The following is a 55986-nucleotide window of genomic DNA, read 5'->3' as shown; positions in this document are numbered from 1 at the left end:
GCACGCGGCGAACGGCGCGATCTACGAGCCGCTCTTCTACTACAACAAGGCCCAGGCCAGCGCCCCCGAGCCCCGCCTCGGTGAGTCCTTCGAGTGGTCCGAGGACGGCACCGAGCTCACGGTAAAGCTCCGCGAGGGCGTCAAGTGGACCGACGGCGAGGACTTCGACGCTGACGACGTCGTCTTCTCGCACACCAACGAGGCCGCCCAGCGCGACTTCGTCGTCTCGGTCGAGGCCGTCGACCCGTACACCGTGAAGTGGACGTTCGACTCGCCGCAGTTCACGTCCGAGGTCCAGCTCCTCGGCACGTCGCTCGTCGTGCCGGAGCACATCTGGTCCGAGGTCGACGACCTCGTGACGTTCGCGAACGAGAACCCGGTCGGCACCGGTCCGTACAAGGCCGACGCCGTCACCGAGGCGGCCTACACGGTCGTCGCGAACGAGGACTACTGGGACGGCGCCCCCCAGGTCAAGAAGGTCCGCTACCTCGGCATCGACGCGAACCAGAGCGCCGAGGACCTCATGACCACGGGCAAGGTCGACTGGACCGCGATGTTCGTCGCCGACCCCGACCGCATCACCGCGGACGGGCGTCTGAGCATGATCAACACGCCGCAGGACCCGACGACGATCTACACGTGCGTGTCGGTCGACCTCGGCTGCACCGGCCCGCAGACCGACGTCGCGGTGCGCCAGGCGATCAACCTCGCCATGGACCGCACCGAGATCAACGAGAAGGCGTTCGCCGGCCTCGCCGCGACCGCGTCCCCGACGTTCGCGCTCCTCGGTCGCGACGACCGCTGGATCTCGCCCGACGTCGAGGCGGAGAGCCCGCAGACCGCAGACGCCGCGGCCGCGTCGAAGGTCCTCGAGGACGCCGGCTACACCCAGGGTGCGGACGGCATCTACGAGAAGGACGGCCAGAAGGTCGAGCTGACCCTCATCACGGTCGACGGCTGGAACGACTACAACGCGGTCGGCGACCTGCTCGTCGAGCAGGCGAAGGCCGCCGGCATCTCGATCGTCCACAACAAGGTCACGCAGCAGGAGATGTCGGACGCGCGGGTCGCGGGCACCTACCAGCTCATGGTCGGCGGCATCACCGGCCCGTCGCTCGACGACCCGTTCAGCATCTACCGCCAGTGGATGACGACGGACTACACGCGGCCCGTCGGTGAGGTCATGGAGTCCGGCCTCTTCAACTACGTGCGCTACACCAACCCGAAGGTCGACGCCGCGGTCGAGGCGGCTGCCTCGACGAACGACGAGGCCGCGAAGCAGGAGCAGTACGCGGTCATCCAGGAGGAGATCGTCCGCGACCTGCCCTACATCCCGGTGGTCGTGAACGCCTCGCAGACGTTCATGGACACGAAGGACTTCACGGGCTGGCCGACCGAGGACGACCTCTACGCCTTCCCGCCGTCCTGGAGCACGGTCTCGCTGGGCGTCGTGCTCTCGAAGCTCGAGCCGGCGAGCTGATGCGACCGCGCCGACGAGGAGGATCGAGGAACGAGGGACTCGCGACATGAGGTACTACGCACGACGGATCACGTTCTACGTGATCACCCTCTGGGCAGCTGTCTCGCTGAACTTCCTCATCCCGAAGCTCATGCCGGGTGACCCCAAGCAGATCTTCATCGACAAGTTCCTGCGCAAGGGCGGCGAGCTGACGCCCCAGATGCAGAACAGCATCGACCTCCTCTTCGGCGCGGACGGCGACGCCTCCCTGTGGGACCAGTACGTGGACTACTGGGGGCGCCTGTTCCAGGGAGATCTCGGGATCTCCATCACCTACTACCCCCAGCCCGTCACCGAGCTGATCGGCCAGGCCCTCCCCTGGACGGTCGGGCTCGTGGGACTCGCGACGATCATCTCGTTCGTCCTGGGTGTCGGGCTGGGGGCGTGGGCCGGCTGGAAGCGCGGCACGTGGGTGGACAGCATCATCCCCGCGTCGACGCTCCTCCAGGCGGTGCCCTACTTCTGGCTCGCCCTCATCCTCGTCTCCGTCTTCTCGGTCACGACCGGGTGGTTCCCGCGGATCGGCAGCTACGACATCTTCGGCTTCGACAACGGCCCCGAGTGGTCGTGGGCGTTCGTCGGCAGCGTGATCTACCACGGGTTCCTGCCCGCGCTGACGATCGTGCTCTCGTCGGTGGGCGGCTGGCTGCTCGGGATGCGCAACATGATGGTGTCCACGCTGTCCGAGGACTACGTCACGACGGCGGAGGCCAAGGGCCTGCGCCGGATGCGCGTCGCGATCACCTACGCGACCCGCAACGCCGCGCTCCCCTCGTTCGCCGGGTTCGGCGTCGCGCTGGGGTTCGTCGTGGCCGGGTCGGTCGTCATGGAGCAGGTGTTCAGCTACCCGGGTCTGGGCAAGCTCCTGTTCAACGCGGTCCAGGCGAGCGACTTCGCGCTCATGCAGGGCACGTTCCTCGTGATCACGCTCGCCGTGCTCGCGGCGAACTTCCTCATGGACATCATCTACGGATTCATCGACCCGAGGGCGCGCGCCAATGTCTGACAACACCCGCGACACGGAGATCGTGACCCCCGCCGCCGACGCGGCCCCCGCCGCCACGGTCGTGGTCGACGGCCTCGCGCCGGCGACGACCACGGAGGGGATCGTCCCCGACGTCCGGGACGTCCCCGCGGCGCAGGACGCCCCCGCCGCGCCCGCCCGCCGTGGCCTGCGCGCGATGCTCCCGCGCCGGTCCGGCAAGCTCACCGCCGGGATCGTCCTCGTGGTCGGCATCCTGCTGTTCACGTTCGTCGCGCCGTTCTTCACCCAGGACCCGCGCTCCACGGCGAACGCGCGGTTCCTGCCGCCGAGCACCGAGCACCTGCTCGGCACCAACCACATCGGGAACGACATCTTCGCCCAGGTCGCTTACGGCGGGCAGGGCTCCCTGATGGTGGGCCTCATCGCCGGCGCGATCGCGCTCGTGCTGTCGATCGTGTTCGGCATCGTCGCGGGTTACCGGGGGCGGTTCACCGACGAGGCCCTCTCGCTCGTCACGAACATCATGCTCGTCATCCCGGGCCTGCCGCTGATCATCGTCATCTCGGCCTACCTCCAGACGCGGTCCCTCCTCGTCGTCGCGGTGATCCTGGGCCTCACGGCCTGGCCCGGTGCGGCGATCGTGCTCCGCATGCAGGCCAAGTCGCTGCGTGCGCGCGACTACGTGTCCGCGGCGCGCGTGGCGGGCGAGAAGACGCCGCGGATCATCCTCGTGGAGATCTTCCCCAACCTCCTGCCGCTCCTCACGGCGCAGTTCCTCGGCGCGGTGCTCCTGGCGATCCTCGCCGAGGCGGGGCTGTCGTTCCTCGGGCTCGGCCCGTCGGGGTCGATCACGTGGGGCACGATCCTCAACCAGGCGAGCGCCAACAACGCGCTGAGCCTCGGCATGTGGTGGTGGTTCGTCCCGCCGGGCCTGCTCATCGCGCTCTTCGGCTGCGGGCTCGCCCTCATCAACTTCAGCCTGGACGAGATCATCAACCCCCGGCTGCGCCTGGGGCCGGCCGCGGTCAAGAGCGTGCGCAAGGCCCGCAAGGCCGGCCTCGCCGTGGACGCGGACCCCGACGGCGCGGGTTCGGACGCCCCCGGCACCGACGGCAGCGACCCTGACGGCACGGACACCGACGCCGACGACGCGAAGGAGACGGGAGGCGCATGACCGCCACGACCACGGCCACCGGGCCGCTGACCAGCGAGGGCCACGCCGCCTACCTCGTCGGCAAGGAACCGGTGCTCACCGCGCGGCACGTCTCGATCGACTACGAGGTCGAGCCGGTCGTCCACGCCGTCAAGGACGTGTCGCTCACGCTGCACCGCGGCGAGATCCTCGGCCTCGCGGGCGAGTCGGGCTGCGGCAAGACGACGCTCGCGTACGGGATCAACCGCCTCCTCAAGCCCCCGGCGCTCCTGACGTCCGGGACGGTGACGTTCCACGACCAGGACGGCGGCGACGTCGACGTCGTCGCGCTCTCCGGTGACGCCCTGCGCGCGTTCCGGTGGGACAAGGTCTCCATGGTGTTCCAGGGCGCGATGAACTCGCTCAACCCGGTCATCAGCGTGCGCGACCAGCTCGGGGACGTCCTCAAGACCCACCGGCCCGGGATGTCGCGCAAGGACCGGGCGACCCGGTCCGCGGAGCTCCTCGAGCTCGTGGGCGTCGACCCCTTGCGCCTCGACAGCTACGCGCACGAGCTGTCGGGCGGCATGCGGCAGCGCGTCATGATCGCGATGGCGCTCGCGCTCAACCCGCAGGTCATGATCATGGACGAGCCGACGACGGCCCTCGACGTCGTCGTCCAGCGGGGGATCCTGCGCGAGATCATGCGGCTGCGCGAGCAGCTCGGGTTCGCCGTCGTGTTCATCACGCACGACCTCCCGCTCCTGCTGGAGATCAGCGACCGCATCGCCGTGATGCTCCGCGGCGAGATCGTCGAGATCGACACGGCGGAGTCGATCTTCGAGGGCGCCCAGCACCCGTACACGCGCCGACTGCTCGGCTCGTTCCCGAGCCTCACCGGCGACCGCGGCTCGTTCGTCCGCACGGGCGAGGGCACCGGCGAGAGCCAGGAAGGACCGCACGCATGAGCACCCTCGAGGTCCGCAACCTGGTCAAGGACTTCTCCATCCGCAAGGGCCTGCGGCGCACGCGCCTGCGCGCGGTGAACGACGTGTCGTTCACGCTGGAGCCCGGCAAGACGATCGCGGTCGTCGGCGAGTCCGGCTCGGGCAAGTCCACGGTGGCGCGCATGATCGCCCAGCTCGAGACGCCGACGTCGGGCGAGATCCTGCTGGACGGCAAGCCGTCCGCCACCCGTGGCCGCGGCCTGGACGCCTACCGGCACGACGTGCAGATGGTGTTCCAGGACCCGTTCGCGTCGCTCAACCCGTTCCACACGGTGGCCCACCACCTCGAGCGGCCGCTGCGCCTGCACAAGGTCGCCCGCGGACGCGAGGCGCTCGACGCGCGGGTCCACGAGCTCCTCGAGCGGGTGAACCTCACGCCGGCGCCCGTGTTCGCGGCCAAGCAGCCGCACGAGATGTCGGGCGGACAGCGCCAGCGCGTCGCGATCGCCCGGGCGCTCGCGCCGGGCGCGCGCTTCCTCGTCGCCGACGAGCCGGTGTCGATGCTCGACGTGTCGATCCGGCTCGGGGTGCTCAACCTGCTGGCCCGCCTCCAGCGCGAGGAGAACCTCGGGGTCCTCTACATCACGCACGACCTCGCGACCGCCCGGCACTTCAGCGACGAGATCCTCGTGATGTTCCGCGGGAACGTCGTCGAGCGCGGCCCGTCGGACCAGGTGATCCTCGACCCGCAGCACGACTACACCAAGCTGCTCCTCGGTGCGGCGCCCGAGCCGCAGAACCACGGGAAGCTGCGCGAGGAGGTGCGCCGCGGGCTCGCGGCGGCCGCGGCGGGGTCGGGCGACGGCGCCGACCGCGACCGGTTCGGCACGCGCGGCATGTGAGACCGGCGCACCCGTCGCCCGCTCGATCCGGGCGGCGGGTGTGCTGCCGTCGTACGCGTCGGTGGTGGCGCGTACCCGTCGCGCGGGCCAGGTCTGTCGGACGCCCTGGCCCGCGCGCCCTTCCACGCGTGCCGCCGTCCTCGACCCGGTGGTCGCGACGACCCGGGAGGCGATCGGGCGGGAGACGGCCGGGCGGCGGGTGGGTAGGGTCGGGCTCGTGCCCGCCCGTCATCTACGCCTCGTGCGCCCCGCCGAGTCCTCCGCGCCGACGCCCTCCGTGGCCCAGGCCGCCACCGTGACCGACGCGCTCGCGGCCCTGCGCCGCGAGATGGAGGTCCCGGAGTCGTTCCCCGCCGCGGTGCTCGCCGAGGCGGAGGCCGTCGTCCGGGACGGCGGCGCCGTCGTCGGCGACGGCCGTGTCGACCTGCGGGACGTGCCCTTCGTGACGATCGACCCGCCGGGGTCCATGGACCTCGACCAGGCGCTCCACCTCGAGCGCGCCGGGGACGACCCGGCAGGTCCCGCGGGCGCGGCCTACGTGGTGCACTACGCCATCGCCGACGTCGGCGCGTTCGTCGCGCCGGGCGGGGCGATCGACCTCGAGGTGCACGAGCGCGGGACGACCCTCTACGCGCCCGACGGCCGCACCCCGCTCCACCCCGCGGTGCTCTCCGAGGGGGCGGCGAGCCTCCTGCCGGACCAGGAACGCCCCGCGGCGGCGTGGCGCGTCGTGCTCGACGCGCGGGGCGAGATCCTCGACGCGACGGTGCGCCGCGCCGTCGTGCGGTCGACGCGGCGGCTCACCTACGACGAGGCCCAGGTCGCGATCGACGCGGGCGGGTCCGAGGACGCGGGCGGCGCCGCGCTCCTCCTGCTCCGGGAGGTCGGCGAGCTGCGGCTCGCGCGCGAGCGCGAGCGTGGGGGAGTGTCGCTCGAGGTCCCCGAGCAGGAGATCGTCCCGCTCGACGACGGCACGTTCGGCCTCGAGTTCCGCTCGACCCTCCCGGCGGAGGGGTGGAACGCCCAGATCTCGCTGCTCACGGGGATCGCGGCGGCGCGCCTCATGCGGGCGGGCGGGGTCGGCGTCTTCCGCGCGCTGCCCGAGGCCGACCCGCGCGACCTCGCGCGCCTGCGGCGTACCGCGCGCGCCCTCGGCATCGACTGGTCGCGCGAGACGGCGTACGCCGACCTCGTGCCGACCCTCGACTCGCGCGTCCCGCGCCACGCGGCCTTCCTCAACGAGGCGACGTCGCTCTTCCGCGGCGCGTCGTACGAGGCGTTCGGGGGGACGGGGCAGGAGTCGGGCGTGCCCGACGACGCCGCCCACGCCGCGATCGGCGCCGAGTACGCGCACGTCACGGCGCCGTTGCGCCGGCTCGTGGACCGGTACGGCACCGAGGTCTGCCTCGCGCTGTGCGCGGGCGACGACGTCCCGCGCTGGGTGCTCGACGCGCTGCCCGGCCTGCCGCGCACGATGGCGCGCACGGGCCAGCGCGCGGGGTCGTACGAGCGCGCGATCGTCGACGTCGTCGAGGCGGCGCTGCTGAGCGGGCGCGAGGGCGAGGAGTTCGACGGCGTCGTCGTCGACGTCGAGGACGACAGCGAGCGTGGTCGGCGCCTCGAGCGGGAGGGCGGCGACGCGTCGAGCGTGCGGCGCGGCCAGGTCGTGCTCACCGACCCCGCGGTCCGCGCGCCGGTCGAGAGCACCGAGGGCACCGACCTCCCGCTCGGCGACCCGGTCAGGGCGACGCTGCGCGAGGCGTCGGTGGCGCAGCGCCGCGTCCGCTTCACCGTCGGTTGAGCGAGCTCGACGGGAAGTGCCGATCTCGTCGCCCGCTCACCTAACCTGGCTCTCGTGCCTGCCCGACGACGTACCGACCCGGCCGCCGGCCGCCTCGCCCTGGCGGCGTGGCGCGCCGACCCCACCGACCGCAAGGCCGTGACGACCGCGGTGCGGTTCACGCTCGAGGAGCTCGCGGACGTGGCGCCCGGGCACACGGTCGAGGTGCGCGTGCCGCCCGCGGGGGCGGTGCAGGCGGTCGAGGGCCCCCGGCACACGCGCGGGACGCCGCCCAACGTCGTGGAGACGGACCCGCAGACGTGGCTCGGCCTCGTGACCGGCACGCTCGCGTGGGCCGACGCCGTCGCCGACGGCCGCGTCCGCGCGTCGGGCGAGCGCTCCGACATCTCGTGGCTCCTGCCGCTCCAGGCGGCTCGCCCCCGCTGAGGTGCTGCTCCGGGCGCGACGGCACGGGCGGACGTGTTACCGGTGCGTAACGTTCTCGGCCCCAGGTCTGGCGGCGCGGGACGCGGAGGGCTAGCGTCCGATGATGACCGGCCGCCGTCCGCGCGGGCGCTCGCCGCACGACGACGTGCGACGACGTTCTCGCGACGGTGACGTGGCAGCAACCGCCCGTTCATCCAGGTGGGGTGCGATGTCCTGCGGAGGCAGGGCGTCGACCCGTCCGAGGAGTGGACGTGAGCGGCTGCTGCCCGGCCGTCCGCACGAGATGAAGGAGTCAGCGTGACCGACCACCAGCACCTGCGGCGACGGAGGGTGGTGGCGGGCACGTTGACCGTGGCCCTCGCCGCGCCGCTCTCCGTCGCGGCCGCCACCGCCGCGAGCGCGGCGCCCGACGGGTCGGGCCTCGTCATCAACGAGGCCTACCTGAGCGGCGGCAGCGCGAACGCCCCGTACACCCACAAGTTCGTCGAGCTGTACAACCCCACGCAGGCGGCGATCGACCTCTCCGGCATGTCGCTGCAGTACCGCTCCGCGACGGGCACGGGCGCCTTCACCGGCGTCACGGCGCTCACCGGCACGGTCGCACCCGGGGGCTACTTCCTCGTGCAGGGCGGCTCCAACGGGTCGAACGGCGCGGCGCTGCCGACGCCGGACGCGACCGGTGGCCTCAACCCGTCGGGCACGACGGGCACCCTCGCGCTCGTGCGCTCCACGTCGGCGGTCACGCTGCCCGCGGGGAACGCCGCGGGCGCCGCGAACGTCGTGGACCTCGTCGGGTACGGGTCGTCGAACACGTTCGAGACCGCCGTGAGCCCCGCGCCGTCGGCCAACAACGTGCCCGCGTCGATCAACCGGACCGGCTTCGCCGACACGGACGACAACAGCAAGGACTTCACGCTCTCCAGCACCGTCACCCCGCAGAACAGCGGCGACGACGGCGGCGGCCCGGGCCCCGAGCCGGGCGAGGTCGTCCCGATCGCGGACATCCAGGGCACGGGCGCGGCGAGCCCCCTCGTCGGGCAGACGGTCACGACGCGCGGCGTCGTCACGGCGACCTACCCGACCGGCGGCTACGACGGCTTCTACCTGCAGACCGAGGGTACGGGCGGCGACCTCGACGCCTCGCACACGGCGTCGGACGCGATCTTCGTCTACTCCAAGGCGGGCGCCGCGGCTGTGCAGGTCGGCGACCACGTCGAGGTCACGGGCGCGGTGTCCGAGTACTTCACGCTGACCCAGATCACGCCCGCCGCGGGCGGCTGGACCGTCCTCGACGAGGCGGCCGAGGAGGTCAAGCCGGCGAACGTCGCGTTCCCCGCGACCGACGCCGCGCGCGAGGCGCTCGAGGGCATGCTCGTGCAGCCCGCCGGCGACTACGTCGTCGCCGACAACTACGACACGAACTACTACGGCTCGTTCCTGCTCGCCGCGGGCACCGACCCGTTCGTCCAGCCGACGTCGGCCGGGCGCCCGGGCAGCGCGGAGGCCGCGGCGGCCGTCGCGGACCGCGCGGCGCGCGCCGTCGTGCTCGACGACGGGGCGACCACCAACTTCAACAACACGGCCAACAAGGGCATCCCGCTCCCGTACCTCACGGGCGGGGCACCGGCGCGCGTCGGCGCGGGCGTGAGCTTCACGACGCCCGTCATCCTCGACTACCGGTTCGACGCCTGGACGTTCCAGCCGCTCACGCAGCTCACCGCGGGCGACGGCGGCAACGCCGCCACGGTCCAGCCGGCCACGTTCGCGAACACGCGCGAGGACGCCCCGGCCGAGGTCGGCGGCGACCTGTCGGTCGCGACCTTCAACGTCCTGAACTACTTCACGACCACGGGCGACGAGCTCACCGGCTGCCAGTACTACACGGACCGCGCGGGCAACCCGATCACGGTCCGCACGGGCTGCGACGCCCGCGGCGCCGCGAACGACGAGAACCTCGAGCGGCAGCAGGCCAAGATCGTCGCGGCGATCGACGCGCTCGACGCCGACGTCGTCGCGCTCATGGAGATCGAGAACTCCGAGCCGTTCGGCAAGGACCGCGACCAAGCCCTCTCGGACCTCGTCGACGCGCTCAACGCGGACGCCGGTGCCGACGAGTGGGCGTTCGTCCCCTCGCCGGCCGCGCTGCCCGGGGACGAGGACGTCATCCGTCTCGCGTACATCTTCCAGGTGGACTCGGCCGAGCCGGTCGGCGAGTCGCGGATCCTGCTCGACGACCCCGCGTTCTCCAACGCGCGCGAGCCCCTCGCGCAGGTGTTCCAGCCCGTGGGCGGGGCCGAGACGGCGGAGGACGACGTGCTCGTCGTCGCGAACCACTTCAAGTCGAAGGGTTCGGGCACGGGCGAGGACGCTGACCAGGGCGACGGCCAGGGGGCGTCCAACGCGTCGCGGGTCAAGCAGGCCACGGCGCTCGTCGGGTTCGCCGAGGACGTCGCGGCGGATGCCGGGACCGACAAGGTCCTGCTCGCGGGCGACTTCAACTCCTACTCGATGGAGGACCCGCTCGAGGTCCTCAAGGAGGCCGGCTACGTCGACCTGGGCGAGAGCACGGGCGAGCAGACCTACCTCTTCGACGGCTACGTCGGGTCGCTCGACCATGTGTTCGCATCCCCGGCCGCGGCCGCCGCGGTCACGGGCACGGACGTGTGGAACATCAACTCGGTCGAGCCGATCGCCAACGAGTACAGCCGGTACAACTACAACGCGTCGATCCTCTACGACACGACGCCGTTCCGGTCGTCCGACCACGACCCGGTGCTCGTCGGCCTCCAGCTCGGCGACGCCGGGCCGGGGACGACGCAGCTCGACCTGCTGGCGATCAACGACTTCCACGGTCGCATCGACGCCAACACCGTGAAGTTCGCGGGCACGATCGAGCAGCTGCGCGCGGCGAACCCCGACGGGACGGCGTTCGTCTCCGCGGGCGACAACATCGGCGCCTCCCTGTTCGCGTCTGCGCTCCAGGAGGACCAGCCGACGATCGACGTGCTCAACGCGCTCGACCTCGCGACGTCCGCCGTCGGGAACCACGAGTTCGACCAGGGCTTCGCGGACCTCACGGGTCGCGTCGCGGACGAGGCCGACTGGAACTACCTCGGCGCGAACGTCTACGACAAGGGCACGACGAACCCGGCGCTGCCGGAGTACCAGGTGGTCGAGATCGACGGCCTGGACGTCGGCTTCGTGGGCGTCGTCACCGAGGAGACCCCGACGCTCGTCACGCCGTCCGGCATCGCGGACCTCGACTTCGGGGACCCGGTCGAGGCGCTCAACCGCGTCACCGCCCAGCTCCAGGACGGCGACCCGGCGAACGGAGAGGCGGACGTCGTCGTCGCCCTCGTCCACGAGGGCGCCGGTGCGGGCACGCCCGACGGCGCGACGCTCGAGGAGGAGGTCGCCGCCGGCGGCGCCTTCGCGGACATCGTCACCGAGACCGACGCGCGCGTCGCGGCGATCTTCACGGGCCACACGCACAAGCAGTACGCGTGGGACGCCCCGGTCCCCGGCGTCGAGGGCAAGACCCGCCCGATCGTCCAGACCGGCAGCTACGGCGAGTTCATCGGGCACGTGTCGCTCACCGTGGACACCGAGACCCACGAGGTCACGGCGTACACGGCCGAGAACGTCGCGCGCACGACGACGGACGACGCGACCCTCGTCGCGACGTACCCGCGCGTCGCGGAGGTCAAGACGATCGTCGACGCGGCGCTCAAGCAGGCCGACGTCATCGGCGCGCAGCCGGTGGGCGAGGTCACGGCGGACATCACGACCGCGTTCGCCGGCGGCTCCTACACGGGCCCCGGCGGCACGTACGTCGGGTCCGGACCGAACCCGACCTCCGGTCGTGACGACCGCGGGTCCGAGTCGACGCTCGGCAACCTCGTCGCCGACTCGCTGCTCGCCACGCTCGCCGACCCGGCGCGCGGCGGTGCGGACTTCGGCGTCGTCAACCCGGGCGGTCTGCGCAACGAGCTCTTCCACAACGGCGACGGCGTCATCACCTACGCCGAGGCCAACGCGGTGCTGCCGTTCGTCAACAACCTGTGGACCGTGACCCTCACGGGCGAGCAGGTCGTCGAGATGCTCGAGCAGCAGTGGCAGACGAACCCGGACGGCACGCGCCCGTCGCGTCCGTACCTCGCCCTGGGGCTCTCGGACAACGTGTCGTGGACGGCGAGCACCGCCGACCCGAACGCGGCGCCGGGGAGCAACGTCTCGTCCGTGACGATCAACGGCGAGCCGATCGACCCCGACGGCGAGTACCGGGTCGCGACGTTCTCGTTCCTCGCGACGGGTGGCGACAACTTCCGCGTGTTCACCCAGGGCACGGACGCGCGCGACTCCGGTCTGGTCGACCGCGACGCGTGGATCGCGTACCTGCGGGACAGCTCGCCCGTGTCGCCGTCGTTCGACCGCTCGCGGGTCGTCGTCGACGAGCTGCCCGGGACCGTGACCGCGGGTTCCGACGTGAGCGTGGGGCTCTCGGGCCTGAACCTCACGTCGCTCGGGTCGCCCGCGAACACCTCGGTGGACGGCTACCTCGTCGCGGCGGACGCCGCGTTCGACCCCGCGAACCCGGGCACCCCGGCGGGTACCGCCACGGTGACCGGCGGGGCGGCGACGCTGACGGCGACGGTCCCGGCCGACGCCGCGGCGGGCGACTACGACCTCTGGGTCGTGGCGTCGCCGAGCGGCACGACCGCGCGGATCCGGGTCACGGTCGAGGCCGCGGCCCCGACCGTGGTGCTCGAGAACCTCGAGGCCTCCGCCCGCTGCATGGGCAAGTTCGTCCACGTCGCGGTCCGCGCGACCAACGGCGAGGACGTCCCGGTCGAGGTCGTCCTCGAGACGCCCTACGGCTCCAAGCGGTTCCCGAACCTGCAGCCGGGCAAGAACGCGTACCAGTCGTTCAACACCCGGGCCACGTCGGTCGAGGGTGGGACGGTGACCGTCACCGCCACGCTCGACGGGGTGACGCAGCAGTACGAGGTCCCGTTCGAGGGACAGACCTGCGGCTGACGCCTCGCTGACGCCGCCTCCCGCGACCCGGGTCCCGTCCGACGGGCCCGGGTCGCGGTGCGTCCCGGCGCGGACGCCGGGCCCGCGCGTCGCGGTCGCGCACGGCGTCGGGGCCTCCCAGGAACCGCGGGTAGGGTCGTGGCCGTGAGCTCCGAGCAGTCCCCCGTGCCCGACGGCGCAGCCCCCGACCCGTCCGACGCGCCCGCCTCGCGGGCTGCCGGTCCGGCGACCGGCGCCGAGACCGCCGCCCCCGAGACCACCGGCACCGGGAGCGGGGAGGCCGCCACGTCCGGGCCGGCCGCCGACGAGGTGGAGGTCGAGGACGTCGTCGACCCGACGACGGTGCGCCGCGCTCCGCGCTACGGCAGGTTCTTCGCGGTGGGGATCGTGCTCGGCGCGGTCCTCGGCCTCGGGATCGGTGGCGCCTGGCTGCAGTCGCCCGCCGCCGAGCCGGTCTTCAAGCCGGGCGTGTACTTCACGGTCATCCTCGTCACGTGCGCCGCCCTCGGTGCGGGCGTCGCGGGGCTGTGGGCGGTCGTCGCGGACCGCCGGAGCCTGCGCGGGCGGCGCTGACTCGCACGTCCTCGCAGCTCCCGCGCCGGGAGGTCAGGCGGGAGCGTCGTCGCCCAGGTGCCAGCGCTCGCGCGCCAGGGCGCGGTACCGCGCCGCCCGGGTCACGCCGACCACGACGACGCACAGCGCCGCGAGGGTCGCGGCGCCCAGGACCGCCGCCGTGGCAGCGAACGGCACGGCGTCGGCCAGGAGCGCGACGCCGCCGCCCGCCAGGCCGGCCAGGACCGAGGGCGTGAGCATCCCGGAGCCCGCCAGGACCACGAGGGCGACCGTCGTGGACGCCGACCACGGGGACAGGAGCTCCCGGACGACGTCGGCGGCCGGCGGCGCGGACGGCTCCGGGGCGCGCAGGAGCGCGAGCCCCGCCCGGCGCTGCCGCCCCTGTCGTGACACCGGGAGCAGGAGCCACACCGCGCCGAGGAGCAGCGCGGCCCCGACCAGCGCACCGCCCACGCCGACCAGGACGTCGATCGACGCCTCGCCCACCGGCCCGAAGTAGCGGTCCGGACCGAACTTGCGCGGGTGTCGCATCCACAGGCCGATCAGGAACAGGACGACGCCGACCATGCCCGCGCCGCCCAGCACGGCGGCCACCCGGTCGTTCCGGAGCGCGACCCGCGCGTCGGGTCGCGAGGGAGCGGACGGGCCGAGCGCCGCACGCCGACGTCGCTCGGCCTCCTCGGCGTAGCGCACCTCGTTCGGTCCCCACGTCGTGCGCACGATGTCCTGCCAGGGGGAACAGCGCGCGCGCAGCCCGGGCAGGAGCAGCAGACCGACCGCGGTCACCACCACGACGACCGCGGAGACCGCGACGGTCGGGGTGCGTTCGGCGTCGTCCCGGTCCATCGCGAAGAGCCCGACCGCCCCGGCGAGGAGCGCGAGCACGAGGTACGTCCACGTGAGCCCGGTGAGCGCCCCCGCCGGGCTCGACTCCGCCACGCGCTTCCGCACCGAGTGCGGCGGGACGTCGGTGCGGGGGCGGCCCTCGCCCACCAGGGCGCGGGTCACCGCGAGCGTCGCCGCGGCGTGCACCGGCACGAAGGCCGGCACGGCGACCGCGAGGGTCAGGATCCACCAGCCCATCGTCGAGCGCAGGACCTCGTCGGCCTCGTACCGCCCGCCGGAGACGAGCTCACCGCCGACGAGCGAGAGCCCGAGGAGGACGAGGAAGCCCAGGACCGTGCCGACGAGGAACGCCCCGCCCGCCGCCGTGAGACCGTCGAGCCGGGCCGGACCCGCGCCGGCGCGGACCTCCACGAACCGGTAGGCCGCCCGCTCACGGCGGTGCCGCGGCCGGTCGTCGCGGGCACGGTCGTCGCGGTCCCCGGGGGAGCGGTCGACGCGGGAGGGAGCCACGCGGGCAGGATAGCGAGCGGTTCTCCCCGGGCCGGGGCAGCGTCGTCGGAGAGGGCCGTCGGGGCGGCGCCGGGGTCAGCCGGGGACCGGGGCGCCGACCGGTCGGGGAGCGGCGGACGTCGCAGCACCCTCCGCCGGGGCGAGCCGTACGGCGACCCCCGGCGCGAGCCCCAGCGTCCGGGCCTCCGCGCGGGTCACGACGACGGACACCACCTCGTCCTCGGTGGCCACCTCGGCACGCACCTCGAAGCCCACGCGCGTCGTGCGCGTCACGACGCCCGGCACGGGACCGCCCGGGCGGGACGGCTCCGTGGCGACCACCGTGCCGTCGGAGGTGCCGTCGGCCAGCACCTCGACGTGCACGTCGTGCGGTCGCACGAGCGCGCCGCCGAGGCGTGTCACCGGCCCGAGGAAGCTCATGACGAAGTCGTTCGCGGGGCGGTCGTAGAGGTCGTCGGGCGTGCCGACCTGCTCGATGCGGCCCTCGTTGACGACGACGATCTCGTCCGCGACCTCCAGCGCCTCCTCCTGGTCGTGCGTGACGAACACCGTGGTCACGGGGATCTCGTCGTGCAGGCGGCGCAGCCAGTCACGCAGCTCCTTGCGGACCTTCGCGTCGAGCGCGCCGAACGGCTCGTCGAGCAGGAGGACGCTCGGGCGGATCGCGAGCGCGCGAGCGAGCGCCATGCGCTGGCGCTGCCCGCCGGAGAGCTGCGACGGCAGGCGGTGCGAGAAGCTCTCGAGGTGCACGAGGCGCAGCAGCTCGTCGACGCGCTCGGCGATCTCGGCCTTCGGCGTGCGACGGATCTCGAGCCCGAACGCGACGTTCCGCGCGACGCTCAGGTGCTTGAAGGCCGCGTAGTGCTGGAAGACGAAGCCCACGTTGCGACGACGCGCGGGCAGGTTCGTGGCGTCGCGGCCCTCGATCTCGATCTCGCCGGAGTCGGGCACCTCGAGCCCGGCGACGACGCGCAGGAGCGTGGACTTGCCCCCGCCGCTCGGGCCGAGCAGCGCGGTGAGGCGCCCCGTGGGGACGGACACGGAGACGTCGTCGAGCGCGACGAAGTCGCCGAAGATCTTGCGGACGTTGCGGATCTCGATGCTCATGCGTCGGCCTCCGTGCGGGCGGCGGTGCGGGGGGACGGGCGGGCGGTGCGGCGGGTGCGAGGGCCGGTGGCGGCGTCGTCGGAGCGGAGGAAGGTGACCGCGACGATGCACGCGACGGACACGGACGCGAGGAGGAACGCGACCGCGTAGGCCGTGCCCTGCTCGAAGTCCTGGTAGCGCTGCTCGACGAGGAGCGTGGACGTCTGGGTGCGGCCCTCGAAGTTGCCGGACACCACCTTGACGGCGCCGAACTCGCCGAGCGCCCGGGCGAGCGTGAGCACGACGCCGTAGACGACCGCCCACTTGATGGCGGGCAGGGTGATGCGCCGGAAGGTCTGGAACCAGGTCGCCCCGAGGCTCGTCGCGGCGAGCTCCTCGTCGGTGCCGAGCTCCGTGAGCACGGGCGCGACCTCGCGGATCACGAGCGGGAGGCACACGAACGCCGTCGCGAGCACGATGCCGGGCGGCGCGAAGATCACCTGGAGCCCGGCGTCCTCGAGGGCCCCGCCGAACCAGCCGTTCCTGCCGTACACGAGGACGAGCGAGAGCCCGACGACGATGGGCGAGACCGAGAGCGGGAGGTCGAGCAGGGCGTTGAGCAGCGCCTTGCCCGGGAAGTCGTACCGCACGATGAGCATCGAGATCCCGACGCCGAAGACCGTGCTGAGCAGCACGACCTGCACCGCGACCGCCGCGGTGAGCTGGAGCGCGAAGACGACGGACGGGTCTGCCAGGGCCCGCTGGAACGTCTCGAGCCCGTCCGCGAACGCGCCGCGGACGACGAGCGAGACCGGCCAGCCCACGAGCAGCACGAGGTAGACGACCACGACGGCGCGCAGCGTGCGGCGCACCCAGGGAGAGCTATCCACGGCGGGCCACCCTGCGCTGGAGGAGCTGGATCGTCGCGATGACGAGGAGGGACACGAGCAGGAGCACCGAGGCGACGGCCGCCGCCTGCTCCGGCTGCCCGTTCTCCAGATAGCTGAGGATGCGGACCGAGCCGACCTCCGTGCGCATCGGCAGGTTCCCGGAGAGCAGGACGAGCGCGCCGTACTCGCTGATCGCGCGGGCGAACGACAGCGCCGCGCCCGCGGTGATCGCCGGGGCGAGCGCGGGGAGGATCACGCGACCGAAGGTCGTGAGCCGGTTCGCGCCGAGCGACGCGGCCGCCTCCTCGACGTCCCGGTCGAGCTCGGCGAGCACGGGCTGCACGCTGCGCACCACGAAGGGCAGCGTGACGAACAGGAACGCGAGGAAGACGGCGGCGCGGGTGTTCGCGACGTCGATCCCCAGCGGCCCCGACGGCCCGTACAGCGCGAGCAGCACGAGGCCGGCGACGATCGTGGGGAGCGCGAACGGGATGTCGATGAGCACCTCGAGGAGCCGCTTGCCGGGGAACCGGTCGCGCACGAGGACCCATGCGATGAGCGTGCCCATGACGACGTTCACCGCGGTCACAGCGAGCGCCTGCGTGACCGTGAGGGTCAGCGCCGCCGCCGTCTGCGGCTGCGTGACCGCCGCGACGAAGGCCGGCCACCCGTCGACGGACGTCTCGACGAGCACCGCGACGAGGGGGATGAGCGCGAGCGCCGAGAACCACACGAGCGCCACCCCGAGCCCGAGGCCCGAGGCCGGGGTCAGCCGGTAGGGACCGTTGGGCGTCCGGCGTGCCCGGCGGACCCGGCGCGGACTGTGCGCGGCCGGGGCCGGGCCGCGCTCGCGCGCCGCCCGGCCCGGTCGTTCAGCGAGGGTCGAGGACACGGGTCACTGCTTCCCGGTCTCGGCCTGGATCTTCGTCACGAGTCCCTCGTCGCCGAAGAACTTGTCGTTCGTGGCCGACCATCCGCCGAAGTCGTCGGCGATGGTGAGGAGCGTCGGGACGGTGGGGAACGGGTCGCTCGGGTCGTTGGCACCCTCGACCTCGAAGTCGACGTCCCCGGTCAGGGGACGGAAGCCCACGTGGGCGAACGCCTCCTGGCCCTCGGGCGTGCGGACGAAGTCGAGGTAGCTCTGGGCCTTGGGGTCGGCGTCGACCGTCACCGCGGCCGGGTTCTCGATGAGGAGCGTCTGGTCGGGGACCACGTAGTCGAACGTCTCGCCGTTCTGCCGCGCGAGGATCGCCTCGTTCTCGTAGGACAGCAGGACGTCGCCCGTGCCGGACGTGAAGGCGGTCGTCGCGTCGCGGCCGCTGCCCGGGAGCGCGACCGCGTTGGTGAAGAACTTCCGCAGGTACTCGGTCGCGTCCTCCTCCGAGCCGCCGTTCGCGATGACGCTGCCCCACCCGGCGAGGATGTTCCAGCGCGCCGAGCCCGATGAGCCGGGGTTCGGGGTGACGATCTCGACGCCGGGCTGGACGATGTCCTCCCAGCCCTGGATGTTCTTCGGGTTGCCCTCGCGGACCACGAGCACGACGACGGACTGGCTGACGATGCCGTTGTTCTCGCCCGCGTTCCAGTCCTCGGCGACGAGGCCCGCGTCGACGAGACGCGTGACGTCGCCCTCGAGGGAGAAGTGCACGTAGTCGGCCTCCAGGCCGTCGGCGACGGCCCGGCTCTGGTCACCGGAGGCGCCGTACGACGTCTCCCACGTGACGCCCTGGCCGTCCTCGGTCTCGCCCCACAGCTCCTGCGCGGCGTCGTTGCCCGCCTTGGGCACGGCGAAGCCGACGAGGGAGAGGGTCGTGGGTTCGACGTCGGAGCCCGCGTCGCCGCTCGCGTCGCCACCGCCGGACCCGTCGACGGCGGTCGGCGCGCAGGCGGTGAGGACCAGAGCGGTGGCTGCCGCGGCAGCCGCGAGGGTGATCGTCGTCCGGAGGCGTCGCATGGTGTCGTCCTTCGTCGGGGCCCCGGGATGCCGGGAGCGGGTGGTCGAGCAGGGGGTGGAACAGGGGTGGAGCGGGTGGTCGATCGAGCGATCGAGCGGGACGGGCGAGGCAGGCGGTGATATTGGACTGTCGCGGTCGGGTAAGTCGAGATTCAAGCGTGGCGTTCCCACGCAGCGAAACCCCTGACCGACAAGTGGGACGACGTAACGCCACCGTGAACGAGCGGCTCGTGCGGCGCCGAGCGTGCGCGTCGCCCCGGTCGTCCGCATGACCTCGCGCTTCGGTTCCGGCGCGCCTGCTGTGGGACACTGAGGTACGTGGCCCCCCGCGGAGATGGACTTCTCAACCACGACCTCATGCCCGGCGAGAAAGGCCCCCAGGACGCCTGTGGCGTCTTCGGTGTCTGGGCGCCCGGCGAAGAGGTCGCCAAGCTCGCCTACTTCGGGCTGTACGCGTTGCAGCACCGAGGCCAGGAGTCGGCCGGCATCGCCACCAGCAACGGTGAGCAGATCCTGGTCTACAAGGACATGGGACTCGTCTCCCAGGTGTTCGACGAGACGGCCCTCAACGCCCTGACGGGGCACATCGCCGTCGGGCACTGCCGGTACTCGACCACGGGCGGCGTGACGTGGGAGAACGCGCAGCCGACGCTCGGTGCCACCGCGTCCGGGACCGTCGCGCTCGGGCACAACGGCAACCTGACCAACTCCGCGGAGCTCGTCAACCTCGTCGCGGAGCGCTACGGCAGCCAGCGCCGCGGCGAGCTCGCGCGCGGCAACACCACGGACACGGCGCTCGTCACCGCGCTCCTCGCGGGCGACGCCGACCACACGCTCGAGGCCACGGCGCTCGAGGTCCTCCCGCGCCTGCGCGGCGCCTTCTCGCTCGTCTTCATGGACGAGCGCACCCTCTACGCCGCGCGCGACCCGCAGGGCGTGCGCCCCCTCGTCCTCGGTCGGCTCGAGCGCGGCTGGGTCGTGGCGAGCGAGACGCCGGCGCTCGACATCGTCGGCGCGTCGTACGTGCGCGAGGTCGAGCCGGGCGAGCTCATCGCGATCGACGCGGACGGCCTGCGCTCCCAGCGCTTCGCGCCCGCCGAGCGCGCGGGCTGCGTCTTCGAGTACGTCTACCTCGCGCGCCCCGACACGTCGATCAACGGCCGCTCGGTGCACGCCGCCCGTGTCGAGATGGGCCGCCAGCTCGCGCGCGAGCATTCCGTGGAGGCCGACCTCGTCATCCCCGTCCCCGAGTCCGGCACGCCCGCCGCCGTCGGCTACGCCGCCGAGTCGGGCATCCCGTTCGGCCAGGGGCTGACCAAGAACGCCTACGTCGGGCGCACGTTCATCCAGCCGTCGGACACGCTGCGCCAGCTCGGCATCCGGCTCAAGCTCAACCCGCTGCGCGACGTCATCCGCGGCAAGCGCCTCGTCGTCGTCGACGACTCGATCGTGCGCGGCAACACGCAGCGCGCGCTCATCCGCATGCTGCGCGAGGCCGGGGCGGCCGAGGTGCACGTGCGCATCAGCTCGCCGCCGGTGAAGTGGCCGTGCTTCTACGGCATCGACTTCGCCTCCCGCGCCGAGCTCATCGCCAACGGCCTCTCGCCCGACGAGATCGGGCAGTCGCTCGGCGCCGACAGCCTGGGCTACATCTCGACCGAGGGCATGATCTCGGCGACCGAGCAGCCGTCGTCCCAGCTCTGCACGGCGTGCTTCACGGGGAAGTACCCCATCGAGCTGCCGCCCGACGACCAGCTCGGGAAGCACCTCCTCGAGCAGGCCGAGCTCCCGCTCGGCGCGCCGGAGGACGGGCTGCGCAGCCTGTCCGTGACCGCCGGCGGGGCCGGCGCGCTCCAGCACCCGTGAGCTCAGCCCTGAGCGCGACCCGAGACCACCAGCACCACCGGCGCGAGCGCCGCGAGACCTCCTTGGAGCCGACACCGTGACTGCCGACTCGCCCCAGACGGGCCTCACCTACGCCGCCGCGGGCGTCGACACCGAGGCCGGTGACAAGGCCGTCGAGCTCATGAAGGACGCCGTGCGCCGTACCCACGGGCCGCAGGTCCTCGGCGGCGTGGGCGGCTTCGCGGGGCTCTACGACTTCTCCGAGGTCGCGACCTACCGCCGCCCCCTGCTCGCGACGTCGACCGACGGCGTGGGCACCAAGGTCGCGATCGCCCAGGCCCTCGACGTGCACGACACGATCGGCTTCGACCTCGTCGGCATGGTCGTCGACGACATCGTCGTGGTCGGCGCCAAGCCGCTGTTCATGACGGACTACATCGCGTGCGGCAAGGTCGTGCCGGAGCGCATCGCGGGCATCGTCCGCGGCATCGCGGCGGCCTGCGAGGTCGCGGGCACCGCGCTCGTGGGTGGCGAGACGGCCGAGCACCCGGGTCTGCTCGGCGCGGACGAGTACGACGTCGCCGGTGCCGCCACGGGGGTCGTCGAGGCCGACCGGCTGCTCGGCCCCGACCGCGTGCGCGAGGGCGACGTGCTCGTCGCCATGGCCTCGTCGGGTCTGCACTCGAACGGGTACTCGCTCGTGCGCGCCGTGCTCAAGCACGCCGGCTGGGGCCTCGAGCGGCACGTCGACGAGCTGGGCCGCACGGTCGGCGAGGAGCTCCTCGAGCCGACGCGCGTCTACGCGAGCGACTGCCTCGCGCTGGCTGCCGACGACGCCGCGCAGGTCCACGCGTTCACGCACGTGACCGGCGGCGGACTCGCCGCGAACCTTGCGCGCGTCCTGCCCGCCGGGCTCGTCGGCGTCGTGGACCGCGCGAGCTGGGACGTCCCGCCGGTCTTCCGCCTCGTGCGCGAGCTGGGTGGCGTGCCGCGCGGCGACCTCGAGAACACGCTCAACCTCGGCGTCGGCATGGTCGCGGTGGTCGGTGCCGACGGCGTCGACGCCGCACTGGCGCGCTGCGCCACGCTCGGTGTGCCCGCGTGGGTGCTGGGCACGGTCGAGGCCTTCGACCCGGCGGCGGCCACCGACGTCGCGGACGGTGACCTGGTCGCGGGCACCAAGGGCGTCCAGGCGGGTGCCGTGCGCCTCGTCGGCGACTACCGCGCCTGATCTCCGGTGCCCTCGGGCGGGGCGGCACCTGCAGACCCGCCCGAGGGAGGCCGCTCCCGCGGCCGAGCGCGACGACGTCAGGGCGCGACGACGATGTGGAGGGCTCAGGGCGAGCGGGCCCGGTGCGTGAGTGCCCACAGGTCACGAACGACGACCGCGCCGTCGCCTACCGGGGCAGGCGACGGCGCAGTCGAGGTCGAGACGCTTCCGCGGCAGACCGCGGCGATGAAAGGTGGTCGACGACCGTCAGCGGTCGTCGGACCAGTCGTTGTAGCGCTGGTCGTAGCGCTCGAGGTCGTCCGCCGACTCGGCGCCGAAGCGCGAGTCCGTCACGACATCCGTGTGGCTGTGACCGGTGAGCTCTTGCTCGAGCGCACTGTAGTTCGTCTCGGGGCTGTAGTACTTCAGCGCGCGAGCGACCTTGGTCTGCTTTGCCTTCTGACGGCCGCGGCCCATGGCTCCGACCCCCTCAACGTAGAAGCGGGGCGGCTACGTACTCAGACGTGCGGCCCCGGGGTGTAGTTTCGTCTGTTCAGGGTCCAACGGTACATGCTCGGGGCCTATTCCATCCACTCAGAAGACGGTGACGGGCCGCGGACGTGCCTACCGTCACACAGTCTCCACGAGCGGGGGAGCGGGCCCGCGTCGTGCGAGGCGCGGCGCGTCGCCGAGGAGCCCGGCTCGCACGCCTCGTAAGCCGCAGGAGCGCCTATCCGGCCGATCCGACCATAGGCGGCCTAATTCACCCGTCCGTCAAGTCGCCCGAAATCCGCATGCTGCGACAATGGAGGGTACTGGCGTCGTGCTGTCGTCGTGATCCGGGGTATCTGCCGGACCAGCGCGTACCAGGAGGAGGTGTCGTGATGTCCATGCACGGAGAGTCCGAGGTTCTGCTCACGCCCGCCGAGGTCGCCAGCCTGTTCCGCGTCGATCCCAAGACGGTCACCCGCTGGGCGAAGGCGGGCAAGCTCTCGTCGATCCGTACGCTCGGCGGCCACCGCCGTTACCGGGAGTCCGAGGTGCGCGCGCTGCTCGGCGCCGCCAGCGAGCCCGCGGAAGGCACGGACAAGTCCTGAGTCGACCGCGCACCGCGCCGCCGGCACGGCCGGTGCGCCGGATCGACAGGGCAGGAGAAACGCCCCGGCACGTACGCACCGGGGCGAGCGCTCGTCCGAGACTACGAGCGCCGACGCAGGATCGCCGCCGTGACGAGTGCGACGCCGGCCACGACGGCACCCAGCAGCAGCTTGACGTTGCGCGACCGGTCGGGGTCCTCCTCCGGCAACCCGCCCCCGGTGAGGAACGCACCCGTGTCCGAGGCCGCCTGCTTCGCCTGCTGAGCCGCAGCCTTCGCCTGGACTCGCGGGTCCAGGCGGGTCGTGAGCTCGTCGATCGTCCCCGCGAGCTCGGCGCGCGTGCGCGCGATCTCGTCCTCGAGCTGGGACTGGGAGAGCTGGGGCTCCGGGGCTCCGTCGGTTCCGCTCACGGGCGCAGTCCTTCCTTGATGGTGGCCACGTCTTCCTTGATGCTGTCGACCGCTCCGGTCGGGGTCGGCGGGACGCCGCGCTGGAGCTGCTTGACGCCGACGAACGCGAGCGTACCGGCGACGAGCATGAGGACGAGGCCGACGATCAGCGCGGCGAGCCACAGCGGCATGACGGTCGCGAGACCTTCCATCGCCGAGTGGAGGAGGAAGCCGAGGCCGTAGAGGACGAGCACCCCGCCCACGACGAGCATGCCGATGCCGATCCCGGCGTGCTTGGCCTTCGTGGTGAGCTCGGCCTTCGCGAGCGCGATCTCGGAGCGGACGAGGCGCGTCGCCTGCTCGGACAGGCGCTCCACGAGCTGTCCGACCGTCGGCTTCTGCTCCTCGGGCGGGATGCGCCCGTCGATCCAGTCGCTCATCTCTCCGCCTTTCCGCAGGTGACCCCACCACTCAACCGGCACCCGGGGCGGCGCGCAACTTCCCGCGAGCCGGTGCCGGACACGAAGGGGGAGCCGCGCGTCGTCGACACCGAGATGCAGAAGACCCCCGCCCGGATCCCGGGCGGGGGTCTCTTCGGTGGCTCCGACCGGCGTCGATCCGGTGACCTTTCGATTTTCAGTCGAACGCTCTACCAACTGAGCTACAGAGCCATGGGGGAAGAGCCCGGCCGGCCGATGCCGACCGGGCTCTTCGCCTCACGCGACCCTGACGGGACTTGAACCCGCGACCTCCGCCGTGACAGGGCGGCGCGCTAACCAACTGCGCTACAGGGCCTTGCTGTTCTTTCGCGAGACACACCTTAGCACCAGAGAACCCGGTGGTTTTCACCAGTGAACCTGGTGGTGTGGTGGCCCGCTTTCGAACCGAGAGGATCGTACCGTACCGGTGAGCCGATCCGTAAATCCGCTGGTGACCACCGGTCCCGGCGCGATCTCGCGTACCCCCAACGGGATTCGAACCCGTGCTACCGCCGTGAAAGGGCGGGGTCCTAGGCCGCTAGACGATGGGGGCTCAGGAACGTGCGCCAGTGTACAGCGGCGGGACCGTGGCTTCCCGGTCGGCGTCGCGGCCGGGGCGGTGCTCCTGCCGGTGCGGTGGACGGGGGAGGATGGTCGCGTGGTGGAGATGACGCGGGCCGAGTTCGAGGACGCCGTGCGGGACGGGCTCGACCTCGTCCCCGAGGACCTCGCGGCGCAGATGGACAACGTCGTGGTGCTCGTCGAGGACGACGCGCCCGCCGACGACCCCGACCTCCTGGGGCTCTACGAGGGCGTGCCCCTCACCGAGCGGGACCACATGTGGGCGGCAGGGGCGCTGCCCGACCGCATCACCATCTTCCGCAACCCGACGCTCGCGATCTGCGACACGCGCGAGGACGTGGTCGAGGAGGTGGCGGTGACGGTCGTCCATGAGATCGCGCACCACTTCGGCATCGACGACGACCGGTTGCACGAGCTCGGCTGGGACTGAACCCGGGCGGCGCGCGGGTGCCGCTCGCTACGATCGGGTGGTGACGACGAGCGCCGCGAGCGATCCCCGGCACGACGGCGCGCACGACCACGAGGCCGTCGCGCGCCTGCTCCACGCGCTCGCAGACCCGAGCCGGCTCGCGATCGTGCACCTGCTCACGGGCGCCGAGCGGCGCGTCGTCGACCTCACGCGTGAGCTCGGGCTCGCCCAGTCGACGGTCTCCGCGCACCTGACGACCCTGCGCGAGGTGGGCGTCGTCGCCGTCCGGCGCGAGGGGCGCTCGTCCTGGTACCGGCTCGTGCGGCCCGAGGTGGCGCACCTGCTCGCCGACGCGGAGCACGTCGCGCTCGCTCCCTGACCCGCGCTGTGGCGCGCCCCGCGGCACAGCCGGCCTGGCATTCATCGTCGATCGCCGATATCATCGTCACTGAACGATGAATGGGGAGGGTCATGGGAGCCGGGCACGACCACGGCGCGGGGGGTGCCGCGCCCGACCATCGCGCGCGGCTCGCGGTCGCCTTCGGGATCACCGCGACGATCCTCGTCGCGCAGGCCGTCGGAGCGGTCCTCACGGGGAGCCTCGCGCTGCTCACTGACACGGCGCACATGCTCACCGACGCGACGGGACTGGCCGTGGCGCTCGTCGCCGCGTCGCTCGTGCTCCGGCCGGCGACCAAGCGCCGCACCTGGGGCTTCCGCCGCGTCGAGGTGCTCGCGGCCCTCGCGCAGGCGGCGCTCCTCCTCGCGGTCGGCACGTATGTCGTCGTCGAGGGTGTCCGGCGGCTGTTCTCGCCGCCGGACGTGCCCTCGTCGGAGCTCCTCGTCTTCGGGGTCGTCGGCCTCGTCGGCAACGTCGTCGCGATCGCCGTCCTCGCGTCCGGGCGCCGGGCGAACCTCAACCTGCGCGCGGCGTTCCTGGAGGTCGTCAACGACGCCCTGGGGTCGGTCGGGGTGATCGTGGCGGCCGTCGTCATCGCGACGACCGGTTACCAGCAGGCGGACGCGATCGCCGGCCTGTTCATCGCGCTCCTCATCGTCCCTCGTGCTGTCCGCCTCCTGCGCGAGGCGACTGCCGTGCTCATGGAGTTCACGCCGGAAGGGCTGGACCTCGACGACGTCCGGGCGCACATCCTCTCGCTCGACCACGTCGAGGACGTGCACGACCTCCACGCGTCCACCGTCGCGACGGGGCTGCCGACCATCTCGGCGCACGTCGTCGTCGACGACGCGTGCTTCCGGGACGGGCACGCGCTCGAGATCACCGAGCGGGTCCGCTCGTGCGTCGCGCACCACTTCCCGGTCTCGGTCGAGCACTCGACGTTCCAGCTCGAGACGGCCGCCCTGCGCGACCGCGAGGCGCACGGCCACGCGTGAGCGCTCGGCGGGACGCGGCGAGCCCGGCGACAAGGACGGGCTGGGCGTCCGAACCCGGCGGCAACCCCGGGTTCGACGCCGCGGGGGTGGTGCGCGCCCCCACTAGGGTGGGTGCCATGACGATCCTCGTGACCGGCGGAGCCGGGTACATCGGCGCGCACGTGGTGCGCCTTCTCCAGGAGCGCGGCGAGAAGGTGGTCGTCGTCGACGACCTGAGCACCGGTCGCGCGGACCGTGTCGGGGACGCGACGCTCGTCGAGGTCGACGTCGCGGCGCCCGAGGCCGTGGACGTGCTGACGCGCGCCCTCACCGAGCACGACGTGCGCGCGGTGATCCACTTCGCGGCGCGCAAGCAGGTGGGGGAGTCGGTCGAGAAGCCGGCCTGGTACTACCAGCAGAACGTCGGCGGTTTCACGAACCTCGTCACCGCGATGCAGGCGGCCGGCGTGGACCGCCTGGTGTTCTCGTCGTCCGCGGCGACGTACGGCATGCCGTCGGTCTCCCTCGTCGAGGAGAAGCTGCACGCCGAGCCGATCAACCCCTACGGCGAGACCAAGCTCGTCGGCGAGTGGCTCGGTCGCGCGGCCGGTCGCGCGTGGGGCCTGCGGTTCGTCGCGCTGCGCTACTTCAACGTGGCCGGCGCAGGGTGGCCGGAGCTCGGCGACCCCGCCGTGCTCAACCTCGTCCCCATGGTGCTCGACCGCCTGGAGCGCGGCGAGCAGCCCAAGATCTTCGGCGCCGACTACCCGACGCCGGACGGCACGTGCATCCGCGACTACATCCACGTCCTGGACCTCGCGCACGCGCACCTCGCGGCGCTCGGGTACCTCGACGCCGACGAGCGCCCGTTCGACGTGTTCAACGTCGGGACCGGGCAGGGGTCGTCGGTGCGTGAGGTGATCGACGAGATCGGTCGCGTCAGCGGGCTCGACGTCACGCCGGAGGTCCTCCCGCGCCGTGCGGGCGACCCGCCGCAGCTCGTCGGTGACCCGCGACGGATCAACGAGCTCTTCGGCTGGACGGCGACGAAGGGGCTGCCCGAGATCATCTCCTCGGCCTGGGACGCCTGGCAGGCCGGCCCTCGCCGCATCGAGGTCGCCGCGGCCGGCGGTGCCGAGGGCGCTGCCGAGGTGTGAACGACGGCGTCTCGTGCGATCCTCTATTCCTCAGCATGCTGAGGAATGACCGGGGAGGTGCCCCGGCGACGGACGACGGGACCAGCACGTGGGCGACGAGAACGACCCGGCACGGCTGTACGACCTGACCGCAGCGCGCACGAGCCGGGTCGTGCTCGCGTCCTACTCGACCTCGTTCGGGCTGGGCGCGCGCCTGCTCGACGCGCCGACGCGCGACGGGATCGACGCGGTCTACGGCCTCGTCCGCATCGCCGACGAGGTCGTCGACACGCGGCGCGGGGACGGCGCCGCCGACCTCCTCGACGAGCTCGAGGCCGAGACGGCGCGGGCGCTCGAGCGCGGGTGGTCGACGAACCTCGTCGTGCACTCGTTCGCGCTCGCGGCGCGGCGCTGCGGATTCGGCCACGCCGAGGTCGATCCCTTCTTCGCGTCGATGCGGACCGACCTCACCGTGCGCGTGCACGACCGCGAGAGCTACGAGCGGTATGTCTACGGCTCGGCGGAGGTCGTCGGCCTCATGTGCCTCGCGGTCTTCCTCAACGCGCGGCGCCGCCCGGGCGAGCCGCTCCGGGTGCCCGACCCCGTGCTCGTGCGGGGCGCGCGGGCGCTCGGCGCGGCGTTCCAGAAGATCAACTTCCTGCGCGACCTGCGCACGGACCACGACGAGCTGGGGCGGGCGTACCTGCCCGGCGTCGTCCCCGGCCGGCTGCGGCGTCGCGACGTCGAGGCGTTCTGCCGCGAGGTCGAGGAGGACCTCGCCGCGGCGCGGGCGGCGCTCCCGGGGCTGCCGGTGCGGCCGCGGATCGCCGTCGCGGCGACGGTCGCGGTCTACGAGCGGCTCCTCGCGCGCCTCGCGGCGACGCCGCCGGAGGACATCCTGCGCGCGCGCGTGCGCGTCCCGGACACCGTCAAGGTCGCGCTCGCGGCCCGCGCCGCCGGCGGCCAGCTCCTCGGCCAGGTGGCGTCCGGCCGGTCCCCGCGCCCGCGGAAGGTGCTCGCGTGAGGGCACCGCGCGTCGTCGTGGTCGGAGGCGGGATCTCCGGGCTCGCCACCGCGGCGCTCCTCGCGCGCGGGGGCGCGGCCGTCACGCTGCTGGAGCGCCACGAGGTCCTGGGCGGCCGGGCGGGCACCCTCGAGCTCGACGGCTTCCGCTTCGACACCGGCCCCTCCTGGTACTTCATGCCGGAGGTGTTCGACCACTTCTTCGCACTGCTCGGCACGCGCGTCGAGGACCACCTCGACCTCGTCCCGCTCGACCCGGCCTACCGAGTCTTCTACGAGCCGGACGGCGCCGACGCCGCGTCGACGTTCGAGCTCTCGGCGAGCCCGGGCGTGAACCGGTCACGGTTCGACGCGGTCGAGCCCGGCGCCGGTGGGCGCCTCGCGGCGTACGCCGGGGAGGCGAGCGAGGCGTACGGGCTCGCGCTCGACCACTTCCTCTACACCACGTTCGAGCGTCCCGACCGGGCGCTCTCGCCCGCGGTGCTGCGGCGGCTGCCGCGCCTCGCCGCGCTGCTGCGCGAGTCGCTCGCGGACCGCGCGGCGCGCGCCGTCGAGGACCCCCGGCTGCGCCAGCTCCTGGGGTACCACGCCGTCTTCCTCGGCTCGTCGCCCTACCGGGCGCCGGCCCTCTACTCCCTCATGAGCCACCTCGATCTCGTCGACGGCGTCCAGTACCCGCGCGGCGGGATGTACACGCTCGTCGAGGCCGTCGAGCGGCTCGCCCGCGACGCGGGAGCCGAGGTGCGCACCGGCGCCGACGTCTCGAGCATCGAGGTCGAGCCCGGTGCTGGGCGCCGCGGTCGGGTCGCGGGCGTGCGGCTCGCGTCGGGCGAGCTCGTGGAGGCGGACGTCGTCGTGTCGGCCGCCGACCGCCACCACACCGAGACCGCGCTCCTCGAACCGCGCTGGGCCGACCTGCCCGCCGCGGCGTGGGAGGACAGGGGGCCGGGCATCTCCGCCCTGCTCGTGCTCGCCGGGGTCCGGGGCGAGCTGCCCGAGCTCGCGCACCACTCCCTCTTCTTCACGCGCGACTGGCCCGCCAACTTCGACGCCGTGCTCGGCACCGACCGCCGCAGCGACCCGCGCGGCCTGCGCGTCCCCGACCCGGCCTCGCTCTACGTGTCGCGCACGTCCGCGACCGACGGGCCGTCGTCGGGCGCCCCCGCGGCCCCGCCCGGGCACGAGAACCTCTTCCTCCTCGTCCCGTTCCCCGCCGACCCGACGCTCGGCGCGGACGCCCCGTCGCAGCGCGCCCTCGAGGCGCTCGCGGACCGCTACCTCGCTCAGGTCGGGAGCTGGGCCGGGATCGAGGACCTCCCGGGCCGCGTCGTCACGCGGCGCGTGCTCGGGCCCGCGCACTTCGCGACCGAGCTCTCCTCGTGGCGCGGCGGCGCGCTCGGCATGGAGCACACGCTGCGGCAGTCCGCGCTGTGGCGGCCGGGCAACGTCTCCCGCCGTGTCGACGGGCTGTACCACGCGGGAGGTGGCACGATCCCGGGCGTGGGACTGCCGATGTGCCTCATCAGCGCCGAGCTCGTCGCGAAGCGGCTGCTCGGCGAGACGTCGTCGCGCCCGCTGCCGGCGCCGCTCCGACCGGGATACCTCGCCGCGAGCCGGCGGCCGGAGCGCCTGCGGCCCGCAGAGGGCAAGCCGGTCGAGGTCCGCCGGTGACGGGTCTGGCCTACCTCGGGGCGCTCGCGGTCTCGCTCGGGGGCCTCGCGGTGCTCGACCGGCGCTTCCGCCTCGCGTTCTGGGCGAACTGGCGCCGCGCCGCGCTCACGGTGGGGCTGGGCGTCGTCGGGTTCCTCCTCTGGGACGTCGCGGGCCTCGTGCTCGGCATCTTCGCGCGGGGAGAGAGCCCCTGGATGACCGGGCTCCTGCTCGCGCCCGACCTCCCCGTGGAGGAGGCGGTCTTCCTGACGCTCCTGTGCTACAACGCGCTGCTCGTCTGGCGCGGTGCCGAGCGGGTGCTCGCCGCACGCCGCGCCCGGGTGGAGGGCGACGCGTGACGAACATCGTGCTCAACGTGATCGTCCTGGCGGTCCTCGTCGTCGTGTCGTGGCGCGTGCTGCGGCGCCTGCGACCAGGCCCGCTCGTGTGGACCGCCGTCGTGATGTGCGTGCTGACCCTCGTGTTCGACACGCTCATGATCGCCGCCGACCTCTACGTCTACGACCCGGACAAGATCCTCGGTGTGTACCTCTGGGGCGCTCCGCTCGAGGACTTCGCCTACGCGCTCGCCGCGGCGCTGGGCATGCCGGTGCTGTGGACGGCGCTCGGGGCGCGCGTCCGCGCCGCCCCGGGAGGGGTCTCTGGCGGCCGGACGGACGAGGACGCCCGGTGAAGGACGTGCTGGCCGCGTCGCGGCCCTTCTCGTGGATCAACACCGCCTACCCGTTCGCCGCGGGCTACCTCGTCGCGACCGGCGGCCGGGTCGACCTCGCGCTCGTCGTCGGGACGCTGTACTTCCTCGTGCCGTACAACCTGCTCATGTACGGCGTGAACGACGTGTTCGACTACGCGAGCGACCTGCGCAACCCGCGCAAGGGCGGGATCGAGGGGGCGCTCGCCGACCCGGCGACCGCGCGCGCGACCCACCGGCGCATCCTGCGGGCCTGCGTCGCGACGAACGTGCCGTTCCTGGTCGCCCTCGTGCTCCTGGGCGACCCGCTCGCCGCCGTGGTGCTCCTGCTGGTCGTGCTCGGCGTCGTCGCGTACTCCGCCCCGGGCCTGCGGTTCAAGGAGCGCCCGTTCCTCGACTCGTTCACGTCCGCGATGCACTTCGCCGGGCCGCTGCTCTACGCGCTCGTCCTCGTGGACGCCGACCTGTCGGCGCGGTCGGTGTGGCCGGTGCTCGTGGGGTTCGTCCTGTGGGGGATGGCGTCGCACGCGTTCGGCGCCGTGCAGGACGTGCGCGCGGACCGCGAGGGCGGCATCGCGTCCGTCGCGACGGCGGTCGGCGCCCACGCGACCGTGCTCGGCGCGGCGGGGGCGTACGTCGCGGCCGCGGCGGTCCTCGCCGTCCTGCCGTGGCCCGGCGTCCTCGCCGCCCTGCTGCCGCTCCCGTACGCCGCCAACGTGCTCCGGTTCCGCGACGTGCGCGACGACGACTGCGAGCGCGCGAACGCGGGGTGGCGCACGTTCCTGTGGCTCAACCTCGTCACGGGCTTCCTCGTGACGATGCTGCTCATCGCCTCCGCGCTCGCCTGACCGCCGGGCTCGACCGCGCGGGGTGCGGCGCGGGGTGCGTCGCGGGAGGGACGACGACGGCCCCGGCCCGCGAGGTCGTCGCGGTGCCGGGGCCGTCGTCGGGGGAGCGGGACCTCAGGAGAGGTCGCCGTACTCCCAGTGCCAGGGCTCGTTCTTCGAGCCGCCGGCCCGCGCCCACTCGGGGTTGTCCCAGCCGTAGGCCGGTGCGTTGGCGCGCATCCACTCGTACTGCGCGGTGCCGTAGCCCTGGATGCCGCCGCCGAGGTCGAGCGCGAGCGCCCAGCCGTGGTTCGACATGCCGGGGGGCGCCGCGAAGTAGCCGCGCGACGCCTTGACCGCGACCTGCGAGGCGTAGGAGCGGTAGGAGTCCGTCACGGAGAGGTTCACGCCGAACGCCTCACGGAACTTCTCGTTGAGCGCCTCGATCTGGTGCGCCGCGTCGCAGCGGAGCTGCTCGCCCGGCGCGAACGACAGCTCGCACAGCGCGCTCGCGGGGATCTGCCCGTTGCCGTAGCCCGCCGTGGAGGTCGCCCACTGGTCGAGCTGCGCGGCGATCTCTGCGGCCGACGGCGGTCCGGGCACGACCTCGACCGTCACGCCCGACCCGGCCGCGTCGAGCAGCGTCGACAGCTCGGTGGTCAGGGAGGCGATCTCCTCGGAGGTCGGCGCGCCGGCGGGGGACGCGTCGGTGGCCGGCACGGTCGCGGCGTCGTCGGTGGAGCCGGTCGCGAGGTCGGGCGACGCGGTGGCCGTGTCGGCGGCCGCGGCATCCTCCTCGGGCGACTCGGTCGCGGTCTCGGCGGACGCGGAGGCGTCAGGAGCGGCGTCGTCGGGGTTCGCCGCGCTCTCGGCCGACAGGGACGCGGCCGGATCGTCGGACGACGCCGTGAGGTCGGGCAGAGCGGCGTCGAGCGCGGGGGACGCGGCGCCGAGGTCGCCGAGCGCGGTGCGCGCCGACGAGCGGCTCGCGCGGTCGCTGCCGCGCTCGTCGAGCACGGGCACGCTCTCGGCGAGGACGTCCGCCGCCGGGACGGACTCGTCGGTCGCGGCCTCGTCCGGCTCGTCGGGAGCCGCGTCCGCCGCGCCGTCGGCGTCAGCGAGCGGAGCCCCGGCGGAGACGCCCGGCAGCCCCGAGAGGCCGGGCGCCTGGTCCGTGGCGGACACCTCGGTGACGGCCTCGCTGAGGCGCGTGCGGGCGTCCTCGATCTGGGCGACCTGCTCAGGGGTGAGCCCCGCGGCACCTTCCCCGGTGAGGAACTGCGCGCGTTGGAGCGCGTCGCCGGCCGCCTCGACCGTCTCCGGGTCGGCGGCGACGGTACCGATCGTGGTGGACGCGGGCGCGGCGGTCACCCCGGGGGCCGGGGTCCCGGCCGTCGTGGTGCCGGTCCCGGCGGTCGACGGCGCGGTGCCGCTCCCGAAGGCGGCCGCGGCGGTGCTCGCCGTGAGCGCGACGGCCGCCACGGCGGCGCCGGTCCCGAGCGTGCGGCGCCGGGGCGCGACGCGGGCAGCGCCGTGCGCGCCGCGGCGCGCGGCGGAGGCGAGGGCGGCGGTGAGCGAGGCCCGGCTCGCGGTGTGGCGGCCCATCTAGCGCGCCTCGCCGCAGGCGGCGGGTGGCGCGCCGGTCGTGGTGCGGGCGGTCGTGCGGTGCTGTGCAGTGGTCAAGCGAACGATCCGATCATCGGGCCGTGGTCGCGGGCGGTCGAGCACGGAAGCGCTCCCATCCCTGGTGCACCTGCGCAGGACGGAGCGCTGGGTGACCACGACGGCGTGCGGTCGAGGCGGGACGCACGCGCGCCCTCTCACCACGACGCCGGCAGGCCCGGTCGCAAGGTGGACCCGGGAGGCCTGTCGGCTGTTCCATCTTCAACTAGACATGCGTCCAGCGGGGCGCCGTGACGAGGGGAAGCCTCGCGAATGAGGTGCCGACCGTGTGGTCAGGATGTGAAGAGGGTACGTGTCACGCGTCCTGCGTCCCGGGTGACCGCCGACCCGACGAGGGTGCCGAGCGCGATCCCGAAGACGGCGACGACCGCGTTCGCGATCTCCTGGGCGGCTTCCGGGCCGCCGTTCACCAGGTCGGAGAGGCCCAGCAGGCTGAGCGCCCCGGGCACGAGGAGCCAGAACGCCGGGAGGGTCGTGACGGCGGCGGGCGGCCCGTGCGGCGTCCGTTCGACGAGCGCGGCGAGCGGCGCGATGACGAGCGCGCCCACGAACCCCGCGAGCGGCGCCGCGGCGAGCGCCCCGGCGAGCTGTGCCGCGTACGCGCCGAGCAGGACGAGCAGCACCCAGGGGAGGGACCCGCGCGGCGACGAGGCGAAGTACATCTGCCCGAGCCCGACGGCGAGGATCCCCACCCAGGGCGCCCACCACCCGAGCTGGTCCGCGGCCGGGGCGGCGACGAGCGGGCCCGCGACCGCGGCCCCCGCGACGACGCCGAACACGAGCAGCAGGAGCTGCGCGACGCCGTAGACGAGCCGGCTCGCGCCCGCGACGATCTGGTTGCTCGTCAGCTCGATCGCCGCGACGGTGAGCACCGAGCCCGGCAGGAACGAGACGAGCGGCGGCACGAGCACGCTGAGCGGGTCGTCGCCGAGCCAGGGGTGCACGACGTCCACCGCGAGGAGCGTGACGACGAACGCCGCGACGACGGGCAGGGCGGTGGCGAGCGTCGGCCACCGGGTCCCGAGCCAGCGGAGCGCCCCGACGAGGAGCCCGAGCGCGAGGTACACGGGCAGGAGCCGGGCGGTCGGGTTGAGCACGAGCCCGAACCCGACCGTGAGCAGCCCGTGGCCCACGATCGTGAGCACCGCGCCGAAGCGCGGCGGGCGCCCGACGATCGCGCGCAGCTCGGCCCGGGCGTCGGCGAGCGGGACGTCGGTCGTGCGCAGGCGGCGCACGAGGGTCGTGAGCGCCCCGATCTGGTCGAGGTTGAGGCCGCTCGCGGCGGCGGCGGCGAAGTCGGCGACCGTGCCGCCCGCGGTGCTGACCCGGACGAAGACGCCCGTCGGGAGGACGAGCGTGCCCACGGTCGACGCGCCCGAGCGCCGCGCGACGGCCTCCAGGTCGTCCTCGACGTCGGTCACGGAGCGACCGGAGTCGAGCAGCGCGGTCCCGAGCTCGCGCAGGAGCGGGACGAGGTCGGGCGACACCTCGGGCGGCTCGGGGTCGACGGCGGCGGGCGGCTCGTCGCCCAGCGCGCGCAGGACGCGGCGCACGACCGACGGGGCGTGTCGCACGCCGTCGAGCCAGCCCGCGCGCCGCCGGCGGCTCAGGGCGTGCCCTCCGCGCCCTCCGCGCTCGCCGCGACGAGCGCGAGCACCGCGCGCGCGTAGGCGTCCGAGGCGTCCGCCGCGGCGAAGGTCCCGACGTCGTCGAGCACCTCGGTGCGGACGACGTACCCGCCCGTCGTCCGCTCGAGCCGCCGGAACGTGCCGCCGAGCAGGTCCCGGAGCTGACCCTCGAGCGGGTGCCACAGGGCGTCCTCGATCGCGACGGAGTCGAGCGCCCACTCGGTCGTCCCGTTGAACCCGAGCACGACGCCCGTCTCGAACTCGTGGGGCTCGATCGTCATGTCGCTCACGGTGAAGACGTCGCCGTCACGCCCCGTGGCCAGGAGACGAAAGCGGTCGCCCGACGCGGGGGACCACCGCACGCCCGCGTCGCGCAGGGCGAGCGCGAGGTCCCACGAGATCATGCCTGCCACGGTAGGCCCGGGCCGGGCGGTGCGCGCGTCGGCCCGCGTCCCGACCCGCGGGACGATCCGTCCCGCGCCCGCGCGCGTTCACGACCCGGAAGCACCGGCCACGTTCACTCGTCCCATGACCCACGACGTCCCCGGGGACGCGCGGCGGACCGGCGGCGACCCCGCCGGTGCCGTGCCCCCGACCCCGCCCGCCCGTCCCGACCGCCGTCGGTCCGCCACCGTCACCCCCACGGCCACGGGGTGCGGGCCCGTGACCGTCGCGATCGAGCGGCGGGTCCTGCCAGAGAACGTCCCGGCGGTCACGCGCTGGGTGCAGACCGGCGTCAACCTTGCCAACCGCTACCCGGGCTTCCTCGGGTCCGGGTGGGTGCGCGCGTCCGCGGGGTCGCACGACTGGCACATGCTGTACCGCTTCGCCGACGCCGCGACGCTCGACGCGTGGGAGACGTCGCCGGACCGGGTGCGCTGGCTCGCGCAGGGCCGGGACCTCGTCGAGGAGACCCGGGTCGAGCGTCGCACGGGCATCGAGGGCTGGTTCGACGCCCCGACCGCGAGCACGCCGGCCCTCACGGCCGAGGCGGCCGCGACCGCGCCTCCGCGCTGGAAGCAGTCGGTGAGCATCTGGCTGGGGTTCTTCCCCGTGAACCTCGCGTTCACGCTCCTCGTCGGGGGTCTGGTCCCGGCGTGGGACCACGTGCCGGTCGTCCCGCGGGTCCTCGCCATGACGCTCGTCCTCACGCCCGTCATGACGTACCTCGTGCTGCCGCGCGTGACGCGGCTGCTCGCGCCGTGGCTCGCCCGCCCGCCGCGGCCCAGGGCGCGGCGCTCCCGTCCCACGGCCCGGAGGTGACCACTCGGCGCCCTGCCTAGCCTGGAGGGATGGACACCGAGATCGAGAACACGACCGACGTCCTCGTCACCCTCGGTGCGGTCGCCGCGGGCGTCCTGCTGGCGTTCGTCCTGGGGACGGTGATCTCCGCGGTGGTCCGCCGGGCGGGCCGGCGCAGCGAGCTCGCCCGCGACCTCTCGCGGCGGCTGCGTCGACCGGACCGGGCGGTCCTCACCGTCGTCGCGGTGTGGATCGCGGTCCGCCTGACCACCGACGCGTCCACGCCGTGGCGCCCCGCGGTCGAGCACCTCCTGCTCATCGCGCTCATCGTCGTCGGCGCGTGGTGGGTGGGCGCGATCGCGTTCGTGCTCGAGGACTCCGCGCTCCAGCGCTACCGCATGGACACCGCGGACAACCGGCACGCGCGCCGTGTCCGCACCCAGATCACGGTGCTGCGCCGGCTCACCGTGGCGGTGATCGTCGTGTGCGCGGTCGCGGGCATCCTGCTCACGTTCCCGGCGGCCCGCGCGGCCGGCGCGAGCCTGCTCGCGTCCGCGGGGCTCATCTCGATCGTCGCGGGCCTCGCGGCCCAGACGTCGCTCGCGAACGTGTTCGCGGGCATGCAGATCGCGTTCACGGACGCGATCCGCGTGGACGACGTCGTGGTGCTCGAGGGCGAGTGGGGCCGGATCGAGGAGATCACCATGACGTACGTCGTGGTGCACCTCTGGGACGACCGCCGCCTCATCATGCCGTCGACGTACTTCACGACGACGCCGTTCCAGAACTGGACCCGGCGGGCGGCCGACCTGCTGGGGACCGTCGAGCTCGACCTCGACTTCGAGGTGCCGGTGGGCCCGATGCGGGCCGAGCTGCGGCGCCTCCTCGCGCTCACCGACCTGTGGGACGAGCGCGTGGGCATCCTCCAGGTGACCGACGCCGTCGGGGGCCTCGTGCGGGTGCGCGCGCTCGTGAGCGCGCACGACGCGCCGACCCTGTTCGACCTGCGGTGCTTCGTGCGCGAGGGTCTGGTCGACTGGCTGCAGCGCGCGGCGCCGCAGGGTCTGCCCCGCACGCGCCTCGAGCGGGCGGCCGACGCCCTGGAGGTCGGCGGGCCCGACGAGCGGGAGGCGTCGGGCGCTCTCGGGACCGCCGGCGCGGAGGCGCCCGGCGGTCTCGACCGCGACGCCGCGGAGGACGGCGCGCCCGTCGCGCCCGCGCGCCCGCCCCGACTCCCCGCCGAGCGCGGGTCGCGTCGCGCCGACGCGCCTGTCGTCCTCGGGACGATCCGACGCGCGGGGCGGGGCGCCGGTGCCGCGCCGAGCGAGGACCCGACACGGCTCGTGGGCGTCGTCCCGGGCCCGGACGGCGGTCCGGGCCGTCCCGCCGGCGCGGGCGAGGGGAGCGCCGCCGACGCCGAGGCGCCGGGCGAGACCCGGCGGCTGCCCGCCGTCGGTCACGACGAGCAGGACGACGCCACGCCCGAGGCTGCCGAGTCCGCCTTCTTCAGCGGCACGCCCGAGGGCGAGGAGCGCTCGCGGGCGTTCGCCGGGCCCGGCCAGGACGTCATCGACGAGCGCGAGCGCACGGCCGAGCACGGCGTCGTGCCCGACGACGACGAGCCGGGGAGGTCGGCCACGTCGGACGCGGACGGCGAGCGGCAGGCCGACGTCCACGGGGAAGGCGACCGCGGCGACGGCGACCACCGCGACGGCAGGCCACGCGGCTGACGACCGGACGCGCCGCGCCCCGTCGCGGACCGGGTGCCCGGTGGTGCAGAGTCGCCGTCAGCCGAGTCCCGGGACCTCGACCGTCGCGTCGGCGTAGGGCGCGACGAGGAGCGTCGCGGTGGCCCAGCCGCGCGTGAGCAGCCCGGTGTCCGAGTCGGGCTCGGAGTGGCGCTCCGTGCCGGAGTACTGGAGCACGAGGTGCCGGTCGCCGTCCTCGTGGATGTTCGCCTGCACGAGCCCGAACGTGGCGAGGGGCGCCTGCCGCAGCCCCCGCAGCCGGTCCGGCGGGACGTCGGGGACGTTGACGTTGAGCGTGCGCCGGTCGAGCGGGACGCCGTCGGAGGCGGCACCGTCCATCCACGCGAGCACGTGGTCGGTGACCAGGCGCGCCGTGTCCCAGTGCTGTGGCTCCGCCGCGTCGACCGAGACGGCGAGCGAGCGGATCCCGTGCGTCATGGCCGAGAGCGCCGCGCCCACGGTCCCGGAGTGCAGGATCGCGTTGCCGGTGTTGGCACCCTTGTTCGCCCCTGAGAGCACGAGGTCCGGGCGCGTACCGAACCCGCCGTACGCGGCGACGAACGCGATGAGCGCGGGCGCCGCCCGCACCGCGTAGGACGTCACGCCGTCGGGCAGGCCCGGTGCCGGCCTCTCCTCCACGGCGAGCCGGCCGTCGCGCTCCGCGCCGAGCAGGGACGCGCTCGCGCCCGAGGACTCGCGGGCGGGCGCGGCGACGACGACCTCGTAGCCGGCGTCGAGCGCCGCCCCGGCGAGCACCGCCAGTCCGGGGGAGTCGATCCCGTCGTCGTTGGTCACGAGGGCGCGCACGGTGGTTCTCCTCTGTCGTCGGGGTCGGGCCGGTGCTGTGGGTTCAGGCGGGGACCTCGCGCACCGTGATGCGGCGCGCGAGGCGTTCGATCTGGTCGCGGCGCCCGGTACCGAGGCCGCGCCGCGTGACGTTGAGCGCACCCGCCGCGGCGCCGAGGCGCACCGCGCCGGGCAGGTCGAGGCCGCGACCGAGCCCGACGGCGATGCCCGCCGTCATGGAGTCGCCCGCGCCCCGGTGGTCGACCGTCGTGATGCGCGGCGTGCGCACGGTGTAGGTGTGCTCGCGCGTCACGAGCAGCGAGGGGTCGTGCGCACGTGAGACGACGACCGCGCGCGGTCCGGCGTCGACCATCGCGCGCGCGGCGGCGAGCAGCGCCGCCTCGGTCTCGTCGTCGGCGAACCCGCCCTCGAGCATCTCCTCGTGGCTGATCTTGAGCACCGCGCCGGGCGCGTCCGCGACGGCGCGCGCCTGCTCCCCGGAGAGGTCGGCGACGACCTGGCGCTCGGACGCGTGCAGGTCGCGCGCGAGCCGACCGAAGAACGAGGCCGGGACCCCGATCGCGGTCTCCGACCCGGTGAGGATGGTCACCGCGGCGTCGAGCCCGGACACGAGCACCGTCCCGTACAGGTCGTCGACCTCGTGCCGGTTCAGCGGGAAGGGGTCCATGGTCACGATCTCCTCCCGGTGCCCGCTGCGCCGGTCGTGGACGTACGCGCCGTTCCCGCCGGTCGTCGTCGCGCGCAGGTCGAGGTTCTCGGCCCGCGCGAGGTGCGCGGCGACCGTCCCCGTCTCGCCGCCGAACGGGCCGCACACGACGACCTGCGCCCCCAGCGAGTACGCCATGCGCGCGAGCCACAGGCCCTGGCCGCCGGGGTGGACGTGCACCTCGGGCGACGTCTCGTACGGACCGGCGGGCTCGATCTCCACGGTGAGCAGGGGCGTCAGGGCGAGCACGCACACGTTGGGGGTGCGGGCGGGCCCGGGGGTGGGCGGGTCGGGCGGGACGGGGAGCGGACCGGGCGCGGGCGTCGGGGTGGCGCTCATCCGTCCACGCTAGGGCGACGGCGCGCGCTCCACCCGTCGAACCGGGCGTCGAGCCAGCCGACGAGCCGGTCGGGGCGGTCGGTCATGATCGCGTCGACGCCCTGGGTCAGGAGGTCGTCCCACTCGTCGGTCGTGTTCGCGGTCCAGACGTGCACCCGCAGACCGGCGCCGTGGAGCGTCTCGACCAGGCCGGGCTCGTGCGCGAGGAGCGCGACCTCCGGGTTGCAGGCCGCGACCCCCAGGTCCGCGCACACCGCGACGAGCTCGGCGAGGCTGTCCGGGTGCAGCGCGAGCAGCAGCGCGCGGTCGAGGTGACCCGCGGCGTCGCGCAGCGCCGCGGCCGTGGGCGGCCAGAACGACTGGACGACCACCCGGTCCGCGATCCCCGCGTCGTCGACCTGCTGGGTCACGAGCAGGACGTCCTCGACCGTCCACAGGCCCTTGAGCTCGACGAGCAGCCCGATGCCCGGGCGGGCGACGGCGAACCGCGTGACCTCGGCGAAGGTCGGGACGCGCTGGCCCGTGAACGCGCGCGAGAACGACGACCCGGCGTCGAGCTCCCGAACCTGGGACAGCGTGAGCCCGTCCACGCGGCCGGTCCCGTCCGTCGTCTCGTCGACCACGTCGTCGTGCAGCACGACGACCCGGCGGTCGGCCGTGAGGTGCACGTCGAGCTCGATCGCGTCGGCACCCGCGCGCCACGCGGCCTCGAACGCCGCGAGCGTGTTCTGCGGCGCCACGGACGAGTTGCCGCGGTGCCCGACGACGAGCGGGCGGCCACCGCGGTCGGCGGCGGGCCGGAGCAGGGGAGACGGATGCGTCGTGCGCTGGTCCGGGGAGCGACCCGGAGAGGTGGGCGGCATGGGGCCAGTCTCGCGCGCGACCCGCGCCGCCGCGCTGCCGGGCACGGCGCCGGGCTGACCGTTCCGCGAACGTTCACCCGGCGTGCGACCGTCAGCGCCGACGACCCGTGAGCGCGAGGAGGTGGGTGAGGTCGTCGGCGCCGTCGTCGACGTCGAGCGGGCCGCGGAACAGCGGGCCCGGCTCGAGGAACGTCGAGCGCGACTCCGCGTAGTGCAGCGCCCACGCGACCAGCGCGGGCTCGCCCTCCTCGTCCGCCCCGACGGCGCGGGCCAGGTCCCACGCGTGCACCACGAGGTCGAACGTCATCTGGGCGCAGTACTCCGCGCCCGACTCGTCGCCGTAGGACAGGTGCACGCGGCGGTCCAGGGCGTCGGGCGTGAGGAACGCCTCGCGGGCCTGGACGGACGCGTCGACCCACCGGTCCACCGGGTCGTCGCCGAGCACGTCGCCCTCGAAGACGGTGCCGACGTCCTCGATCCAGCGCCCGGCGAGCAGCTCGGGTGCCCAGAGCTGCTCGGCCGTGAGGTGGTTGACGAGGTCGCGGACGGTCCAGTCGGCGTCCGGGGTGAGCAGCGACCACTGGTCGTCGCGCAGCGGGCGGACGAGCGCGTCGAACGCGCCGATCGCGTCGCCGTGGGCGGCGAGGACGTCCATGCGCACCTCCCGGGGCCTCGTGAGCCTCCACCGTGGCACGCCGGACCGCGCGCCGCAGGTCGAGCGCGGGCCGGCGGAACGGCCCCGTCGACGGCCCGGTCGCGCAGCGCGGCCCGCGGCCCCCGGGGACGGTAGGGGCCGCGGGCCGCCGTCTCACACCGACACGACGATCTTCACGTGGTCGTCCTTGTGGTCGATGAGCTCTCGGTACCCCTTCTCCACGACGTCCTCGACCGCGATGCGGCTCGTGACGAACGGCGCGAGGTCGATCTTGCCCTCCTGGACGAGGCGGATCACGGCCGGGTGGTCGTCCGCGTACCCGATGGCGCCCTTGATGGTGAGCTCGCGCAGCAGCACCGTCATGACGTCGAGGGTCGGCGGCTCGGAGAACAGCGCGACGATCTGCAGCGTCCCGCCCGCCTTGAGCGCGTGCGTCAGGGTGTCGAGCACCGGCTGCGCGCCGGAGCACTCGATCGCGACGTCCGCGCCCCGGCCATCGGTGAGCTCCAGCACGCGCGCGGCGACGTCGACCTCGCGCGGGTCGAGCACGACGTCGGCCACCCCGGTCTCCAGCGCCTTGGCCTTGCGCGCCCCGCTCACCTCCGTGACGACCGCGCGCGCCCCGATCGCGTGCAGCACGGCGCACGTGAGGAGGCCGATCGGCCCCGCGCCCCCGACGAGCACCGTGTCGCCCGCCTGCGCGCCCGACAGCCGGACGCCGTGGTACGCGACGGCCAGCGGCTCGATGAGCGCCGCCTGGTCCAGGGGGACGTCGCCCACCGGGTGCACCCAGCGGCGCTCGACGACGATGTGCTCGGAGAGCCCGCCGCCTCGCCCGGAGATGCCGATGAACCCCATCTTCACGCACGCGTTGTAGAGGCCGTCGCGGCACGGCGGGCACTCGCCGCACACCATGAACGGCTCCACGACCACGGCGTCCCCGACCGCGAGGCCCTCGACGCCCTCGCCGAGCTCCTCGACGACCCCGCTGAACTCGTGCCCGAACACGACGGGCAGCGTCTCGCCGGACAGCGGGTGCGGCTGGGTCTCGGACGGCGCCGGGGGGAACGGGCCGTCGAGGTACAGGTGCAGGTCCGAGCCGCAGATGCCCGTCCACGCCGGCCGGATCTTCACGGTCCCCGGCCGGGTCTCGGGCTCCGGGACGTCCTCGATCCGGAGGTCTTCCTTGCCGTGGTACCGCGCCGCCTTCATCGTCCTCACCTCGTCCGTCGGGCCGCGCGCACCGCTCGGTGCGCGGCGGGCGGTCCCCGGACCGGTCCTCGATGAGACCTCGGCGGGCCGTGGCGACCGACCGCACCTTCACGGTAGGCCGGGGTCCGACCGCCACGCCGCGCCGAAGGTCCTCATCCCCGGGGCCGGTCGTCGTCGGCGCTCGCCCGGGCGTCGGCGGGGTGCCGCGTCGGAGAGCGGTGCCGGAGCGCGGTGCCGGAGCGGGGTGCCGGAGCGGAGTGCCGGAGCGCGGTGCCGGGGGAGCCGCCGCGATACTGGGGCGCGTGACCACGACCCGCACCCCTGCCCCCCGCCTCGTCCCCGAGCCCTGCGGGGGGCGCGCGTGATCGACCGGTGGACGTGGCCGGCGTACGTCGGCGTGATCGGCGGCGCGCTGCTCTTCGCGGCGTTCCTCGTGCCCGCGCTCGCGTGGCAGTCGCGCCGGTACGGAGGGCTGAGCGGACGGCGCCTGGTCGGTGCTGCGGCCGTCGCCGTCTACGGGGTGGCCCTCGTCGCGTACACGCTCCTGCCGCTGCCCAGCGGCGACCTCGCCCAGTGGTGCGCGCAGTACGGCGTCGCGGGCGCCGAGCTCGTGCCGTTCCACTCGCTCGCCGACATCCGTCACGACACCGCGGGCCTCGGCCCCGGCGCGACCCTGCGCAGCGCGGCCGTGCTCCAGGTCGTCTTCAACGTCGTCCTGTTCGTCCCGTGGGGCCTGCTGGTGCGGCGCTACCTCGGGCGCGGCGTCGTCGTCACGACCCTGTCCGGGCTGGCCGCGTCGGTGCTCGTCGAGACCACGCAGTACACCGGCATCTTCGGGCTCATCCCGTGCTCGTACCGGGTCGCCGACGTGGACGACGTGCTGACCAACACGCTCGGCGCGCTCCTCGGGGCGCTCGCGGCCCCGCTCCTGCTGCGCTGGATGCCGCGCGCCGCGGACCTCGAGACGCGCCGGGACGAGGCGCGTCCCGTGACGGTGTGGCGCCGCTGGCTGGGGATGCTGCTCGACGCGCTGCTCGTCACCGCGCTGGGCGTCGTGCTCCAGGTCGGGTACCGCACGGTGCTCTTCGCGCTCGGGCAGCCGCTCCACGACGGCACGGACTGGCCGCAGTGGCTGCTCGGCACGCTGGTCCCGTTCGTGCTCGTGTTCGCCGTGCCGACGTTCCTCGGCAGCGGCGCGTCCTGGGGGCAGCGGACCGTGTGGCTCGCACCGCGCTGGGCGGGCCGTCCCGGCACGACGGCGCAGCGCGTCGCCCGCGCGGTGGTCGGGGGTGCGCTGTGGGGAGCGCTGGGCCTGCTCGCCGACCTGCCGACGGACGTCCCGACGGCCCTCGCGGCGGCGGGCGACGTGGCCGCGCCGGTCGCGTGGCTGTTCGCCGTGGTGTCGGTCGTCGCGGTCCCGTTCACGCGCGGACGGCGTGGGCTCTCCGGGGTCGTGTCCGGTGCGGAGGTCGTCGACGCGCGGGAGGCGGCGCTCAGTCCTGCGTGAGGAGCCCGACGGTCAGGGCGATCGCGCCCCAGATCACGAGGCCACCCCCGACGGCGATGGCCATCCCGTTGGCCCCCGTGGAGCCGGCCCGGCGCGCGCCGCGGGCGGCCGTCGCGGCGATCGCGAGGCCGGACACGACGAGCACAGCCCCTGCCACGATCCAGAACATCGCGAACACCGTCCCATACGCCCCCTGTGCTCCGCATCGTGGACGGTCGTCCAGGACAGTGCCCAGGAAAGCGCTCACGCGCGAATGCCGCGGAGACCTGCGGATTCGCGGGCAGGGGCCTTCACCGAGAGCGAACACACGCGAACGGGACCTGGACCGAGCCGTGAGACGGGTTGCGCCGACCAGGCGTGACGCCTCACGGTGTGCGGGTGCACCCTCCCGCCTCACCGGTCCGTCGCGTCCTCTTCCCGGGTCGTCACCACGTGGTCACGCGCTACCAGGTCGACTACCTCCGAGCGCTGCGCGCCGGGCTCGTGCGTGACCTCGACGGGCATCGCGTGCGCTGCGCCCCGGACGTCGAGGTCGTCTGGGTCGTCACGTCGGCGAACCACGCGGGCACGCGCCGCAACCCGCTGCCCGGGCACCGCCGCGAGGCGCTCGTCGAGAACGTGACCACCCGGGAGGGGATCGCGTCCGTCGTCGTGCCCGTGCCCGACGTCGCGCCGGACGACCGGTTCGCGCACCTCGTCGTGACGAGCGTCGCGACGGCGACCGGGATCGCGCCCGACCCCGCCGACACCGTCGTCGCGTGCTCGACCCCGGCGCTCGTCGACGCCTACCGCGCGCTCGGCTACCGCGTCGCGGGCGTGGAGCTCGACGCCGCCGAGCCCGACGGCGAGCCTCCCGCCCGGCCGTGGGACGTCGTCGAGCAGATCGCCGTGGGGGACGAGCGCTGGCGAGAGATCGCGCACCCGGCCGTCCCGGACTTCTACGCGCGCTACCGGTTCGTGGAGGACGTCCGGCGGATCTTCGCGGACCCCGTCGTCTCGGGCGACGGCGACCTGACCTCGACGCGCGACTACCGCACGTACGCCGCTGCCTTCGAGGACGCGTCGGCGCGCAAGTGGGCCCAGGTCGCACCGCACGTGCGGCCAGGGCGGATCGTCGACATCGGGTGCGCGACCGGCGGCCTGCTCGAGCACGTCGCGCGCGAGCCGCGCCTGCACGAGTCGGACCTGTTCGGGGTCGACGTCGCACGGCACCTCGTCGCCGAGGCCGAGCACAAGAAGGCGCAGGGCGCGTTCGCGAACCCGCACGTCTGGTTCGTGCAGGCCAACATCCTCGACCGCTCCGTGATGCCCGACGCGACCGTCGACACCACCCTGACGATCGCCCTCACGCACGAGGTCTCGTCGTACGGCGCGGGCGTCCGCGACGTCGAGACCTTCGCGCGCCGCGTCCACGCGCACACGCGACCCGGGGGAGTGTGGATCAACTCCGACGTGTGCGGCCCTGGCGAGCCGGACCGCGTCGTCGTGCTCACGCTGCGGACCGACGACGGCGCCGCGGCCACCGGGGACGGGCCCGGCGGGGCGCGGACCGACCTCGACGACCTCCCACGCGCCGACGTCGCCGCCTGGGTCGGGTCGCTGTCCACCGACGCGCGCCTGGCCCAGTTCGCGCACGACTTCCCGCACTTGTCCGGCGCCGCGTTCGCCCCCGAGCGCCTGGCGCCGGGGTCGTGGCGGCTCACGCTGCGCGAGGCGATGGAGTTCCTGACCCGCAAGGACTACGTCGACAGCTGGCTGTCCGAGTGCCACGAGCGGTTCTGCGACCTCAGCGGCCCGCGCTGGGCGGACCTGCTCGCGGACGCCGGCTTCGAGCTCGAGCCGGGCAGCGGCGCGTGGCGCAACGAGTGGGTCGTCGAGCACGCCCTCGCGCCGGTCGCGGCGCTGCACGACGCCGCGACCGGCGAGCCCGTCGACTGGCCAGACACGCACGTCCTCACGGTCGCCCGCAGGCCCGAGCTCGCCTGATCCCACCCGGCCGAGGGAGAACCCTGGTCGCACGAGGGAGAACTCTGGTCATGACCAGGGTTCTCCCCCTCGGGAGGCCGGGGCCGCGCCGTCGTACGCTCGGAGGCGTGCTCCTCGACGCCCGCACGCTGCGCGGCCTCCAGGACGGGACCGTGACCCTCGCGTTCCGCCGCTGGACGACGCCGCGCGTGAAGGTCGGGACGCTCCAGCGGACGCGGATCGGAGTCGTCGAGGTGACGTCGGTCGAGCGCGTACCCACCGGCGCGGACGGCGCGCCGCTCGTGTCCGACGACGACGCGCGGCTCGCGGGGATGGCCTCCCCGGAGCGCGTGCTCGCCCGCGGTGCGGCACGCGAGGGCGACCTGTACCGCGTGGGCATCCGGCTCGCGGGGCCCGACCCGCGCGTGGCGCTGCGCGAGGACGCCGACCTGGACACGAGCGACGTCGAGCGGATCCGCGCCGCGCTGGAGCGCAAGGACCGTGCCGCCGCCGCCCCGTGGACCCGGCAGTACCTCGAGCTGGTCGGGGCGAACGAGGGCGTCGTCGCGCGCGAGCTCGCCGCAGGGCTGGGGATGGCGCGCGACGACTTCAAGGTGCGCGTGCGCCGGCTCAAGGAGCTCGGCCTCACCGAGAGCCTCGACGTCGGCTACCGCCTCTCCCCGCGCGGCCGCGCCTACCTCGACGCGACGGCGACCGACTGATGCGAGGCGCCGAGCCGCCCGCGCGCGGTCATGCCGACGGGGACGACGCGCCGACGCGCTCCCCGGCCCCGTCGATCGCGGGGAGGCCGTCGATGCTCGTGGAGTTCTTGGTGACGCGGTAGGCGTCGAGCTGCTCCGGCGTCTTGCGGTCGGCCCAGCGGTCGAGCAGGTCACGGTCCTCGACGAGCTCCAGGTGCGGGACGGAGAACCCGCACGAGTCGGAGACGCGCGTGACCTCCACGACGACGATGCCGCGCTGCCCGGCCGTCTCCGCCTTGGCGAAGTGCCCGCGCAGCGCGTCGAACTCCGCGGTCCCAGCCTCGACGTACCGGCCGGTGCCGTGGAACCGGACGATGTTCGGCGGGCCGCTGAACGCGCAGAACATCACGACGACGCGACCGTTCTCCCGCAGGTGCGCCGGTGCCTCCGCACCCGAGCCGGTGTAGTCGAGGTAGGCGACGCGGTGCGGCGAGAGCACGACGAACGTGCCCGCCATGCCCTTGGGCGAGACGTTGACGTGCCCGTCCGCCGCGAGCGGCGCGGTACCGACGAAGAACACGGGCTGCGCGAGGACGAACGACGCCAGCCGGTCGGTGATCTCTGCGTGCACGGTCGCCATGACGGGAGTCTGGCACCCGCGTCGGTGGACGGGGATAGCGTCCGGTGGATGAGCACACCGACGAGGGGACCGGGCGTGGACGCCAAGGCGACGCTGCAGCGTTATCTCGCGCGCGAGCGGGAGGCGCTGCTGAGCAGGGCCGAGGGGCTGGGCGAGCACGACGTGCGTCGCCCGCTCACCCGGACGGGCACGAACCTGCTCGGTCTCGTGAAGCACGTCGCGAGCGTGCAGGTCGGGTACCTGCACGAGGTCTTCGGCCGCACGCACGACCTCGACCTGCCCTGGTTCGCCGACGACGCCGAGGTCAACGCGGACATGTGGGCGACGGCGGACGAGTCGCGCGAGCAGATCCTCGAGCTCTTCCGCCGCTCGACGGAGCTGTGCGACGCGACCGTGGCGGAGCTGGACCTCGACACGCGCGGCGAGGTGCCGTGGTGGCCGCCGGAGCGCCGGGGGATCACGCTGTTCCTCGCGCTCGTGCACGTCCTGGACGAGGTCGCGCACCACGCGGGCCACGCGGACATCGTGCGTGAGCTCGTCGACGGCGAGGCCGGTGACGACCGCGGCAACCTGCCCGACCTGGGCGACGACGAGTGGGCCGCGTACCGCGAGCGGCTGGAGGCCTCCGCCGTCGAGGCCGCGCGGCGCGCGGGCGAGCGTCCCTGACCCCGAGATCGACCCTCCCGTCACGCGGTCGGCCCCGGCGGGTCGATCTCGGACGCTCGGGGTCGATCACGGTGCTGTCTGACGCGTGTCGCGCCGCCGCCGTCAGGCGCGCTCGAGCAGGATCGCGACCTCGTAGTGCGACGTCTGCGGGAACATGTCGAGCACCCGGGCGGCGCGTGGTCGCAGCGACGGCATGAGCGCGAGGTCGCGCGCGAGCGACGTCGCGTTGCAGCTCGAGTAGACGACGTGCCTGACGCCGGACGCCTCGAGCCACGCGCTGAGCGTCTCCCCGATCCCGCGTCGCGGCGGGTTCACGACGACGAGGTCGGGCACGTCCTGCCGGGACAGCGCGAACGCCGTCGCGTCGTGCGCGAGGAACGTCGTGCGGTCGAGGCCTGCGTCGCGCGCGGTGAGCCGCGCGCTCGCCACCGCCTCGGCACTCGTCTCGACGCCGATGACCTCCCGGTCAGGTCCGGCGACGTGCAGCGCGAACCCGCCCACCCCGCAGTACAGGTCCCAGACCGTGGCGGGCGCGGCGTCGTCCACCCACTCCCGGCCCTGGCGGTAGAGCGCCGCGGCGACGTCGGTGTTGGTCTGGAAGAAGCTCTGCGGGCGCAGGTGCAGGTCGATCCCGTTGACGGGCATGCGCAGCGTCTCGGCGGCCGTGAGGAGGACCTCCGTCTCGCCCTCGACCACGGCCTTGTGCTCCGGGTGCAGGTTCGCGGAGACGACGCGGAGCGACGGGAGCGCGTCGAGCAGGCTCGGCAGGTGCTTGCGGACCCGCGGGAGCGACTCGGTGGACCGCAGGACGAACCGCGCCATGAGGTCGCCGTCGGGGGAGAGCGTGACGAGCACGTACTTGAGCTCGCCGCGGCGGGCGCGCACGTCGTAGGGGACGAGCCGCGCACGCGTGACGAACTCCGCGAACGCCGGGAACGACGCCTGGAGCGCGGCCGGGTAGAGCGGGCAGTCGGTGAGGTCGACGCCGCCGCCCTCGCCGAGGATGCCGAGCACCGGGGCGTCCGTCGTGCCAGTGACGACCATCTTCGCCTTGTTGCGGAAGGCGGACTCCGCCGACTCGACCGTGGGCAGCCAGGTCAGGTCGGGCGCGAGCGGCGCGAGGAGATCCGCGCAGTGCTCCTGCTTGCCGGTGAGCTGCGCCGGGTAGGCGAGCTCGAGGAGGCTGCACGACCGGCACCGGCCGGCGTCGTAGTGGTGGCACTGCACTCGTTCGAGTCTAGGTGCCGGGTGGGGTCGGCGGACCCGCCGTGGAGCGCGCGCACGACGTCGGTGGCTCCCCTGACGAATCCGTGGGAGCGCTCCCTGGCGTGTTCGCCCGAGGTCGGCTACCGTCGTGGCAGCGCTCCCACACCGCTGTGGGGCGGCGCTGTCGCCGGGCCGGTCCGGCGAGTGCGGTTTCGACGGAGCAACCGAACAAGGAGCAGATCCGGCATGAGCCTCGACAGGCGGAGAAGAAGCAGACGAGCATGGGGGGCGCTGTGCGCGGCCGTCCTCGCGGTGAGCGGGACGGTCGTCGGCGCGGCGGCCCCCGCGAGCGCGGTCCCGGCGACCATCCCGCTCACGATCACCAACGACTCGGGCAAGGGGCCGATCTACCTGTACGTCCTCGGCGAGCGCGACGGCGTCGCCGGCTGGGCCGACGCGGGCGGCACGTTCCACCCGTGGCCCGGCGGCGTCGGGCCCGTGCCCGTCCCGGCACCCGACGCGTCCATCGCGGGCCCCGGCCCCGGCCAGTCCGTGACCATCCAGCTCCCGAAGCTGTCCGGGCGCGTGTACTACTCGTACGGCCAGAAGATGACGTTCCAGATCGTGCTCGACGGGCGGCTCGTCCAGCCCGCGGTCCAGAACGACAGCGACCCCAACCGCAACGTCCTCTTCAACTGGACCGAGTACACGCTCAACGACGGCGGCATCTGGATCAACAGCACGCAGGTGGACCACTGGTCCGCGCCGTACCAGGTGGGCGTCAAGCGGTCCGACGGGCACGTCCTCAGCACGGGCATGCTCAAGCCGAACGGCTACGAGGCGTTCTACACGGCCCTCGAGAGCGCGGGGTGGGGCGGGCTCGTGCAGCGCGCCCCCGACGGGAGCCGCCTGCGCGCGCTCAACCCGTCGCACGGGATCGACGTCGGCAAGATCTCCTCGGCATCGATCGACTCGTACGTCACCGAGGTGTGGAACTCCTACCGCACGCGCGACATGGTCGTCACGCCGTTCTCCCACGAGCCCGGGACGCAGTTCCGCGGCCGTGTCGACGGCGACTGGTTCCGGTTCAGGAACGGGTCCGGGCAGGAGGTCGCGGCCTTCAAGAAGCCCGACGCCTCGAGCGTCTACGGCTGTCACAAGGACCTCCAGGCGCCGAACGACCACGTCGTCGGGCCCATCGCCCGCACCCTGTGCGCCGCGCTCGTCCGCACCACGGCGCTGACCAACCCGAACCAGCCCGACGCGAGCAACTCCGGCTTCTACCAGGACGCCCGGACCAACGTCTACGCCAAGCTCGCGCACCAGCAGATGGCGAACGGCAAGGCGTACGCGTTCGCGTTCGACGACGTCGGCGCGCACGAGTCGCTCGTCCACGACGGGAACCCGACCGCCGCGTACATCAAGCTGGACCCGTTCACCGGCAGTGCGACACCGATAGGCGACGACGGGGGCGGCACGGAGGAGCCCAACCCCGGCGGCGGCCTGCCGACCGGCACCGGGACGATCCGCGCCGGCGCCGCGCTGTGCCTCGACGTGCCGTGGGCCGACCCGACCGACACCAACCAGGTCCAGCTCGCGACGTGCAGCGGCAACGCGGCGCAGCAGTGGACGCGCGGGGCCGACGGGACCGTGCGGGCGCTGGGCAAGTGCCTCGACGTCGCGCGCAGCGGTACTGCGGACGGCACCGTCGTCTGGATCTACACGTGCAACGGGACGGGTGCCCAGCGGTGGGTCTACGACGCCGGCACCCAGGCGCTGCGCAACCCGCAGTCCGGCAAGTGCCTCGACGCCCAGGGCGGTGCGCCGCTCCACGACGGCCAGAAGGTCCAGCTCTGGACCTGCAACCAGACCGAGGCCCAGCGCTGGTCGTTCTGACGCCGCGCGGTCTTTGACCACGTAGCACGCCCGGTGCCCGACGCCGCCCGCTCGCGGGACGTCGTCGGGCATCGGTGTGCGGTGGTCAGGCCGGCTTGGTCGCCTTGCCGTCGAGCCACAGGGTGTCGGACTCGTCGCGGTGCGTGCCGTCGGACCCCACGTGCTTCGAGGAGATCTGTGGGCCCTTGGTGACGACGTGCACGATCGCCATGCCGTGACCCCGTCCCAGCCCGTAGTCGGCCTGGAGCCACTCGAGGATCGGCGTCGCCTTCGTGGACTCGTCGAACCCGCGCTCGTGCGCGAGGTCCACGAGCTGGCGCGGGGTGAGGCCGGTCTTGTCCTCGACCGCGTCGAGATAGGCCTGGAAGGACATGCATGCTCCTCGTCGTCGGGGGCGGGCCGCTCGACCCGCCGGTGAACCTACCGACGGTCACCCACACCCGGACTCATCGGTCCCGTCGAGGCGTCCTCCGCACGGGGCGGGGCGGTCGGCTGCCCGACCGCAGCACGTCCGTCACCGCGTTCTCCACCAGGACCGGCACGAAGTCGCGCACGTGCGCGGTCTGGTAGCGCCCGAGCTCCGCGAGCACCTGGTCGCGGACGTCGTCCACCGGCACCTCCGGGAAGCGCGCACTGATCCGCTCGACCACGACGTCGATCTCGCGGTCCTCGTCCTCGATCGCCATGACCCGACGTTCCGGCCCCGCGGCGCGGCGCACAACCAACAACGGATGAACAGACGGCGCACGCGACGCGCCGCCCGGCGCCCGTGCGCGGTCCTCTGCTCCCGGTACGCTCGGGCAACCGATGTGGACGATCCTCGTGCTGTGCGCGTTCCTCGCACTCCTGGCCGCCGCGGTATGGCCGGCGGTGCGGCGCCGTGGTGCCCCGGGTCGCCGGTCTCGCACCATCCTCGCGGTCACGACGACGACGCTCGTCCTGGGCTTGACGGTCGTGACCGTGGCGCCTCGCGACGTCACTGACGACGGCCAGCGGTACACGTGCATCGAGGAGCCTCTCGGCGGGCTGAACCCGCTGTCGTCCGACGCGACCGACGCGTGCGTCCGGGCCAACTGGACGACGATCGCCGTCGTGCTGCTCGGGTGTGCGGTCCTGGTGACCCTGGAGCATCTCGTCCTCCGCCGTCGCGCCCGATGACGCGGCGAGGGCTTCGACGGCGGGTGGGGGCCGTCCCGGGACCGTCGCCTCGCGGCGCTCTCGGGGGTGTCGGCATGTTGCTGGGCGTACCGGTCGAGCCTTGGTTCTGGTGGGGGTTTGCGCTCCCGATGGTCGCTATGACCCTCTTCGGGCTCTACGCCCTGTGTGGGTGGCTGTCCATGTGGGATCGATCCGGGGCGCGGCGGCGTGCTCGTCGGTGAGGTCCGGTCAGGGCTATGTGGCGTGAAAGAGTGCGCTCGTGCTCATCGATGTCCTGCTGCTGCTCGCCCTGGTCACAGGGCTGCTCGCCGCGGTACTCCTGCGTTCGGCCGACGTGGTGACGCAAGACCCACGACTGCGTCGCTCGCTCGCGACCTGGGGTTGGCCCCTCGCGGCGGCAGCTGTGGTTCTCGGTCTCGTGGTGCTGGCACTCGACGGCGCGTGAGCCTGCCATGTCGGTAGGTCGAAAGTGGGGTTTCCGGGGGCGAACATCGGCCGGGAGCGATCCGGTGCCACGCAATCGTTGCGATTCCAGTGTCTGGTGGGCCCCGTGGGGCTCGAACCCACAACCTACGGATTAAAAGTCCGCAGCTCTGCCAATTGAGCTAGAGGCCCTGGACGTCGTCCGGCGTCCACGCACAGGCTACCCGCGTGGGGGTGCCCTCCGGCGCGTCGAGCGTCGCGCGGGCGCGGACCCTACGCGCGTCGTCGGACCCTGTCACGCGCAGTCTTGCTCCGTGAGAAATTCGGTGAGAAACGGGCGATTCGCTTGCGAGCGGCGCCTGTTCTTGTTTCGGTGGAGTGGACCGAGGAGCCCGCGGGAGGGTGCACCGACGGCAGGTCACGCCGGCCAGGTGTGAGCCGCACGGACGTGTCCCGCAGGGTTCCGCCCGGCGACGAGAGGAGCTCTCGTGCTCACCCTGACCGACAACGCCCGTACCGCTGTCCACGACCTGCAGACCCAGGCTGGTGTCCCCGAGGGAGGCGGTCTGCGGATCGCCGAGTCCGCGGACCAGGCGGGCAGCTTCGAGCTCGCGCTCGTGCCCGCCCCGCAGCCTGACGACACGGTCGTCGAGGACGGTGAGGCGAAGGTGTTCGTGGAGTCTGCCACGGCCCCGACCCTCTCGAACCTCACGCTCGACACGGACCCGAACGCGCAGGGCCCGGCGTTCGTCCTGACTCCTCAGGGCTGAACCACCACGCACCACCGGCGCCCGCGCCGGACGATCTCGACGACGTGTCCTCCTCCTCCAGACGCGTCCTCGGTCGCACGACGGGCCGTCCGCTCCGGCGGGCGGCCCGTCGTCGTGTCCGGGGAGGTCGGCTCAGGCCGCCGGCCCCACGATCCACGACCCGCCGAGCACGGCGGCGCCGAGCGTGACGACGAGGAACACGCCCACCCAGAACAGCCCGGGCACGTGCGTGAGCCGCGCAAGGATGTCGGCGTCGGACGTCGCCGCCCGTCCGCGCGACCGCTCGCTCTGCAGCTCGAGCACCGGCCGGACCGCGCCGAGCAGCAGGAACCACGTGACGGCGTAGGCGACGGCGCTCTGCACGTCGGGCGTCGCCCACCACGACACGCCGACGAGCGCTGCGCCCGTGACGAGCACGGACCACAGCCCGAACCAGTTGCGGATCTGCAGCAGCATGAGGGCGAGCAGCACGACGAGCAGCCACAGCAGCCCGACGGCATAGCCCTGGCGCAGGAGTGCGGCGGCGCCGAGCCCGATGAGACCCGGGCCGACGTAGCCCATGAACGCGGTGAGGATCATGCCGAACCCGCGCGGCCGGCCCGACGACACCGTGAGGCCGGAGGTGTCGGAGTGCAGCCGGATGCCCGAGAGGCGTCGGCCGGTGAGCAGCGCGGCGAGCGCGTGCGACGCCTCGTGGGCGATCGTCACGACGTGGCGCGCGACGCGCCAGACCGGCGTGACGAGCACGACCGCCAGCGCGAGCGCGCCCATCGCGACGACGACGGCGGTCGCCGGGGGAGCGACGGGCGTCGTCGCAGCCTCCCACACCTGCCCGACGACGTCCCCCACGGACGCGGCGACGCCGCCGCCCGAGGTGGCGCCGCCGTCGGACAGCACGGCTCGGGATACGGCGAAGGAGGGCGTCAGCGCGTGCACGCGCGCCATTCCACCACAGCCCGCTAGGAGCTCGACACGCCGAACCGGGGGTTGCGCGTCACGGCACCGTCGGCGTGCCCCGCAACCCCGGGTTCGGCGCAGGGGCCCACCCCGGCAGAGGCGGACGAGACGCACCTCACCCGTGCTCCGGCGTCGGGCATGAGACACTGGACGTTCGAGGGCAGCGCGATCCCGCGCGCCCCGCGTCGTGGAGATCCCCCCGGATTGCGTGCGGCGGACCCCGACCTTGAGCCCCGAGAGGCCCATCACCTGTGACTTCCTTTGCCGACTTCGGCCTGCCCACCCCCGTCGTGCGCGAGCTCTCGCGCCAGGGCATCGACTCCCCGTTCCCCATCCAGACCGCCACGCTGCCCGACTCGCTGAAGGGCCGTGACGTCCTCGGCCGCGGCCGCACGGGCTCCGGCAAGACCCTCGCGTTCTCGCTGCCGACCGTCTCCCGCCTGTCGTGGGCCAAGTCGTCGCGCCAGCCGCGCCGGCCGCGCGCCCTCGTGCTGTGCCCGACGCGCGAGCTTGCCAACCAGATCAACGCCACGATGGAGCCGGTCGCCAAGGCGCTCGGCCTCGTGACGACGACGATCTTCGGCGGCGTCGCGCAGTCGCGCCAGGTCGCCGCGCTCGACAAGGGCGTGGACATCGTCATCGCGTGCCCCGGCCGCCTCGAGGACCTCCTCAACCAGCGCCTGCTCACGCTCGACGCCATCGAGATCACCGTGCTCGACGAGGCCGACCACATGGCCGACCTCGGGTTCCTGCCCGGCGTGAAGCGCATCATGGACAAGACCCCCAAGCAGGGCCAGCGCATGCTGTTCTCCGCGACGCTCGACAACGGCGTGGACCAGCTCGTCAAGCGCTACCTCAGCAACCCGGTGCGCCACTCGGTGGACGACGCCGCGGCCGCGCCCCCGCAGATGACGCACCACATCCTCGCGGTGCGCGACGCGGACGCGAAGAAGCAGATCGTGCACGAGCTCGCGTCGGGCACCGGCCGCCGTGTGCTGTTCATGCGCACCAAGCACCAGGCGAAGAAGCTCGCGAAGCAGCTCACCGCGAGCGGCGTCCCCGCCGTGGACCTGCACGGCAACCTCGGCCAGGGCGCGCGCGAGCGCAACCTCGAGGCGTTCTCGTCGGGCGCGGTCAAGGTGCTCGTCGCGACGGACATCGCGGCGCGCGGCATCCACGTCGACGACGTCGAGCTCGTCGTGCACGTCGACCCGCCGGCAGAGCACAAGGCGTACCTGCACCGCTCGGGCCGCACCGCGCGCGCCGGGTCGGAGGGCGTCGTCGTCACGGTCATGCTCCCGGAGCAGCGCGGCGACGTGCGCGACCTCACGCGCAAGGCGAAGATCACCGCCCAGCCGAAGCCTGTCGCCCCCGGTGACGTGACGATCAAGGGCCTCGTCGGCGAGGTCGCAGAGTACGTGCGTCCGGCGGACATCACGCCGCCCCAGACGCAGGCGAAGCGCGGCACCACGTCGACCAACGGCGGGTCGCGTGCGTCGCGCCGCAACCGTGGCGGCCAGAGCGGCGGCCGTCCCGCCGCCCAGGGCGCCGGTCAGGGCACGACGGCGCAGCGCGGCCAGAGCGGTCAGCGCCCGGCGGGTGCGGGTCGCGCCGAGGGCGGCGGCAGGGACGGACGCGGCGCCTCGGGCACCGGGAACGGCGCGGCGGGCCAGGGCGGCGGCCGTCGTCGCGGCGGCCGCGGCCGCGCGCAGCGCCCGGCCGGCGGTTCGAGCACGGTCTACTCGACCTCCAGCCCGCGCTGACGCCCCCCCGACGCGGGGGGGGTGGGAGAAATAGAGGGGGGCTCGCGCTTCTGCCGCGGGGTCTGATGAATGCGGCGCGGGGGGGGGGGGCGGGGCACCCCCGCCGCCGC

General features: G+C 73.8%; 54 protein-coding genes and 4 tRNA genes (1 of these 58 only partly in view). 32 read left to right on the top strand and 26 right to left on the bottom strand.

Features of this window, described 5'->3' with window-relative positions:
• The 9 genes from ACFWH7_RS00640 to ACFWH7_RS00600 form a co-directional block, all read left to right on the top strand.
• Positions 1 to 1480, top strand: the 3' portion of a protein-coding gene (locus tag ACFWH7_RS00640) for an ABC transporter substrate-binding protein (RefSeq protein WP_378214539.1). It extends 200 nt beyond the left edge of the window; 1480 of the gene's 1680 nt are visible here — the last part of the coding sequence; the start codon falls outside the window, past its left edge; it ends in the stop codon at positions 1478 to 1480.
• A 46-nt stretch (positions 1481 to 1526) separates the two neighbouring features.
• Positions 1527 to 2525 carry an ABC transporter permease gene (locus tag ACFWH7_RS00635; RefSeq protein ID WP_378214538.1) on the top strand — a complete coding sequence of 333 codons (999 nt, stop codon included), beginning with the start codon at positions 1527 to 1529 and terminating at the stop codon, positions 2523 to 2525.
• Positions 2518 to 3678: an ABC transporter permease gene (locus ACFWH7_RS00630; RefSeq protein ID WP_378214537.1), complete on the top strand. Its 1161-nt coding sequence runs from the start codon at positions 2518 to 2520 to the stop codon at positions 3676 to 3678. The genes ACFWH7_RS00635 and ACFWH7_RS00630 overlap by 8 nt, the downstream gene beginning before the upstream one ends.
• On the top strand, positions 3675 to 4604 hold the full coding sequence (locus ACFWH7_RS00625) for an ABC transporter ATP-binding protein (protein WP_237841601.1): 930 nt from the start codon (positions 3675 to 3677) through the stop codon (positions 4602 to 4604). Before ACFWH7_RS00630 ends, ACFWH7_RS00625 begins: the two co-directional genes overlap by 4 nt.
• Complete coding sequence (locus tag ACFWH7_RS00620) at positions 4601 to 5485, top strand: ABC transporter ATP-binding protein (RefSeq protein ID WP_378214536.1); 885 nt, start codon at positions 4601 to 4603, stop codon at positions 5483 to 5485. The genes ACFWH7_RS00625 and ACFWH7_RS00620 overlap by 4 nt, the downstream gene beginning before the upstream one ends.
• 217 nt (positions 5486 to 5702) lie before the next feature.
• A complete protein-coding gene (locus ACFWH7_RS00615; protein WP_378214535.1) occupies positions 5703 to 7286 on the top strand; it encodes an RNB domain-containing ribonuclease in 1584 nt (527 codons plus the stop codon).
• A gap of 54 nt (positions 7287 to 7340) precedes the next feature.
• On the top strand, positions 7341 to 7712 hold the full coding sequence (locus tag ACFWH7_RS00610) for a sterol carrier family protein (protein ID WP_378214534.1): 372 nt from the start codon (positions 7341 to 7343) through the stop codon (positions 7710 to 7712).
• A gap of 297 nt (positions 7713 to 8009) precedes the next feature.
• Positions 8010 to 12749 carry an ExeM/NucH family extracellular endonuclease gene (locus ACFWH7_RS00605; protein WP_378214533.1) on the top strand — a complete coding sequence of 1580 codons (4740 nt, stop codon included), beginning with the start codon at positions 8010 to 8012 and terminating at the stop codon, positions 12747 to 12749.
• A gap of 144 nt (positions 12750 to 12893) precedes the next feature.
• Positions 12894 to 13322: a WASHC3/CCDC53 family protein gene (locus tag ACFWH7_RS00600; protein WP_378214532.1), complete on the top strand. Its 429-nt coding sequence runs from the start codon at positions 12894 to 12896 to the stop codon at positions 13320 to 13322.
• Between the two features lie 33 nt (positions 13323 to 13355).
• On the opposite strand, the gene ACFWH7_RS00595 is transcribed toward ACFWH7_RS00600, so the two are convergent.
• From ACFWH7_RS00595 to ACFWH7_RS00575, 5 genes are all read right to left on the bottom strand, one after another.
• On the bottom strand, positions 13356 to 14678 hold the full coding sequence (locus ACFWH7_RS00595) for a hypothetical protein (RefSeq protein WP_378214531.1): 1323 nt from the start codon (positions 14676 to 14678) through the stop codon (positions 13356 to 13358).
• 75 nt (positions 14679 to 14753) lie between these two features.
• Positions 14754 to 15785 carry a sulfate/molybdate ABC transporter ATP-binding protein gene (locus tag ACFWH7_RS00590; protein ID WP_378214530.1) on the bottom strand — a complete coding sequence of 344 codons (1032 nt, stop codon included), beginning with the start codon at positions 15783 to 15785 and terminating at the stop codon, positions 14754 to 14756.
• Positions 15782 to 16654: a sulfate ABC transporter permease gene (locus tag ACFWH7_RS00585; RefSeq protein ID WP_378214529.1), complete on the bottom strand. Its 873-nt coding sequence runs from the start codon at positions 16652 to 16654 to the stop codon at positions 15782 to 15784. The genes ACFWH7_RS00590 and ACFWH7_RS00585 overlap by 4 nt, the downstream gene beginning before the upstream one ends.
• The gene (gene cysT, locus ACFWH7_RS00580) at positions 16647 to 17546 is read right to left on the bottom strand and encodes a sulfate ABC transporter permease subunit CysT (RefSeq protein WP_378214528.1); all 900 of its coding nucleotides are present in this window, start codon (positions 17544 to 17546) and stop codon (positions 16647 to 16649) included. The genes ACFWH7_RS00585 and cysT overlap by 8 nt, the downstream gene beginning before the upstream one ends.
• Before the next feature lie 3 nt (positions 17547 to 17549).
• Positions 17550 to 18608 carry a sulfate ABC transporter substrate-binding protein gene (locus ACFWH7_RS00575; RefSeq protein ID WP_378214527.1) on the bottom strand — a complete coding sequence of 353 codons (1059 nt, stop codon included), beginning with the start codon at positions 18606 to 18608 and terminating at the stop codon, positions 17550 to 17552.
• A gap of 318 nt (positions 18609 to 18926) precedes the next feature.
• On the opposite strand from ACFWH7_RS00575, the gene purF reads away from it, so the two are divergent.
• Positions 18927 to 20474, top strand: a complete 1548-nt coding sequence (gene purF / locus ACFWH7_RS00570; protein WP_378214526.1) for an amidophosphoribosyltransferase — start codon at positions 18927 to 18929, stop codon at positions 20472 to 20474.
• A 76-nt stretch (positions 20475 to 20550) separates the two neighbouring features.
• The gene (purM, locus tag ACFWH7_RS00565; protein ID WP_378214525.1) at positions 20551 to 21684 is read left to right on the top strand and encodes a phosphoribosylformylglycinamidine cyclo-ligase; all 1134 of its coding nucleotides are present in this window, start codon (positions 20551 to 20553) and stop codon (positions 21682 to 21684) included.
• Between the two features lie 246 nt (positions 21685 to 21930).
• On the opposite strand, the gene ACFWH7_RS00560 is transcribed toward purM, so the two are convergent.
• Positions 21931 to 22140, bottom strand: a complete 210-nt coding sequence (locus tag ACFWH7_RS00560) for a DUF3073 domain-containing protein (protein ID WP_154799469.1) — start codon at positions 22138 to 22140, stop codon at positions 21931 to 21933.
• Between the two features lie 407 nt (positions 22141 to 22547).
• Between ACFWH7_RS00560 and ACFWH7_RS00555 the strand changes: the two genes are divergently transcribed.
• A complete protein-coding gene (locus tag ACFWH7_RS00555) occupies positions 22548 to 22760 on the top strand; it encodes a BldC family transcriptional regulator (RefSeq protein ID WP_024839011.1) in 213 nt (70 codons plus the stop codon).
• Between the two features lie 101 nt (positions 22761 to 22861).
• On the opposite strand, the gene ACFWH7_RS00550 is transcribed toward ACFWH7_RS00555, so the two are convergent.
• The 5 genes from ACFWH7_RS00550 to ACFWH7_RS00530 all read right to left on the bottom strand — a co-directional run bounded on the left by ACFWH7_RS00550 (position 22862) and on the right by ACFWH7_RS00530 (position 24181).
• The gene (locus tag ACFWH7_RS00550) at positions 22862 to 23170 is read right to left on the bottom strand and encodes a DUF3618 domain-containing protein (RefSeq protein ID WP_378214524.1); all 309 of its coding nucleotides are present in this window, start codon (positions 23168 to 23170) and stop codon (positions 22862 to 22864) included.
• On the bottom strand, positions 23167 to 23589 hold the full coding sequence (locus ACFWH7_RS00545) for a phage holin family protein (RefSeq protein ID WP_378214523.1): 423 nt from the start codon (positions 23587 to 23589) through the stop codon (positions 23167 to 23169). The genes ACFWH7_RS00550 and ACFWH7_RS00545 overlap by 4 nt, the downstream gene beginning before the upstream one ends.
• A 158-nt stretch (positions 23590 to 23747) precedes the next feature.
• A tRNA-Phe gene (locus tag ACFWH7_RS00540) sits at positions 23748 to 23820 on the bottom strand.
• 50 nt (positions 23821 to 23870) lie between these two features.
• Positions 23871 to 23944 (bottom strand) — tRNA-Asp (locus ACFWH7_RS00535).
• 164 nt (positions 23945 to 24108) lie between these two features.
• A tRNA-Glu gene (locus ACFWH7_RS00530) sits at positions 24109 to 24181 on the bottom strand.
• Positions 24182 to 24295: 114 nt separating this feature from the next.
• Between ACFWH7_RS00530 and ACFWH7_RS00525 the strand changes: the two genes are divergently transcribed.
• The 9 genes from ACFWH7_RS00525 (at position 24296) to ACFWH7_RS00485 (ending at position 31362) form a co-directional block, all read left to right on the top strand.
• A complete protein-coding gene (locus ACFWH7_RS00525; RefSeq protein WP_172819993.1) occupies positions 24296 to 24640 on the top strand; it encodes a metallopeptidase family protein in 345 nt (114 codons plus the stop codon).
• A gap of 40 nt (positions 24641 to 24680) precedes the next feature.
• Positions 24681 to 24998 carry an ArsR/SmtB family transcription factor gene (locus ACFWH7_RS00520; protein WP_064315011.1) on the top strand — a complete coding sequence of 106 codons (318 nt, stop codon included), beginning with the start codon at positions 24681 to 24683 and terminating at the stop codon, positions 24996 to 24998.
• Between the two features lie 92 nt (positions 24999 to 25090).
• Complete coding sequence (locus ACFWH7_RS00515) at positions 25091 to 26014, top strand: cation diffusion facilitator family transporter (RefSeq protein ID WP_378214522.1); 924 nt, start codon at positions 25091 to 25093, stop codon at positions 26012 to 26014.
• A 116-nt stretch (positions 26015 to 26130) separates the two neighbouring features.
• Positions 26131 to 27150, top strand: coding sequence for a UDP-glucose 4-epimerase GalE (gene galE / locus ACFWH7_RS00510; RefSeq protein WP_378214521.1), 1020 nt, complete (start codon positions 26131 to 26133; stop codon positions 27148 to 27150).
• Positions 27151 to 27238: 88 nt separating this feature from the next.
• Complete coding sequence (locus ACFWH7_RS00505) at positions 27239 to 28153, top strand: phytoene/squalene synthase family protein (RefSeq protein ID WP_378214520.1); 915 nt, start codon at positions 27239 to 27241, stop codon at positions 28151 to 28153.
• On the top strand, positions 28150 to 29823 hold the full coding sequence (gene crtI / locus ACFWH7_RS00500; RefSeq protein ID WP_378214519.1) for a phytoene desaturase family protein: 1674 nt from the start codon (positions 28150 to 28152) through the stop codon (positions 29821 to 29823). The genes ACFWH7_RS00505 and crtI overlap by 4 nt, the downstream gene beginning before the upstream one ends.
• Positions 29820 to 30161, top strand: coding sequence for a lycopene cyclase domain-containing protein (locus tag ACFWH7_RS00495; RefSeq protein ID WP_378214518.1), 342 nt, complete (start codon positions 29820 to 29822; stop codon positions 30159 to 30161). Before crtI ends, ACFWH7_RS00495 begins: the two co-directional genes overlap by 4 nt.
• Positions 30158 to 30496: a lycopene cyclase domain-containing protein gene (locus ACFWH7_RS00490; RefSeq protein WP_378214517.1), complete on the top strand. Its 339-nt coding sequence runs from the start codon at positions 30158 to 30160 to the stop codon at positions 30494 to 30496. The genes ACFWH7_RS00495 and ACFWH7_RS00490 overlap by 4 nt, the downstream gene beginning before the upstream one ends.
• On the top strand, positions 30493 to 31362 hold the full coding sequence (locus tag ACFWH7_RS00485; RefSeq protein ID WP_378214516.1) for a prenyltransferase: 870 nt from the start codon (positions 30493 to 30495) through the stop codon (positions 31360 to 31362). Before ACFWH7_RS00490 ends, ACFWH7_RS00485 begins: the two co-directional genes overlap by 4 nt.
• Before the next feature lie 114 nt (positions 31363 to 31476).
• On the opposite strand, the gene ACFWH7_RS00480 is transcribed toward ACFWH7_RS00485, so the two are convergent.
• From ACFWH7_RS00480 to ACFWH7_RS00470, 3 genes are all read right to left on the bottom strand, one after another.
• Positions 31477 to 32946 (bottom strand): M15 family metallopeptidase, encoded by a 1470-nt coding sequence (locus tag ACFWH7_RS00480; RefSeq protein ID WP_378214515.1) that lies wholly within the window; start codon positions 32944 to 32946, stop codon positions 31477 to 31479.
• A gap of 350 nt (positions 32947 to 33296) precedes the next feature.
• Positions 33297 to 34598 (bottom strand): threonine/serine exporter family protein, encoded by a 1302-nt coding sequence (locus ACFWH7_RS00475; RefSeq protein WP_378214514.1) that lies wholly within the window; start codon positions 34596 to 34598, stop codon positions 33297 to 33299.
• A 32-nt stretch (positions 34599 to 34630) separates the two neighbouring features.
• Positions 34631 to 35056 carry a hypothetical protein gene (locus ACFWH7_RS00470; protein ID WP_378214513.1) on the bottom strand — a complete coding sequence of 142 codons (426 nt, stop codon included), beginning with the start codon at positions 35054 to 35056 and terminating at the stop codon, positions 34631 to 34633.
• 124 nt (positions 35057 to 35180) lie between these two features.
• On the opposite strand from ACFWH7_RS00470, the gene ACFWH7_RS00465 reads away from it, so the two are divergent.
• The gene (locus tag ACFWH7_RS00465; RefSeq protein WP_378214512.1) at positions 35181 to 35915 is read left to right on the top strand and encodes an antibiotic biosynthesis monooxygenase; all 735 of its coding nucleotides are present in this window, start codon (positions 35181 to 35183) and stop codon (positions 35913 to 35915) included.
• A gap of 29 nt (positions 35916 to 35944) precedes the next feature.
• Positions 35945 to 37624, top strand: coding sequence for a mechanosensitive ion channel domain-containing protein (locus ACFWH7_RS00460; protein WP_378214511.1), 1680 nt, complete (start codon positions 35945 to 35947; stop codon positions 37622 to 37624).
• A gap of 57 nt (positions 37625 to 37681) precedes the next feature.
• On the opposite strand, the gene surE is transcribed toward ACFWH7_RS00460, so the two are convergent.
• The 5 genes from surE to ACFWH7_RS00435 all read right to left on the bottom strand — a co-directional run bounded on the left by surE (position 37682) and on the right by ACFWH7_RS00435 (position 42224).
• Positions 37682 to 38449, bottom strand: a complete 768-nt coding sequence (surE, locus tag ACFWH7_RS00455; RefSeq protein ID WP_378214510.1) for a 5'/3'-nucleotidase SurE — start codon at positions 38447 to 38449, stop codon at positions 37682 to 37684.
• A gap of 43 nt (positions 38450 to 38492) precedes the next feature.
• The gene (locus ACFWH7_RS00450; protein WP_378214509.1) at positions 38493 to 39494 is read right to left on the bottom strand and encodes a 1-phosphofructokinase family hexose kinase; all 1002 of its coding nucleotides are present in this window, start codon (positions 39492 to 39494) and stop codon (positions 38493 to 38495) included.
• On the bottom strand, positions 39491 to 40357 hold the full coding sequence (locus tag ACFWH7_RS00445; RefSeq protein WP_378214508.1) for a glycerophosphodiester phosphodiesterase: 867 nt from the start codon (positions 40355 to 40357) through the stop codon (positions 39491 to 39493). Before ACFWH7_RS00445 ends, ACFWH7_RS00450 begins: the two co-directional genes overlap by 4 nt.
• A gap of 91 nt (positions 40358 to 40448) precedes the next feature.
• Positions 40449 to 41012 carry a TIGR03086 family metal-binding protein gene (locus ACFWH7_RS00440; RefSeq protein WP_378214507.1) on the bottom strand — a complete coding sequence of 188 codons (564 nt, stop codon included), beginning with the start codon at positions 41010 to 41012 and terminating at the stop codon, positions 40449 to 40451.
• Between the two features lie 153 nt (positions 41013 to 41165).
• The gene (locus tag ACFWH7_RS00435) at positions 41166 to 42224 is read right to left on the bottom strand and encodes a 2,3-butanediol dehydrogenase (RefSeq protein WP_378214506.1); all 1059 of its coding nucleotides are present in this window, start codon (positions 42222 to 42224) and stop codon (positions 41166 to 41168) included.
• Between the two features lie 361 nt (positions 42225 to 42585).
• On the opposite strand from ACFWH7_RS00435, the gene ACFWH7_RS00430 reads away from it, so the two are divergent.
• Complete coding sequence (locus ACFWH7_RS00430) at positions 42586 to 43731, top strand: VanZ family protein (RefSeq protein ID WP_378214505.1); 1146 nt, start codon at positions 42586 to 42588, stop codon at positions 43729 to 43731.
• Here the strand turns inward: ACFWH7_RS00430 and ACFWH7_RS00425 are convergent.
• The gene (locus ACFWH7_RS00425) at positions 43718 to 43900 is read right to left on the bottom strand and encodes a hypothetical protein (RefSeq protein ID WP_253055251.1); all 183 of its coding nucleotides are present in this window, start codon (positions 43898 to 43900) and stop codon (positions 43718 to 43720) included. The two genes, ACFWH7_RS00430 and ACFWH7_RS00425, sit on opposite strands and share 14 nt — an antisense overlap.
• Positions 43901 to 44109: 209 nt before the next feature.
• Between ACFWH7_RS00425 and ACFWH7_RS00420 the strand changes: the two genes are divergently transcribed.
• Together ACFWH7_RS00420 and ACFWH7_RS00415 are read left to right on the top strand one after the other, a co-directional pair.
• On the top strand, positions 44110 to 45717 hold the full coding sequence (locus ACFWH7_RS00420; RefSeq protein ID WP_378214504.1) for a class I SAM-dependent methyltransferase: 1608 nt from the start codon (positions 44110 to 44112) through the stop codon (positions 45715 to 45717).
• A 107-nt stretch (positions 45718 to 45824) separates the two neighbouring features.
• The gene (locus ACFWH7_RS00415; RefSeq protein WP_378214503.1) at positions 45825 to 46418 is read left to right on the top strand and encodes an ASCH domain-containing protein; all 594 of its coding nucleotides are present in this window, start codon (positions 45825 to 45827) and stop codon (positions 46416 to 46418) included.
• A gap of 28 nt (positions 46419 to 46446) precedes the next feature.
• Here the strand turns inward: ACFWH7_RS00415 and ACFWH7_RS00410 are convergent, their stop codons facing one another.
• Positions 46447 to 47037, bottom strand: coding sequence for a pyridoxamine 5'-phosphate oxidase family protein (locus ACFWH7_RS00410; protein WP_378214502.1), 591 nt, complete (start codon positions 47035 to 47037; stop codon positions 46447 to 46449).
• A 48-nt stretch (positions 47038 to 47085) separates the two neighbouring features.
• On the opposite strand from ACFWH7_RS00410, the gene ACFWH7_RS00405 reads away from it, so the two are divergent.
• Complete coding sequence (locus tag ACFWH7_RS00405) at positions 47086 to 47703, top strand: DinB family protein (protein WP_378214501.1); 618 nt, start codon at positions 47086 to 47088, stop codon at positions 47701 to 47703.
• A gap of 102 nt (positions 47704 to 47805) precedes the next feature.
• Here the strand turns inward: ACFWH7_RS00405 and rlmC are convergent, their stop codons facing one another.
• Positions 47806 to 48930 (bottom strand): 23S rRNA (uracil(747)-C(5))-methyltransferase RlmC, encoded by a 1125-nt coding sequence (gene rlmC / locus ACFWH7_RS00400; protein ID WP_378214500.1) that lies wholly within the window; start codon positions 48928 to 48930, stop codon positions 47806 to 47808.
• A 225-nt stretch (positions 48931 to 49155) separates the two neighbouring features.
• On the opposite strand from rlmC, the gene ACFWH7_RS00395 reads away from it, so the two are divergent.
• On the top strand, positions 49156 to 50805 hold the full coding sequence (locus tag ACFWH7_RS00395) for a glycoside hydrolase family 64 protein (RefSeq protein WP_378214499.1): 1650 nt from the start codon (positions 49156 to 49158) through the stop codon (positions 50803 to 50805).
• 85 nt (positions 50806 to 50890) lie between these two features.
• Here ACFWH7_RS00395 and ACFWH7_RS00390 read toward each other — a convergent pair whose 3' ends face one another.
• Positions 50891 to 51178: a DUF4287 domain-containing protein gene (locus tag ACFWH7_RS00390; RefSeq protein WP_378214498.1), complete on the bottom strand. Its 288-nt coding sequence runs from the start codon at positions 51176 to 51178 to the stop codon at positions 50891 to 50893.
• A 73-nt stretch (positions 51179 to 51251) separates the two neighbouring features.
• Positions 51252 to 51491 carry a three-helix bundle dimerization domain-containing protein gene (locus ACFWH7_RS00385; RefSeq protein WP_378214497.1) on the bottom strand — a complete coding sequence of 80 codons (240 nt, stop codon included), beginning with the start codon at positions 51489 to 51491 and terminating at the stop codon, positions 51252 to 51254.
• 121 nt (positions 51492 to 51612) lie between these two features.
• On the opposite strand from ACFWH7_RS00385, the gene ACFWH7_RS00380 reads away from it, so the two are divergent.
• Together ACFWH7_RS00380 and ACFWH7_RS00375 are read left to right on the top strand one after the other, a co-directional pair.
• Complete coding sequence (locus tag ACFWH7_RS00380; RefSeq protein ID WP_378214496.1) at positions 51613 to 51963, top strand: hypothetical protein; 351 nt, start codon at positions 51613 to 51615, stop codon at positions 51961 to 51963.
• A gap of 259 nt (positions 51964 to 52222) precedes the next feature.
• Entirely contained in the window at positions 52223 to 52408 is a 186-nt protein-coding gene (locus ACFWH7_RS00375) for a hypothetical protein (RefSeq protein WP_378214495.1), read from the top strand.
• A 94-nt stretch (positions 52409 to 52502) separates the two neighbouring features.
• Here ACFWH7_RS00375 and ACFWH7_RS00370 read toward each other — a convergent pair.
• Positions 52503 to 52578, bottom strand: a tRNA-Lys gene (locus ACFWH7_RS00370).
• 296 nt (positions 52579 to 52874) lie between these two features.
• Here ACFWH7_RS00370 and ACFWH7_RS00365 point away from each other — a divergent pair.
• On the top strand, positions 52875 to 53156 hold the full coding sequence (locus tag ACFWH7_RS00365) for a HesB/IscA family protein (protein ID WP_047231388.1): 282 nt from the start codon (positions 52875 to 52877) through the stop codon (positions 53154 to 53156).
• Between the two features lie 132 nt (positions 53157 to 53288).
• On the opposite strand, the gene ACFWH7_RS00360 is transcribed toward ACFWH7_RS00365, so the two are convergent.
• On the bottom strand, positions 53289 to 54005 hold the full coding sequence (locus ACFWH7_RS00360) for a M50 family metallopeptidase (protein ID WP_378214560.1): 717 nt from the start codon (positions 54003 to 54005) through the stop codon (positions 53289 to 53291).
• Positions 54006 to 54364: 359 nt separating this feature from the next.
• Between ACFWH7_RS00360 and ACFWH7_RS00355 the strand changes: the two genes are divergently transcribed.
• Positions 54365 to 55876 (top strand): DEAD/DEAH box helicase, encoded by a 1512-nt coding sequence (locus tag ACFWH7_RS00355; RefSeq protein ID WP_378214494.1) that lies wholly within the window; start codon positions 54365 to 54367, stop codon positions 55874 to 55876.
• Positions 55877 to 55986: the final 110 nt, after the last annotated feature.

This window comes from Cellulosimicrobium cellulans (assembly GCF_042723955.1).
In the GTDB taxonomy this organism is placed as follows: Bacteria; Actinomycetota; Actinomycetes; order Actinomycetales; family Cellulomonadaceae; genus Cellulosimicrobium; species Cellulosimicrobium cellulans_H.
Note: the sequence above shows the minus strand (reverse complement) of the source record. Positions and strands in the feature narration are given on the sequence as shown.

What these genes read in the sequence shown, in the direction of transcription:
- ACFWH7_RS00480 (WP_378214515.1), bottom strand. Translation starts at nt 32,946, where the DNA reads ATGGGCCGCCACACCGCGAGCCGGGCCTCGCTCACCGCCGCCCTCGCC.
- ACFWH7_RS00395 (WP_378214499.1), top strand. Translation starts at nt 49,156, where the DNA reads ATGAGCCTCGACAGGCGGAGAAGAAGCAGACGAGCATGGGGGGCGCTG.
- ACFWH7_RS00435 (WP_378214506.1), bottom strand. Translation starts at nt 42,224, where the DNA reads ATGAAGGCGGCGCGGTACCACGGCAAGGAAGACCTCCGGATCGAGGAC.
- ACFWH7_RS00405 (WP_378214501.1), top strand. Translation starts at nt 47,086, where the DNA reads ATGAGCACACCGACGAGGGGACCGGGCGTGGACGCCAAGGCGACGCTG.
- ACFWH7_RS00590 (WP_378214530.1), bottom strand. Translation starts at nt 15,785, where the DNA reads ATGAGCATCGAGATCCGCAACGTCCGCAAGATCTTCGGCGACTTCGTC.
- ACFWH7_RS00470 (WP_378214513.1), bottom strand. Translation starts at nt 35,056, where the DNA reads ATGATCTCGTGGGACCTCGCGCTCGCCCTGCGCGACGCGGGCGTGCGG.
- ACFWH7_RS00460 (WP_378214511.1), top strand. Translation starts at nt 35,945, where the DNA reads ATGGACACCGAGATCGAGAACACGACCGACGTCCTCGTCACCCTCGGT.
- ACFWH7_RS00630 (WP_378214537.1), top strand. Translation starts at nt 2,518, where the DNA reads ATGTCTGACAACACCCGCGACACGGAGATCGTGACCCCCGCCGCCGAC.
- ACFWH7_RS00385 (WP_378214497.1), bottom strand. Translation starts at nt 51,491, where the DNA reads ATGGCGATCGAGGACGAGGACCGCGAGATCGACGTCGTGGTCGAGCGG.
- ACFWH7_RS00380 (WP_378214496.1), top strand. Translation starts at nt 51,613, where the DNA reads ATGTGGACGATCCTCGTGCTGTGCGCGTTCCTCGCACTCCTGGCCGCC.
- ACFWH7_RS00620 (WP_378214536.1), top strand. Translation starts at nt 4,601, where the DNA reads ATGAGCACCCTCGAGGTCCGCAACCTGGTCAAGGACTTCTCCATCCGC.
- ACFWH7_RS00625 (WP_237841601.1), top strand. Translation starts at nt 3,675, where the DNA reads ATGACCGCCACGACCACGGCCACCGGGCCGCTGACCAGCGAGGGCCAC.
- ACFWH7_RS00555 (WP_024839011.1), top strand. Translation starts at nt 22,548, where the DNA reads ATGTCCATGCACGGAGAGTCCGAGGTTCTGCTCACGCCCGCCGAGGTC.
- ACFWH7_RS00525 (WP_172819993.1), top strand. Translation starts at nt 24,296, where the DNA reads ATGACGCGGGCCGAGTTCGAGGACGCCGTGCGGGACGGGCTCGACCTC.
- ACFWH7_RS00425 (WP_253055251.1), bottom strand. Translation starts at nt 43,900, where the DNA reads ATGTTCTGGATCGTGGCAGGGGCTGTGCTCGTCGTGTCCGGCCTCGCG.
- galE (WP_378214521.1), top strand. Translation starts at nt 26,131, where the DNA reads ATGACGATCCTCGTGACCGGCGGAGCCGGGTACATCGGCGCGCACGTG.
- ACFWH7_RS00635 (WP_378214538.1), top strand. Translation starts at nt 1,527, where the DNA reads ATGAGGTACTACGCACGACGGATCACGTTCTACGTGATCACCCTCTGG.
- ACFWH7_RS00545 (WP_378214523.1), bottom strand. Translation starts at nt 23,589, where the DNA reads ATGAGCGACTGGATCGACGGGCGCATCCCGCCCGAGGAGCAGAAGCCG.
- ACFWH7_RS00440 (WP_378214507.1), bottom strand. Translation starts at nt 41,012, where the DNA reads ATGGACGTCCTCGCCGCCCACGGCGACGCGATCGGCGCGTTCGACGCG.
- ACFWH7_RS00410 (WP_378214502.1), bottom strand. Translation starts at nt 47,037, where the DNA reads ATGGCGACCGTGCACGCAGAGATCACCGACCGGCTGGCGTCGTTCGTC.
- ACFWH7_RS00465 (WP_378214512.1), top strand. Translation starts at nt 35,181, where the DNA reads ATGACCCACGACGTCCCCGGGGACGCGCGGCGGACCGGCGGCGACCCC.
- ACFWH7_RS00450 (WP_378214509.1), bottom strand. Translation starts at nt 39,494, where the DNA reads ATGAGCGCCACCCCGACGCCCGCGCCCGGTCCGCTCCCCGTCCCGCCC.
- ACFWH7_RS00560 (WP_154799469.1), bottom strand. Translation starts at nt 22,140, where the DNA reads ATGGGCCGCGGCCGTCAGAAGGCAAAGCAGACCAAGGTCGCTCGCGCG.
- ACFWH7_RS00390 (WP_378214498.1), bottom strand. Translation starts at nt 51,178, where the DNA reads ATGTCCTTCCAGGCCTATCTCGACGCGGTCGAGGACAAGACCGGCCTC.
- ACFWH7_RS00445 (WP_378214508.1), bottom strand. Translation starts at nt 40,357, where the DNA reads ATGCCGCCCACCTCTCCGGGTCGCTCCCCGGACCAGCGCACGACGCAT.
- ACFWH7_RS00575 (WP_378214527.1), bottom strand. Translation starts at nt 18,608, where the DNA reads ATGCGACGCCTCCGGACGACGATCACCCTCGCGGCTGCCGCGGCAGCC.
- ACFWH7_RS00515 (WP_378214522.1), top strand. Translation starts at nt 25,091, where the DNA reads ATGGGAGCCGGGCACGACCACGGCGCGGGGGGTGCCGCGCCCGACCAT.